The sequence below is a fragment of the Enterococcus sp. H57 genome (assembly GCF_003112495.1).
GTDB lineage: Bacteria > Bacillota > Bacilli > Lactobacillales > Enterococcaceae > Enterococcus_B > Enterococcus_B faecium.
Genome location: NZ_BEHC01000007.1, coordinates 1 through 57,671 on the forward strand (window position 1 = coordinate 1; position 57,671 = coordinate 57,671).

The 57,671-nt window shown below is 38.7% G+C and carries 52 protein-coding genes (1 of these 52 running past the window's edge); 7 read left to right on the forward strand and 45 right to left on the reverse strand.

Annotated elements, in window-relative coordinates:
- Window positions 1-703 precede the first annotated feature (703 nt).
- From DIZ30_RS02095 to DIZ30_RS02115, 5 genes are all read right to left on the reverse strand, one after another.
- A complete protein-coding gene (locus DIZ30_RS02095) occupies window positions 704-2,209 on the reverse strand; it encodes a HAMP domain-containing histidine kinase (RefSeq protein WP_109023066.1) in 1,506 nt (501 codons plus the stop codon).
- Window positions 2,206-2,892 (reverse strand): response regulator transcription factor, encoded by a 687-nt coding sequence (locus tag DIZ30_RS02100; RefSeq protein ID WP_002290973.1) that lies wholly within the window; start codon window positions 2,890-2,892, stop codon window positions 2,206-2,208. Before DIZ30_RS02100 ends, DIZ30_RS02095 begins: the two co-directional genes overlap by 4 nt.
- Before the next feature lie 192 nt (window positions 2,893-3,084).
- The gene (gndA, locus tag DIZ30_RS02105; protein ID WP_002298263.1) at window positions 3,085-4,506 is read right to left on the reverse strand and encodes an NADP-dependent phosphogluconate dehydrogenase; all 1,422 of its coding nucleotides are present in this window, start codon (window positions 4,504-4,506) and stop codon (window positions 3,085-3,087) included.
- Window positions 4,507-4,675: 169 nt separating this feature from the next.
- Window positions 4,676-4,855 (reverse strand): 50S ribosomal protein L32, encoded by a 180-nt coding sequence (rpmF, locus tag DIZ30_RS02110; protein WP_002290970.1) that lies wholly within the window; start codon window positions 4,853-4,855, stop codon window positions 4,676-4,678.
- 57 nt (window positions 4,856-4,912) lie between these two features.
- The gene (locus tag DIZ30_RS02115) at window positions 4,913-5,482 is read right to left on the reverse strand and encodes a DUF177 domain-containing protein (protein ID WP_109023067.1); all 570 of its coding nucleotides are present in this window, start codon (window positions 5,480-5,482) and stop codon (window positions 4,913-4,915) included.
- A gap of 185 nt (window positions 5,483-5,667) precedes the next feature.
- Here DIZ30_RS02115 and DIZ30_RS02120 point away from each other — a divergent pair, with 185 nt between their 5' ends.
- Window positions 5,668-6,570: a LysR substrate-binding domain-containing protein gene (locus DIZ30_RS02120; protein WP_002295354.1), complete on the forward strand. Its 903-nt coding sequence runs from the start codon at window positions 5,668-5,670 to the stop codon at window positions 6,568-6,570.
- A 34-nt stretch (window positions 6,571-6,604) separates the two neighbouring features.
- On the opposite strand, the gene pyk is transcribed toward DIZ30_RS02120, so the two are convergent.
- The 3 genes from pyk to dnaE all read right to left on the reverse strand — a co-directional run bounded on the left by pyk (window position 6,605) and on the right by dnaE (window position 12,907).
- Window positions 6,605-8,389: a pyruvate kinase gene (gene pyk, locus DIZ30_RS02125; RefSeq protein ID WP_002295355.1), complete on the reverse strand. Its 1,785-nt coding sequence runs from the start codon at window positions 8,387-8,389 to the stop codon at window positions 6,605-6,607.
- Between the two features lie 73 nt (window positions 8,390-8,462).
- Window positions 8,463-9,425, reverse strand: coding sequence for a 6-phosphofructokinase (gene pfkA / locus DIZ30_RS02130; protein WP_002304759.1), 963 nt, complete (start codon window positions 9,423-9,425; stop codon window positions 8,463-8,465).
- A gap of 167 nt (window positions 9,426-9,592) precedes the next feature.
- Window positions 9,593-12,907 carry a DNA polymerase III subunit alpha gene (dnaE, locus tag DIZ30_RS02135; protein WP_109023068.1) on the reverse strand — a complete coding sequence of 1,105 codons (3,315 nt, stop codon included), beginning with the start codon at window positions 12,905-12,907 and terminating at the stop codon, window positions 9,593-9,595.
- A 230-nt stretch (window positions 12,908-13,137) separates the two neighbouring features.
- Here dnaE and DIZ30_RS02140 point away from each other — a divergent pair, with 230 nt between their 5' ends.
- Window positions 13,138-13,323, forward strand: a complete 186-nt coding sequence (locus DIZ30_RS02140; RefSeq protein ID WP_002295359.1) for a YjzD family protein — start codon at window positions 13,138-13,140, stop codon at window positions 13,321-13,323.
- 61 nt (window positions 13,324-13,384) lie between these two features.
- On the opposite strand, the gene DIZ30_RS02145 is transcribed toward DIZ30_RS02140, so the two are convergent.
- Window positions 13,385-14,581, reverse strand: a complete 1,197-nt coding sequence (locus DIZ30_RS02145; protein WP_002290958.1) for a multidrug efflux MFS transporter — start codon at window positions 14,579-14,581, stop codon at window positions 13,385-13,387.
- Between the two features lie 169 nt (window positions 14,582-14,750).
- Complete coding sequence (locus tag DIZ30_RS02150; RefSeq protein WP_010726397.1) at window positions 14,751-16,187, reverse strand: NCS2 family permease; 1,437 nt, start codon at window positions 16,185-16,187, stop codon at window positions 14,751-14,753.
- A gap of 292 nt (window positions 16,188-16,479) precedes the next feature.
- Between DIZ30_RS02150 and DIZ30_RS02155 the strand changes: the two genes are divergently transcribed.
- A complete protein-coding gene (locus tag DIZ30_RS02155) occupies window positions 16,480-17,289 on the forward strand; it encodes a Cof-type HAD-IIB family hydrolase (RefSeq protein WP_002296740.1) in 810 nt (269 codons plus the stop codon).
- A 185-nt stretch (window positions 17,290-17,474) separates the two neighbouring features.
- Here DIZ30_RS02155 and DIZ30_RS02160 read toward each other — a convergent pair whose 3' ends face one another.
- The 5 genes from DIZ30_RS02160 to DIZ30_RS02185 form a co-directional block, all read right to left on the reverse strand.
- Window positions 17,475-19,628 carry a penicillin-binding protein 2 gene (locus tag DIZ30_RS02160; RefSeq protein WP_002287654.1) on the reverse strand — a complete coding sequence of 718 codons (2,154 nt, stop codon included), beginning with the start codon at window positions 19,626-19,628 and terminating at the stop codon, window positions 17,475-17,477.
- A 293-nt stretch (window positions 19,629-19,921) separates the two neighbouring features.
- Window positions 19,922-20,770, reverse strand: coding sequence for a MurR/RpiR family transcriptional regulator (locus DIZ30_RS02165; RefSeq protein WP_002287653.1), 849 nt, complete (start codon window positions 20,768-20,770; stop codon window positions 19,922-19,924).
- 225 nt (window positions 20,771-20,995) lie between these two features.
- Window positions 20,996-22,936 (reverse strand): threonine--tRNA ligase, encoded by a 1,941-nt coding sequence (gene thrS / locus DIZ30_RS02170; RefSeq protein ID WP_002287651.1) that lies wholly within the window; start codon window positions 22,934-22,936, stop codon window positions 20,996-20,998.
- 336 nt (window positions 22,937-23,272) lie between these two features.
- The gene (locus DIZ30_RS02180; RefSeq protein WP_002287649.1) at window positions 23,273-23,452 is read right to left on the reverse strand and encodes a 2-hydroxymuconate tautomerase; all 180 of its coding nucleotides are present in this window, start codon (window positions 23,450-23,452) and stop codon (window positions 23,273-23,275) included.
- Between the two features lie 46 nt (window positions 23,453-23,498).
- Window positions 23,499-25,322 (reverse strand): heavy metal translocating P-type ATPase, encoded by a 1,824-nt coding sequence (locus DIZ30_RS02185; protein WP_002339670.1) that lies wholly within the window; start codon window positions 25,320-25,322, stop codon window positions 23,499-23,501.
- A gap of 277 nt (window positions 25,323-25,599) precedes the next feature.
- Between DIZ30_RS02185 and helD the strand changes: the two genes are divergently transcribed.
- Window positions 25,600-27,879: an RNA polymerase recycling motor HelD gene (helD, locus tag DIZ30_RS02190; protein ID WP_002287644.1), complete on the forward strand. Its 2,280-nt coding sequence runs from the start codon at window positions 25,600-25,602 to the stop codon at window positions 27,877-27,879.
- A gap of 92 nt (window positions 27,880-27,971) precedes the next feature.
- On the opposite strand, the gene DIZ30_RS02195 is transcribed toward helD, so the two are convergent.
- The 21 genes from DIZ30_RS02195 to DIZ30_RS02295 form a co-directional block, all read right to left on the reverse strand.
- Window positions 27,972-28,619 carry a hypothetical protein gene (locus DIZ30_RS02195; protein ID WP_002295372.1) on the reverse strand — a complete coding sequence of 216 codons (648 nt, stop codon included), beginning with the start codon at window positions 28,617-28,619 and terminating at the stop codon, window positions 27,972-27,974.
- A gap of 178 nt (window positions 28,620-28,797) precedes the next feature.
- Window positions 28,798-29,517 (reverse strand): YebC/PmpR family DNA-binding transcriptional regulator, encoded by a 720-nt coding sequence (locus tag DIZ30_RS02200; RefSeq protein WP_002287641.1) that lies wholly within the window; start codon window positions 29,515-29,517, stop codon window positions 28,798-28,800.
- A gap of 130 nt (window positions 29,518-29,647) precedes the next feature.
- The gene (locus DIZ30_RS02205; protein ID WP_002330254.1) at window positions 29,648-30,799 is read right to left on the reverse strand and encodes a nucleotidyltransferase; all 1,152 of its coding nucleotides are present in this window, start codon (window positions 30,797-30,799) and stop codon (window positions 29,648-29,650) included.
- Between the two features lie 221 nt (window positions 30,800-31,020).
- Window positions 31,021-31,761 carry a class I SAM-dependent methyltransferase gene (locus DIZ30_RS02210; RefSeq protein ID WP_109023069.1) on the reverse strand — a complete coding sequence of 247 codons (741 nt, stop codon included), beginning with the start codon at window positions 31,759-31,761 and terminating at the stop codon, window positions 31,021-31,023.
- Between the two features lie 3 nt (window positions 31,762-31,764).
- Complete coding sequence (rsfS, locus tag DIZ30_RS02215; protein ID WP_077940756.1) at window positions 31,765-32,124, reverse strand: ribosome silencing factor; 360 nt, start codon at window positions 32,122-32,124, stop codon at window positions 31,765-31,767.
- 20 nt (window positions 32,125-32,144) lie between these two features.
- Complete coding sequence (gene yqeK / locus DIZ30_RS02220; protein WP_002287635.1) at window positions 32,145-32,738, reverse strand: bis(5'-nucleosyl)-tetraphosphatase (symmetrical) YqeK; 594 nt, start codon at window positions 32,736-32,738, stop codon at window positions 32,145-32,147.
- Window positions 32,722-33,372, reverse strand: coding sequence for a nicotinate-nucleotide adenylyltransferase (locus DIZ30_RS02225; protein ID WP_002295375.1), 651 nt, complete (start codon window positions 33,370-33,372; stop codon window positions 32,722-32,724). The genes yqeK and DIZ30_RS02225 overlap by 17 nt, the downstream gene beginning before the upstream one ends.
- Window positions 33,373-33,381: 9 nt before the next feature.
- Entirely contained in the window at window positions 33,382-33,693 is a 312-nt protein-coding gene (yhbY, locus tag DIZ30_RS02230) for a ribosome assembly RNA-binding protein YhbY (protein ID WP_002295376.1), read from the reverse strand.
- Between the two features lie 15 nt (window positions 33,694-33,708).
- A complete protein-coding gene (yqeH, locus tag DIZ30_RS02235) occupies window positions 33,709-34,818 on the reverse strand; it encodes a ribosome biogenesis GTPase YqeH (protein WP_002295377.1) in 1,110 nt (369 codons plus the stop codon).
- Window positions 34,815-35,342 carry a YqeG family HAD IIIA-type phosphatase gene (locus DIZ30_RS02240; protein WP_002287626.1) on the reverse strand — a complete coding sequence of 176 codons (528 nt, stop codon included), beginning with the start codon at window positions 35,340-35,342 and terminating at the stop codon, window positions 34,815-34,817. Before DIZ30_RS02240 ends, yqeH begins: the two co-directional genes overlap by 4 nt.
- A gap of 227 nt (window positions 35,343-35,569) precedes the next feature.
- Window positions 35,570-36,355 (reverse strand): acetyl-CoA carboxylase carboxyl transferase subunit alpha, encoded by a 786-nt coding sequence (locus DIZ30_RS02245; protein WP_109023070.1) that lies wholly within the window; start codon window positions 36,353-36,355, stop codon window positions 35,570-35,572.
- Window positions 36,348-37,217, reverse strand: coding sequence for an acetyl-CoA carboxylase, carboxyltransferase subunit beta (gene accD / locus DIZ30_RS02250; protein WP_002287623.1), 870 nt, complete (start codon window positions 37,215-37,217; stop codon window positions 36,348-36,350). Before accD ends, DIZ30_RS02245 begins: the two co-directional genes overlap by 8 nt.
- The gene (locus DIZ30_RS02255) at window positions 37,218-38,597 is read right to left on the reverse strand and encodes an acetyl-CoA carboxylase biotin carboxylase subunit (RefSeq protein ID WP_002295381.1); all 1,380 of its coding nucleotides are present in this window, start codon (window positions 38,595-38,597) and stop codon (window positions 37,218-37,220) included.
- A 7-nt stretch (window positions 38,598-38,604) separates the two neighbouring features.
- Window positions 38,605-39,024 carry a 3-hydroxyacyl-ACP dehydratase FabZ gene (gene fabZ, locus DIZ30_RS02260; protein WP_002287621.1) on the reverse strand — a complete coding sequence of 140 codons (420 nt, stop codon included), beginning with the start codon at window positions 39,022-39,024 and terminating at the stop codon, window positions 38,605-38,607.
- 24 nt (window positions 39,025-39,048) lie between these two features.
- Window positions 39,049-39,525 carry an acetyl-CoA carboxylase biotin carboxyl carrier protein gene (gene accB, locus DIZ30_RS02265; RefSeq protein WP_002290844.1) on the reverse strand — a complete coding sequence of 159 codons (477 nt, stop codon included), beginning with the start codon at window positions 39,523-39,525 and terminating at the stop codon, window positions 39,049-39,051.
- Between the two features lie 2 nt (window positions 39,526-39,527).
- Window positions 39,528-40,763, reverse strand: a complete 1,236-nt coding sequence (gene fabF, locus DIZ30_RS02270; protein WP_002287619.1) for a beta-ketoacyl-ACP synthase II — start codon at window positions 40,761-40,763, stop codon at window positions 39,528-39,530.
- A gap of 18 nt (window positions 40,764-40,781) precedes the next feature.
- Window positions 40,782-41,519 (reverse strand): 3-oxoacyl-[acyl-carrier-protein] reductase, encoded by a 738-nt coding sequence (gene fabG / locus DIZ30_RS02275; protein WP_002287617.1) that lies wholly within the window; start codon window positions 41,517-41,519, stop codon window positions 40,782-40,784.
- 11 nt (window positions 41,520-41,530) lie between these two features.
- The gene (gene fabD, locus DIZ30_RS02280; protein ID WP_002287616.1) at window positions 41,531-42,448 is read right to left on the reverse strand and encodes an ACP S-malonyltransferase; all 918 of its coding nucleotides are present in this window, start codon (window positions 42,446-42,448) and stop codon (window positions 41,531-41,533) included.
- A gap of 106 nt (window positions 42,449-42,554) precedes the next feature.
- Window positions 42,555-42,779 (reverse strand): acyl carrier protein, encoded by a 225-nt coding sequence (locus DIZ30_RS02285; protein ID WP_002287614.1) that lies wholly within the window; start codon window positions 42,777-42,779, stop codon window positions 42,555-42,557.
- Window positions 42,780-42,831: 52 nt separating this feature from the next.
- Window positions 42,832-43,794 carry a beta-ketoacyl-ACP synthase III gene (locus tag DIZ30_RS02290; protein ID WP_002295382.1) on the reverse strand — a complete coding sequence of 321 codons (963 nt, stop codon included), beginning with the start codon at window positions 43,792-43,794 and terminating at the stop codon, window positions 42,832-42,834.
- Window positions 43,795-43,803: 9 nt separating this feature from the next.
- Window positions 43,804-44,244, reverse strand: coding sequence for a MarR family winged helix-turn-helix transcriptional regulator (locus tag DIZ30_RS02295; protein WP_002287610.1), 441 nt, complete (start codon window positions 44,242-44,244; stop codon window positions 43,804-43,806).
- A 305-nt stretch (window positions 44,245-44,549) separates the two neighbouring features.
- On the opposite strand from DIZ30_RS02295, the gene DIZ30_RS02300 reads away from it, so the two are divergent.
- Entirely contained in the window at window positions 44,550-45,515 is a 966-nt protein-coding gene (locus tag DIZ30_RS02300; RefSeq protein ID WP_002319379.1) for a GIY-YIG nuclease family protein, read from the forward strand.
- Between the two features lie 56 nt (window positions 45,516-45,571).
- Here DIZ30_RS02300 and DIZ30_RS02305 read toward each other — a convergent pair whose 3' ends face one another.
- From DIZ30_RS02305 to DIZ30_RS02330, 6 genes are all read right to left on the reverse strand, one after another.
- The gene (locus tag DIZ30_RS02305; protein WP_002287607.1) at window positions 45,572-45,802 is read right to left on the reverse strand and encodes a YkuJ family protein; all 231 of its coding nucleotides are present in this window, start codon (window positions 45,800-45,802) and stop codon (window positions 45,572-45,574) included.
- Between the two features lie 85 nt (window positions 45,803-45,887).
- On the reverse strand, window positions 45,888-46,775 hold the full coding sequence (locus tag DIZ30_RS02310; protein WP_002287606.1) for an NAD(P)-dependent oxidoreductase: 888 nt from the start codon (window positions 46,773-46,775) through the stop codon (window positions 45,888-45,890).
- Window positions 46,776-46,863: 88 nt separating this feature from the next.
- Window positions 46,864-48,087 carry a glycosyltransferase family 4 protein gene (locus DIZ30_RS02315; protein WP_002287605.1) on the reverse strand — a complete coding sequence of 408 codons (1,224 nt, stop codon included), beginning with the start codon at window positions 48,085-48,087 and terminating at the stop codon, window positions 46,864-46,866.
- Between the two features lie 16 nt (window positions 48,088-48,103).
- Window positions 48,104-49,150: a glycosyltransferase family 4 protein gene (locus tag DIZ30_RS02320; protein ID WP_002319376.1), complete on the reverse strand. Its 1,047-nt coding sequence runs from the start codon at window positions 49,148-49,150 to the stop codon at window positions 48,104-48,106.
- A gap of 163 nt (window positions 49,151-49,313) precedes the next feature.
- Window positions 49,314-51,041, reverse strand: coding sequence for a phosphoenolpyruvate--protein phosphotransferase (ptsP, locus tag DIZ30_RS02325; protein ID WP_002295388.1), 1,728 nt, complete (start codon window positions 51,039-51,041; stop codon window positions 49,314-49,316).
- Window positions 51,041-51,307, reverse strand: coding sequence for a phosphocarrier protein HPr (locus tag DIZ30_RS02330; protein WP_002287602.1), 267 nt, complete (start codon window positions 51,305-51,307; stop codon window positions 51,041-51,043). The genes ptsP and DIZ30_RS02330 overlap by 1 nt, the downstream gene beginning before the upstream one ends.
- A gap of 478 nt (window positions 51,308-51,785) precedes the next feature.
- On the opposite strand from DIZ30_RS02330, the gene DIZ30_RS02335 reads away from it, so the two are divergent.
- Entirely contained in the window at window positions 51,786-54,020 is a 2,235-nt protein-coding gene (locus DIZ30_RS02335) for an ATP-dependent Clp protease ATP-binding subunit (protein ID WP_002287598.1), read from the forward strand.
- A 147-nt stretch (window positions 54,021-54,167) separates the two neighbouring features.
- On the forward strand, window positions 54,168-54,488 hold the full coding sequence (locus DIZ30_RS02340; RefSeq protein ID WP_002290825.1) for a DUF1827 family protein: 321 nt from the start codon (window positions 54,168-54,170) through the stop codon (window positions 54,486-54,488).
- A gap of 204 nt (window positions 54,489-54,692) precedes the next feature.
- Here the strand turns inward: DIZ30_RS02340 and DIZ30_RS02350 are convergent, their stop codons facing one another.
- From DIZ30_RS02350 to DIZ30_RS02365, 3 genes are all read right to left on the reverse strand, one after another.
- Window positions 54,693-54,917 (reverse strand): hypothetical protein, encoded by a 225-nt coding sequence (locus tag DIZ30_RS02350; RefSeq protein WP_002287661.1) that lies wholly within the window; start codon window positions 54,915-54,917, stop codon window positions 54,693-54,695.
- A 196-nt stretch (window positions 54,918-55,113) separates the two neighbouring features.
- A complete protein-coding gene (locus DIZ30_RS02355) occupies window positions 55,114-56,694 on the reverse strand; it encodes a peptide chain release factor 3 (RefSeq protein WP_002298237.1) in 1,581 nt (526 codons plus the stop codon).
- Between the two features lie 400 nt (window positions 56,695-57,094).
- Window positions 57,095-57,671 carry the end of a hemolysin family protein gene (locus DIZ30_RS02365; protein WP_002295395.1) on the reverse strand. The gene runs 800 nt beyond the window's last position, so 577 of the gene's 1,377 nt are visible here — the last part of the coding sequence; the start codon falls outside the window, past its right edge — the gene reads right to left on this strand; it ends in the stop codon at window positions 57,095-57,097.

Sequence of the window (57,671 nt, forward strand, 5' to 3'; positions counted from 1 at the left end):
GGATCAAACTCTCATAAAAAGTTCGAACAATCTTGCGATTGTTAAGCTCAATTTGTTTGCTAGCATATTGCTTGCTTGTTAAAAATGTTTGTTGCCTTGAATTGAATCAAGACGCCCTACACATTTGGTTTGTCTTACTTTGTTCAGTTTTCAAAGGTCTAATCTTTTTGTTTCAACAACTCTTTAATCTTATCAGATTCAGAAGAGAATGTCAACAATTTCTTTGTTTATTTTTTCTAAACGTCTTTGTCACTCATTAGCAGCGACTTGATTATCGTATCATTTTTATTGTTATTTGTCAATAACTTTTTCGAAGTTTTTTTCGATAAAATCAAGCTTTATTAGCTATCTCATCCAAACGACTTCGTTATTATAACATGACATCAAAAGTGCGTCAACCCTATTTTTTATAATTTTTAGTGACACCTTAAAGGAATCATTTAGAACAAATAATAATATAGCAATCTCTTTATAAAATTGCAATAGAAAATTCCCTATTTTTATTTATTATTTTTAAACACGAATATTACAGCATTTCATTGTTTTTTCGTTCATCTAAAAGCTACTTACATTTAATTAACGGATGTTATTCTATTTAATTGTTCGCTAGTTTTTTTATAATGACATCCCTGAATTTCTCACTTGCTTGTATTTTGTACCTTATTCTTTGTTGGATATATAAAAAACAAGTAAAGCACATGCTTTACTTGTCTTCTGCCTTTGCGATAGGAATAAAGATTCTAAAAATTGTCCCTTGCCCTACTACACTTTCTGCTAAGATACGTCCTTTATAGTTTTCAACCAGTTGTTTAGCGATAGACAACCCCAGACCATTTCCACCCTTCGTTCTAGCTCTTGCTTTATCCACTCGATAAAAACGATTGAAGATCTTATTAAGGTCTTCTTTGGGTATTCCTTCGCCAAAGTCCTGAATCGCGATCTCAAATTCATTCAGAGTGGAAGAAATAGAGATATGGACTTCTTTTCGTGTAGTTGAATACTTTACTGCGTTATCCAATATGATAATGATTAATTGTTCAAAGTGATTACGATAAATTTGCAGGGTCACTTCTTTTGTCAAATCATCATCTAAAGTGATCACATAGTCTGGATATAATATCTTGAAATTATTATAAACTTGATAGGTGACTTCTTTTCCTTTAGTTGTTTCATTCGCATAATGAACATCTACTTGTTCTGCTCTTGATAAGTCTAGCATCTCTTGAACTAAGCTTTTCATACGGCTGATTTCTTGCATGCTGGCGCTTAATGATTCTTCTAATATCTCAGGATCATCTTTCCCCCAACGATTTAGCAGACTAAGATGCCCTTCAATAATTGCAACAGGTGTCCTTAACTCATGAGATACGTCTTCCACGAATTGCTCTTGTTGTTCAATATACAAACGCATACGGTCAAGCATCTCATTGAATATTTCAGCTAAATCTGCCAATTCATCATTTGTGTCGATTTCAGGCATGTGGATATCTGATTGCGGATCTTTACGTATAGTATCCATTGTATCTCTGATTACCTTGAGTGGTTTTAAGAAATAAGAAGATAAAAAGAAACCTAAAATACTACTTAAGATCAAAGAAACAACTTCTAAAACAATAAGAGTCAATAATAGCTTATTTCGAATATCATAGAAAGAAGATAATTCATAGAAGCTTTGCGCATAGCCGATCTTTTCTCTTGTACCTTTAGAATATATAGGCTGGATAGATAAAAAGCCAGTTTTTCCTTCTAGTGTAACGATCGTTGGAACTTTACGTGTAGTCTGAATCAGGTTTCGACTGTTTTCATGGGTTTTAAAAATCAAGTTCTCGTCCAAATCATAAACATAAAGATCCATTGATGGCTGCCCTAGCTCAGCTATAAAGGAATCGATCTTCATTAAGTTTCCTTCGACCAGTGAAGTATGATCTACGACCTCATCTCCGTCATTTGTCGCTTTCATCAGATTACGATACGTATTTACTAATGTCAGTTCTTCATCCGAGTTAGCCAAACGAGAAGCTACTTCTGAAATCGTACGCTCTACATTGTTTCTTTCTTTTGCCACAATCAGATTGATAGATGATTTATAGGTAATGACAGCGAAAATTGTAAACACAACGAATATGAAGAAAGAACTCGCAAAGGCCCACTTGATTTTCAAGGAGGGCCCTTTCAGTTCTCTTTTTTCCGATTTTTTCGGCTTTATCACGAGCGCATCACATAACCTGTTCCGCGTACAGTTTGGATATAGCTTTCCTCCCCGGGAACGTCAATTTTGTTGCGAAGATAACGAATATATACGTCCACTACGTTTGTTTCAACTTCTGTTTCGTATCCCCACACTTTATTTAGTAAAACGTCACGTGCTAATACCACGTTCACGTTTTCCATTAAAGTAAGCAGCAACTCGTATTCTCTTTTTGTTAGTTCAATTACTTCATTTCCGCGACGTACGACACGGTTTTCTTTTTCGATAGTTAAATCGCGATAAGTAATAGTAGTTTGTTTAGCCACATTTTTATCGCCTTCAATATCGATTCGACGCAACAATGCACGAAGACGTGCTAATAATTCTTCGATAGCAAATGGTTTGACGATGTAGTCATCTGCTCCGTGGTCAAGTCCAGATACACGATCGATCACAGAATCTCTTGCAGTCATCATAATGATTGGTGTATTTTTGACTTGGCGTACACGTCTGCAGACTTCTAAACCGTTCAATTCTGGGAGCATCAGATCCAACAATATGGCATCCCACTCATTATTTAATGCCGCATCTAAACCAGTTCGGCCGTTGTAGTGGACTTCTGCGTTATACCCTTCATGCTTCAACTCTAGCTCGACAAATCGTGCCAAGTTCTTTTCATCTTCAATGATTAGAATATTGCTCATTTATTATTTTATCCTTTCTATTCTACTGGCTTTTTAAAAACTCTATCATTATACCGATAATATGCTTAAAAATCTATAGTCATTTTATCATGGATAGCAATTTTAAAAAAGAGCTGAAGTCTACTCATAACAATCGACTTCAGCTCTTTCGTCCTCTTTTTATTTTCTCATTTCCTAACAGCCGAAAGACTATTATTCTTCATGGTACCATGAGTAATGGAAGATTCCTTCTTTGTCGACACGTTCATAGGTATGTGCGCCAAAGTAATCGCGTTGGGCTTGGATTATATTTGCAGGCAGACGTTCTGCTCTGTATGAATCGAAGTAAGCGATGGCTGATGAGAAAGTCGGTACAGGTACGCCAGCTTGGACAGCCAAGGCAACGACGTCTCTGACTGATTGCTGATATTTTTTCGTGATTTCAACGAAGTAATCATCTAGCAATAAATTTTCGATCTCAGGATTTTTGTCATAGGCATCCGTAATTTTTTGCAAGAATCGAGCTCGGATGATACATCCAGCGCGCCAGATTTTTGCGATTTCACCAAATGGCAAGTCCCAATCAAATTCTTTTGAAGCGACACGTAATTGAGCAAATCCTTGGGCATAACTCATGATTTTACTGAAATACAACGCTTCTCGGATTTTTTCGACCAATTCTTTTTTGTCTCCCGTGAACTCAAAATCGTTCGTACGAGATAAAATCTTGCTTGCTTGTACGCGTTCTTCTTTATAAGCAGAAATATAGCGGGCAAATACAGATTCAGTGATCAATGGAAGTGGCACACCTAAGTCAAGCGCGCTTTGGCTTGTCCATTTACCTGTTCCTTTATTCCCAGCTGCATCAAGGATCACATCTACTACTGGTTTACCTGTTCCTTCATCGTCTTTACGTGTCAGAATGTCAGCAGTGATTTCTATCAAATAGCTGTCTAATTCGCCTTGATTCCATTCTTTAAAGATATCAGCCATTTCTTCTACTGAAAGGTTTAAAATATTCTTCATTAAGTCATAAGATTCAGCAATCAGTTGCATATCTCCATACTCAATACCGTTGTGTACCATTTTCACATAATGTCCGGCTCCATTTGGGCCAATATATGTGACACATGGTGCTTCGTCTTCTGCTTTTGCAGAAATTTGCTCTAAGATTGGTGCAACTAGCGCATAGGCTTCTTTTTGTCCACCAGGCATGATTGAAGGTCCTTTTAAAGCTCCTTCTTCACCACCGGAAACGCCTGTACCGATAAAGTTGATGCCAGAGTTGGCTAACTCTTCATTACGACGCATCGTATCTTTAAAGAATGTATTTCCTCCGTCAATCAAAATATCGCCTTTATCAAGGTGAGGAAGCAACTCTTGGATCGTTGCATCTGTTGCCGGTCCTGCTTTGACCATTAGCAAGATCCGACGTGGTTTCTCGATAGATTCTACAAATTCTTCGATTGTATATGTTGCTTTGAAATTTTTATCTGGGTGTTCTTCTACTACAGCGGTTGTTTTAGCCCCTGTACGATTGAATAAAGCCACTGAATAGCCGCGGCTTTCTATGTTCAAGGCTAGATTTTTACCCATAACGGCCATACCGACAACGCCGATTTGTTGTTTTGACATATGAACTCCTCCTACATACGGGATTTCTCCCTAATCTCTTACATTATAGCTTAACACGGCTACATTGCAAACTAAAGAACAACATATTTTTTATTTACCGACTACAAAAAAATAAACCTCAAGGCTCCATGGTTAGCCTTGAGGTTTTACATTTTCTAATTAAAATGTATTAAGCTTCTTTTGACATTACGTCCTTACCATCATAGTAACCACAATTTGCACATACGTGATGGCTTTTTTTCATTTCACCACAGTTTGGACATTCGTTTAACCCTTTGATTGTCAATTTGTAGTGTGTACGACGTTTTGCTTTTTTAGCTTTTGATGTTCTTCTAGCTGGTACTGCCATTTTGCTACACCTCCTTGTAAAGTCTTGTATCTAAATTAGACACAATATATTCCAATCTTACTTGTTATCGTCGTCTTTTGATTTAGAATCAAAAAGTTCAGATAGTTTTGCAAGACGAGGATCAATTTTATTCTCGGCTTCTTCCATTTTTCTGCGCTGGTATTCTTCTTCGGAAACAACTTCCCAATCATTGCCTTTTGGAAGTTCTGTTGCTGCTTCCTCTTCTTTTGTCAATACCCGCATTGGAATCGCCAATAAGATGTTGTCTTCAATCGACTCTGCTAAATTCAATAATGGACCTTCAATTAGCAAAATCTCATCCTCAGACATTTGTTCATCTCTACTTTGGAATTGTTCTTCTGTCATGAATACTTCGTCTACAGAAAAATCCATGGGCAGTTCAACAGGTTCTAGTGAACGTGTTGAAGGAACTGTCAAAGTCGTCTGCACAGTGTAATGAACGATATAGCCTTTCTTATCAACTGAGACCAAACCTTCGACTTCCACTGGCGCAACATCAAGTATTAAATTGTCTCGCTTCATGAGAGCGGCTTTCAAGTCGAGCGTCTCATGAAAAGTTAACGGTGTCTCCTGGTATTTTCTCAATTCCAATAAAGACCATTTCATTTTTCATCACTCCTAAGCAACAAAAGCAATTATACAGGGCAAAAAGCATGTTGTCAATGAAATTTTCTTGACACCTTGCAGTTCATAAAAAAACAGAAAAATCTTTATTAGAAAGCCTCTGTTTGCTATCATCCTCAGAATCATTTACAATAATCATTATTCCATTAAAGGAGCGGATGATCTTCATGAACACGAAAGATATCGAATACTATGTCCAAATCGTCAAACAAAAAAATTTTACGAAAGTGGCTAATTATTTCCGTGTGAGCCAACCTACTATTACATATGCATTACAACGTCTTGAAAAAGAGTTTGACACCGTACTTATTACAAGAGATCGATCGCATCACGAATTAATCGTCACGCCTTCTGGAAAGCAGCTGTTTCTCCATGCACAAACCATTCTCCAAGAGATTTCTACTGCAAGAGCTGAAATCACTCAGTTGCAAAAGAAAAAGCTTCGTTTTGGCATGCCTCCTATTATCGGCAATGAATACTTTCCTAAACTGTCAAGTTACTTTATCAAGCATGAATTGATGAATCAAATTGAGATTACCGATGGAGGCTCTCGGGACTTATACGGGATGATCCGACAAGGGAGGATCGATTTAGCTGTATTAGGCTCAACACAGCCAATCGTGGATCAATATTTAGAAACAGAGTTACTTTTGGACAAACGTTTCATGATCGTCGTGCCACCTACACATCCTCTTTCCAAGCAGGATACTGTCTCTTTCAAAGATATAGCAGATGAACAGTTTGTACTATTGAACGAACATTATGTCCACCCCGCAGCATTCACTAAGCTTTCTAAACAAACACATACTCATCCAAAAGTTGTTTATCAAAGCAATGACTTGACGATTTTAAAGAGTATGGTCCGAGAAAATGTGGGTATCGGTTTTTTGGCAGAGATTGCTGTCCATCCTGAAGATCATTTAGTTTGCCTCCCTCTTTCAGATGAAGTTCAGCCTCGCTTCTTGATTTCATTGGCAAAACGAACACAGCAGATCGTCACGCCTCTTCAAGAACAAGTAGTCCAAGTTATCCATGAATTCGTTACAGCACAAAAAAACAGCTCTTCGTAAAAGAAGAGCTGTTTTTATTTTTTATTAAGCTAAATTAGATAGCTGTTGTTTCGCCACGGTAAACGATGCCGCGACGTGAATCAACGGTAATCAATTCACCTTCTGTAATTGTTGTTGTTGCGCCTTTAGCACCAACGATTACAGGAATATCTTGTGCAATTCCTACAACTGCAGCGTGAGAAGTCAATCCGCCTTCTTCAACGATAACAGCAGCTGCTTTTTCGATTGCAGGCATATATTCTTTGTCAGTTGATGGTACAACTAGAACCATTCCGTCTTTTGCTTTTTTTACAGCTTCTTCAGCAGATGAAGCAATAACTGCATTTGCAACGACAGATTTTTGTCCAACGCCTTGAGCTTCTAATAATTTAGAACCAATCATTTGAATTTTCATCACGTTAGTTGTTCCGCGTTCACCAACTGGTACACCAGCAGTGATCAAGATTAAATCGCCTTCTGATGCGAAACCTAATTCAACAGCTTTTTTAGCTGCTAGTTCAAACATTTCATCAGTTGTTGATGGTTTTTCAGCAACTGTTGGATAAACGCCCCAGTTTAACATCAAACCACGTTTTGTGCGTTCGTCAAAAGTAACAGCCAAGATATCTGCATCTGGACGATATTTTGAAATCATTTTTGCAGTGTATCCTGATTCAGTTGCAGCAACGATTGTTTTCACGCCTAGATTTTTTGCAGCACGAGCTACAGATAAACCGATTGTTTCAGTTACATCTGTTTTATCGAATTCGTTCAATTGGAATGTACCTAATTCTGATAATGCATTTTCAGCTTCTTGGTCGATACGTGCCATTGTTGAAACAGCTTCAACTGGGTAGTCCCCGTTTGCAGATTCACCAGATAGCATTGTTGCATCTGTGCCATCAAATACAGCGTTAGCAACGTCAGAAGCTTCCGCACGTGTTGGACGTGGGTTTTCTTGCATTGATTCTAACATTTGTGTAGCAGTGATAACTGGGATACCAGCAGCATTACATTTTTTGATAATGCGTTTTTGAACCATTGGTACTAGTTCAGCTGGGATTTCAACACCCATATCTCCGCGGGCAATCATAACACCGTCAGAAACTTTGATGATTTCGTCAATGTTGTCGATACCTTCTTGAGATTCGATTTTAGGGAAGATTTGAACATGAGTCATGTCTTTTTCTTCTAAGATTTCGCGGATATCTAGAACGTCTTGTGCTTTACGTACAAAACTTGCAGCGATAAAGTCGATATCGTTGTCTAAACCAAAACGAATATCGTCAGCATCTTTTGGAGTAATACCTGGCAAACTAATAGAAACGCCTGGTGCATTTACCCCTTTACGTGATCCTAGCATACCTGCATTTTTAACTTCTACGACTAATTCACGGTTTGCTTCGTCTTTTTCAATGATTTGCATATCGATCAAACCATCATCAAATAAAATGTGTCCGCCAACGTGAACATCGTCAAATAATCCTGGGTAAGTAACCGCGATTTTTTCTTTTGAACCTACATGTTCAGGATCCATAGAGATGCGTGTTTGATCTCCTACTTCAAATTTGATGTATCCTGCACGACCAAAATCAGCTTCTGTTGTGCCTTGAACAGTTGTACGGATTTCAGCTCCTTTTGTATCTAAAAGAATACCGACATCTTTTCCTGTCTTTTTAACTGCTTCACGGACCATAGTCATACGTGATAATTGTTCTTCATGGTCACCATGAGAAAAGTTAAAGCGGAAGACATTTGCCCCAGATTCAATCAATTGAGAAATAATTTCTACTGAGTTACTTGCTGGTCCTAATGTACTAACGATTTTGGTTTTTTTCATTTAAAAAACTCTCCCATTCAATTTTGTTTATTTAAAGCTGTACACAGCTTAAATAGCTTGGTTTCTTTCACTCTTAAAATGAAAGTGAATTATTTAGATCATATAGTGATAAGTCTGGTTTATGTTTGTTGTTTTCAAGTGTATCAATGATGTCAGACGCAACGATTTCGTTGTCATGGATACCGACACATAATCCACCTTTTCCTTCTTGAAGCAATTCGACAGCGTAAGCACCGAATTTACTTGCCAACACGCGGTCGCGTGCGCTTGGTGCTCCACCACGGACAACGTGTCCCAAGATAGATACACGTGTATGATAGTCACCAAATTCTGAAAGTTTCTCAGCGAATTCATTTCCGCCCATTACACCTTCAGCCAAGATGATCAAGCAATGTTTCTTCCCGCGATCGCGGCCTTCTTGGATTTTTTTAGCAACTGAAGCCATATCAAAATCATGTTCTGGGATGATGATTTCATCCGCTCCGCCAGCCACACCTGACCATAAAGCGATGTCTCCTGCATTGCGTCCCATTACTTCGATAACGAATGTACGAACATGAGAAGTCGCTGTGTCACGAATACGGTCAATTGATTCTAGTACTGTATTGATTGCTGTATCAAAACCGATTGTGAAATCAGTCCCAGGAATATCATTATCGATTGTTCCAGGAATACCTACTGCTGGGAAACCGCGTTTTGTCAAAGCCATTGCGCCATGATAAGAGCCGTCTCCTCCGATAACCACTAGACCTTCGATTCCGAATTTTTTCAATTGTTCGATTCCTTTTAATTGACCTTCTTCAGTTGCAAATTCTGGATAACGTGCAGAATACAAGAATGTACCACCACGTTGGATCTTGTCACCTACATCTGCCACATCAAGACGACGAATATCTCCAGCAACTAAACCGGCAAAACCATAATTGATCCCGTATACTTCCAGTCCTTCGTAAATACCTTTACGAACAACGGCACGAACAGCTGCATTCATTCCAGGTGCGTCTCCGCCACTGGTCAAAATTCCGATGCGTTTCATAATAAACATTCACCTCATTAAAATACTTTATCCTAAGTATGACTTAGGTTTACAACCATTTTTGCGTTAACCACGACTAACATTCTAACATTATTTTTCTCACTTGTCTTGATTTACGGATAAAAAAATGAAAAAAAATGAAAGCAAGTAGTATTTTTTACCGTAAGTTATTTGAAAACCACATTATCTTCGCCAAGCAGATAAATAAGTTGCCCCTTTATACTCTTGCTGTCATCCACCCAATAAGCATCTGACAGAACTACTTTTCGTTGCGTTTTTTCGTGATACATAACTACTGGTATATATCCTGGGTGTTTCTGAAAAATCACTTGTAATTGTTTCATTATCTCGGGATCTTCCCGTTCTTCTGTAATACGCAAATAGCAAGTTTGTGAAGGATACTGGGCTTCTAACTGGTTAGGATCAGCAAAGCTTTCTCCAATTAGTTGCAGTTCCTGATTATATTTGCTGATTTCGCTCCGCCCTTGAACAAAGATCACTCGATCAACGGCAAACAAATTACGATATTTACGATAAAGAGTTGGAAAAACTGTGACAGAAATTTCTCCACTACTGTCGGTTCCTTCAACAAAGGCCATCAGTTCTCCTTTTTTTGTCCGAATTTCTCTAACTTCCTTGATCATCACTAATAAATTGACTGGTTGATTAGGGACGATATCTGTAATCAGCTGAACTTGTTTAGCTAAACGAAGACGATCAAACCCTTCTGCAGGATGACCTGACAAATAAATACCTAAGTACTCCTCTTCCAGCTTCAAGCGTTCTTCTAGTGTATAGTCAGCGACTTCTTCTTCTTTTAATGCCATGATTCCCAGCAAGTCAAGACTTCCACCACTGTAAACGATATTTTGGATTTTTCCTTCGAGATCAAGCATCAATTGTTTCCTGTTAGGAGATAATTCATCAAAAACGCCTACTGCTGTCAGTGATTGCAGTAACTCTAATTTCAGCCAACGCTTATCGATCCGTATGAGGAATTGATCCACTGACTGGAACGGGCCATTTTGTTTTCTTTCGTTTAATATATCTTCTACAAAATCACGCCGAATACCTTTTATCGCTGTCAGTCCGAATCTGATTTCTTCCTTATTGACCAACTCAAAACTGGAATTACTTTGATTAATGGACGGCGAGGAAAGTTTGAGTTTATTTTTACGTGCTTCTGCAATATATTCTTTCAATTTTGATGTGTTATGCCGAACAGAATTCATCAGGCTGGTAAAGAAAGCACCTGGATGATGGGCTTTTAGATACGCCATTTGGAATCCCACGAATGAATAAGCAAATGCATGTGACCGATTGAATCCATAGTTTGCAAATTTTTCGATATATTCATATACGGTCGCTGCTGTTTTTTCCGAATATCCCTGTTGTAATGCTCCTGATACAAAATGCGACTTTTCTTCATCTAATACGTCTTTTTTCTTTTTACTCACTGCCCGTCGCAGAATATCTGACTGCCCTAATGTAAATCCAGCCATAGTCGAGGCGATCTGCATGATTTGTTCCTGATAGACGATCACTCCATATGTGTTTTTCAAAATCGGGATCAGTGAATCATCTGGGTAGCGAATGGCTTCTTTTCCTTTCTTCCTGGCAATGAAGGTATCTATATTTTGCATAGGGCCTGGTCGATACAATGCATTGACTGCGGCAATATCTTCGATGTTTTCTGGACCTAATCTTCGTAAAACGTTCCGGATACCAGCAGATTCAAATTGAAATACTCCTGAGGTTTCGCCTCGTTGAAACAAGAGCAGCGTTTTTGCATCATTTAGCGGGATCTCTTTTAATCGGATCTCATACCCTTCTACTCGCTTAACAGCTTTCAAAGTAAAATCAATAATCGATAAGTTGCGTAGTCCTAAAAAGTCCATTTTCAAAAGACCGATTGCTTCTACCTCATTCATCGTATACTGGGTCAGAAAAGCTTCATCAGAACCGCGTTGGAGCGGAACTAGTTCAAGTAGATTCTTATCGCTGATAACTACACCTGCTGCGTGAGTCGAAACATGTCTTGGCAATCCTTCTAAAATCACTGCAGTTTTGAATAAAAGTTGGTTTTTTTCGCTTGCCTGAACTAATTCTACTAATTGATGCGAAGTTTTATAAGCTTGGGTCAATGTGATTTTCAATTGATTGGGTATTGCTTTTGACCAGCGGTTTGCTTCACTTTGCGATAAACCAAACACTCTAGCTGCATCTCTAAGAACCATTTTTGCTGCCATTGTGCCAAATGTTGCGATTTGTGCCATATGATATTGTCCATACTTTTCTCGAACATAATTCAATACTTCTTCACGTCGATTGTCAGGAATATCCAAATCGATATCTGGCATCGTAAAGCGTTCGGGGTTTAAAAAGCGTTCGAACAGCAAATCATATTCTAATGGATCCACATCTGTGATTTCTAACACATAGGCTACTAATGAACCCGCAGCAGAACCACGACCTGCACCGGTAACGATTTTGTTTCTATGAGCAAAAGCCATTACATCCCATACGATCAAGAAATAATCATCGAATCCCATTTGATGGATGACAGATAACTCGTAGTCCAAACGTTCTTGGTATTCCTTTGTATAATCAGTGATTCGGCGTTCCACTTGCGAATAGCATAACTCTCTTAAATATTCTCCAGCTTGTTTTCCATTAGGAACTGGATAATGCGGAAGTAATTTCTGATGGAACTGGAATTCAAATGAAATCGATTCAGCTAAACGCTGGGCGCCTATTACAGCTTGGGAAAGACCCGCTTTTTCGAATCGTTTGATCATTTCTTGTTCTGAAAGAAGATAGCCATTTGCTGTTAGTGGTAAAGATGCAGATAAATTTTCTAAAGGTATTTGGCTTCCATCTTTGATATGTTTCATCACTTCAAGTGCAAAAAGTTCTTCTTGTTGTAAACTAGCGATGGGATGTAATGCACAAAGCGAATAATTTTCTTTTATCACATACTGATACCATTCAGGCAATTGATCAGGCGTGTTTTCTGTCAAGCCGATATAAAAATTTCTAGTAAAAACATTTTCAAGTAAAAACTGCCAATGACCGAAAAAGTTATCCTCTTTATTGAAAGCCTCAGAAACAGAATGATTTGCCGGAACAACAAACGCTAGATGGTCGGTTTCTGTCATTTCTGCAAGTTCCAATTTTTCTTGGATCATTTTTCGGCTGGAAAGTTTCATCAGCTGCTGATAACCTATTTCATCATTTGCGTACGCAAGCAAGCCATAATTTTTTTCTTCATAAGTATAACTAAGATGTAATCCAATGATTGGCTGTACTCCTTCTTCTACACAAATACGATAGAATTCAGGTGCACCGTATAAGACATCTTTATCCGTTATGGCTAATGAAGTGTAGCCTTGTTTTTTTGCTTCTTGTACATATTCTCGAATACGTATCGTACTTTGTAAAAGAGAATAAGAAGTAATTGTATAAAGTTGTGGGAAAAACATCTTGCATTCCGCCTTTTTTTTCGTTAAAATTCACTAGCGTTAAAAGGTTTGATCCTTTTACTTTCATTAAGATAGCAAGCGCTGAAGTTGATTATTCCACTTCATTTGCTTGCTTGTAATCTGTAGGAATGAGTTCTTTCGCAAGAACTCAAATTTTATTGAGATTTGGTCTCGTTTCTTTACATTCAAAGAAAATCTGGTAAAATTAAGATAGAAAAGAGGTGTTCTTTATGCGATATATCGTTACATTATTCTGGGCTGTCGTTCTAGGTCAAGTAGTCGGTTATATTGGTGCTGCATTAACAAGCGGAACATATGATTTTACTTTGACAACAATCATTTCATTCATTGCGGGTGTCATTATCCTTTTGATTGGTGCAGTTGCGCCAAGAAAAGAAACCTCTGCCCATTCGTAAAAAAACAGCCAAGAGCTTGAGATATCTCAAGCTCTTTTTTATTTTCTGCTCCTCACCACCATTATAATCTGCTGCGAAGAACTTTACGAAAGTTGAATAAAGAAAGAAGAATATTTGACAAAACAAACAAACTTGTCACAATAAAAACAGCACTGTAATTATAAGCATGCGCGACTGTCGATCCTAGCATGGGACCTAAAACTTGTCCAAAGTTGCTAAACATCTGATTGTAGCTATAGATTCGGCTGACTCCTTCTTGAGGCGTAATCTTACTGATCAGTGTATTGACAGAAGGCATCAAAGCGCCAGTTGAAAAGCCTAAAATAAAGCGAAGTATACCTAATTGGAGCGGTGTAGTGACGAATGCCATAGGTAAATAACAGCAAAATGATAAAATGAGTCCTCCAATTAGAACTTTTTGATTCCCAATCTTATCCCCTAGTTTTCCTAGTTTCGGTGAAGAAAAGACAGCGGAAACACCAGCTATCGAAACAATCAAGCCACTGACAAAAAGGATATTTTCTGTACTTCCGCTCAATTCACGAATATATAAGGTCAAAATAGGGCTGATCGTAGTGATTCCTATCTGTAAAATCAAGGTCGTAATGAAGAGACCGATCAAAATAGAGAGATGATCCATTTTTGAAAAAATTTCTTTGGTGCTTATCAGATCTTTTTTCTCGATCGGATGGAAATCTTCTTTGACTAAGAAAATGGTCAATACCGTTGTGATCATCAACAAAGCCCCTGTGATCAAGAATACATTTTCCATACCAAACCACTGAGCCAGTGCACCGCCCATTGAAGGTCCGATCAGATTTCCAGCAATCGCTCCGGTAGACAATGTTCCTAACGCCCATCCGCTCTTTTCTCTAGGTGCCTGTGAAGCAATCATCGCTGTGGCATTTGGAATATATCCAGACAAAATCCCATTCCAAAACCGCATGATCAAAAGCCAATACGCGTTCGGTACAAAAGCCAAAGATCCCATTGTTAATGTCATCCCTGCTGCTGCACGGATCATCATGAGTTTTCGTCCTTTTCGATCAGCTAGATTCCCCCAGATTGGCGCAACTACGGCAGACGCAAAAGCAGTCACAGAGATTGCTAGTCCTGAAAACAATTCGATTTGGTCTTTTGGTGTTCCTAGTTGCTCGACATAAACTGGTATGAATGGCATAACCAAACTAATACTTGCACCAGTGAAAAAACAGCCAATCCACGCAATCACTAAATTTTTTCTCCAATTAATCTCCATCTATCATCCCTCTTTCGTCTCTTTTATCATACCTATTTTCGAATAAACAAGCAACGATCTCGCCAGTAAAAAGAGAAAAATCCCGCAAAGATCATTTTATATGTAACGTTCTTTTTATGTAAAACAAAAAGAGATCGGAACAAATACTGTTCCAATCCCTTCTCTTTAGTTAAATTGTTGCTAGAATGATGAAGTTGATAATGAATAAAATATCAACGATCCACAAAGCAACAGAAACTTCATTGTATTTTCCTTTGATTACTTTCACAATTGTATAGAAAATAAATCCTGCTGCAATCCCATAGGAAATGCTATAGCACAATCCCATAAAGATCGATGCAAAGAAGGCCGGTAAAGCTTCTTCCATATCTAGCCATTTGATGTCTGCAAAAGAAGCCATCATCATTACTCCAACTAAAATCAATGCTGGCGCAGTTGCTTGATTTGGTACAATGGCGATCAGTGGAGAGAATAAACTACTTAATGCGAATAGCACTGCCACTACTACTGAAGTCAAACCAGTACGTCCACCGGCCCCGATCCCAGCTGCAGATTCGACATAAGTTGTTGTATTCGATGTACCAAAGATAGCCCCCACGGAAGTAGCGATCGCATCGGCAAATAGTGCTTTATCCATTTTTGTTTTGAACCCACGACCATCTTCCAACGCGATCTCGTCTTCTTTTGAGAAAATGCCTGTGCGGCGTCCTGTACCGATAAATGTTCCGATCGTATCGAAAGTATCAGATAAACTGAATGCGATGATCGTCATCAATACTTGAGGAATCTTGGAAGAATCACTGAATAAAGATTGCATGCCTTCAGAACCAAATGCTGCACCGAAAGTTGTTCCTAATTCTTTAAATGAATTACCTAACGAATTCGTTTGCCAATCAATGGACCTTAAATCAACAACACCCATAAAAATACCAAGGACTGTGGTCGCTACGATACCGATAAGAATAGCCCCACGGACATTTTTTACAACTAAAATGGCTGTCAGTACCAAACCAATCACAGCCAATAAGATAGGAGCGTTGTCAAAGTTGGCTAACGCAGGGACGATTCCACCATTTATCGTAACATTTGTCGCTTTTCCGCCTTCAACGACAGAGCTCGAAATAGCTGACTGGTCTGCTGAAAAAGATAAGAATCCTGCATTTTTGATTCCGACATATGCAACGAAAATACCGATCCCGCCACCAATCGCATGTTGAAGACTTTCGGGAATCGCCCGAATAATCATTTTTCGAATATTTGTGACAGTAATAAAAATATTGATTAATCCGCAAATAAACACCATTGCCAAGGCTTGTTGCCAAGAATAACCAAGCCCAAAAACGACCGTAAAAGTGAAAAATGCGTTCAATCCCATACCAGGTGCCTGAGCATATGGTACATTTGCGAACAATCCCATTACCAGCGTACCAATAATCGATGCAATGATTGTCGCTAGAAATACTGCTTGGAAGGGCATACCTGATGCTGACAAAATCGTCGGATTTACGAATAAGATATAACTCATGGCAAAGAATGTCGTTACTCCCGCCATTATTTCAGTTGATACATTTGTATTGTTTTTCTTTAAACCGAAAAACTTTTCCATAAAAAGTTCCACTCCCTGAATTTTTTTCTGATGGAAAACTATAATAATAAAAAATAAGTAAAATAGGGCAAATCCATCGAACAATTTCAAATTATATAGACGTTTCATTCGCTTTTCAACGTTTTTTTAACAAAAAAAGCGAAAATAATACTTAACGTTCGTGTTTAGCTTATGTTTAGCTATTTATATAGCCATAACTGTAGTTTTTGTTAGGAATAGCTGATTGCTCTTGTTAATTACCTAAAATATGCTAGACTAAAACAAATGCTAGTTGAGGAAGGAAGGACCCTTATTGAATAAAAAATTAATTGCCATCGATCTGGACGGAACTACCCTCAATCAAGATTCGATGATTACATCTAAAACAAAAGAGACTCTGAAAAAAGCAATCAATGCCGGTCATCATGTCAGTATTGCTACAGGACGCCCATTCCGAATGAGCCATCAGTTTTACCAACAATTAGAATTAACAACACCGATGGTTAATTTTAACGGCGCATTAGTACACATCCCTAATCAGCACTGGGATGGTGAAAGAGAAACGTTGATCAATCGTGAAATCGCTTTTGAAATCTTATCGCAAAAAAAGCAGCTAAATTTAGATTTTATCGCTGCTGAAAATCGTGATACTTTTTTTATTGACAGTTTTGATTTCTTTGATGAAAAAATTTTTGCTTCTTCTCGTCCAGGAGAGAAGAATTTGCTTTCTCCTAAAAATTTGACGACAAATCCTACATCTTTGCTTGTCCGAACAGACAAACGTTTTGCAGGAGCTGTATCTGCTGAATTAACACGTCAATTTGGCAGTTATGTCGATGTTCGGACATGGGGTGGACCTACTGCCATCTTAGAGATTGTTTCAAAAGGAATCCAAAAAGCAAAAGGCGTGCAAGAGATTGCTAACTACCTGTCTATCGATCAAAAAGACGTCATTGCCTTTGGTGACGAGCATAATGATTTGGAATTGTTGGATTATGCAGGTTGGGGAGTAGCTATGGCTAACGGTACTGATCAACTCAAAGGCATTGCAAATGATGTCACTCCTTTGAGCAATCAGGAAGACGGTTTAGCTGTTTATCTGGAAAAACTACTTAAACTATAATAGAGAATTAGATTCCACAAAAAAGAGGTTGTGACAATTTTTGTCACAACCTTTTTTGCCGAGTAAACGGTGTTCAAAAGCCAGTTTCTCGGTATGAAGTCAAATTTAAGCAAAAATGTGAGAAGCTATTTTCACAAAATTTTTCTTCATACTCGAAACTAAGCGGCTTTTTCACGACCTCTTTTTTATTTTGCCATGAACATATCATAATACGCGTCCATTATTTCTTTAGCAATCGTCAAGTTCATGTGGTCTTGTTCGTCTAATAAGTTCGGCAAGACAACACTGATGGCAATTTCCGGATTGTCTGTTGGTCCGTATGCCACGATATTACTATTGACTGTCGTAATATCTGGATGACCTTCCGCAACCGTTTCTGCAGTCCCTGTTTTTGCGGAAAGGTCCATTTTCGCACTGGCTAATGGTTTGGCTGTTGTGTAAGGATCGGTACCATGGACAACTTGGTGGAATCCTTCACGGAGGATCGCCATATTTTCTGCAGAAATATTGACCGTATTTTCTACTGTTGTGCCAATTTCTTTCTTCACTTCACCCAAGTTTCCATTTTCGTCATTGCCATAGATCGCTTTGACTAGGTGCGGCTGTACTCGTTTCCCGCCATTAGCGACTGTTGAAGCATATTGAGCTAATTGGATTGGTGTATATGTGTCAAACTGTCCAAATGCCAAATCGGTAAAGTTACCTGGAGTATACCATTCTTTGCCATTATCCGCATTGAACTTCTTCATATAATCAACAGAACGTGAGATCCCAGGAGATTCATTCGGCAAATCGATCCCAGTCGTTGTACCAAGACCAAACTCTTTGAAAGAGTCTCTCAATTGCTGATAAGCTTTAGCTTCTTCATCTAAACTAGGTAGTCCCATTCCAGGTGTATAGTCTAGTCCTAACATCTTTAACGCCACTTTGATCATATACGTATTAGAAGACAATTCCAATGCTTTGACTGCATCAAGAGCAACTTGTCCGCTTCGATTAAAGACAGAGCTTTTTTCTGAAGCACCTTGCAGACGAATCGGCTCATCAATCAAAACTTGATTTCCGCTGATCGCGTTACTTGCCCAGCCTGCTGTCAAAGTACCAGCCTTGACTACAGACCCTGGAGCAAAGGCGCTAGTAATCGTGCCTAAAGCATTCTCGGTGATTTCTTTGGAACCTTGTTCATGACTGAAACCAGTCATTGCTAGCACTTCTCCTGTCTGAGGATTCATAGCCACTGCATAAGCACCAGGCGAATACTGTGCTTTGCCGTTGTTGATCAATGTTTGATAATTCCTTTTCAAAATTTCTTCTACTTTTGATTGGAATTCTGCATTCATAGATAACATTAAATTAGAACCTTTTTCCCCAGAGAAGATTTCTTTTTGATTCGAAACATTTCCTTCATTATCAAGGGAAACTTCATATTGGGTTTTGGTTCCTTGCAGGACATCTTCATATTGTTTTTCCAAATAACTTTGTCCTACACGGTCATTCCGAGAATAACCTTTTGCTAGGTATTTCTCTGCTTCATCTGCTGGAAGTCCTTGCTTTTCAGTCGTCACACTGCCAAGAATACTTTTCAGTGAACTTGCTGCATTATATTCTCGTGTCCAGTCTGTGCCAGTCGAAACTCCTGGAAGTTCAGAAGCGCGTTCTGCCACAACAGCTAACTCTTGATCAGTAACACCAGAGTTTTTGATATAGACAGTGTTTAATTCATATGCACTATTCATCCGTTTAAAGATGGTAGCAATTTTTAATTGCTCCTCGTTTAAATTAATCTCATCAGCTGTGACTTTATTGACCATCGCACTATATTGTTCGCTGTTCCCTAATTGCTTTTCTTTTGCCGAAAGTCTTTTTGTGGCTTCTTTCAAATGTTTGGGATCAGCCAGCCAAAAATCTTTTTTATCTCTATCTGTCAGATTTTCATCTACCGGAACATCGATCAGCGAGTTCAGCTTCGTTGCGATTTCAAGCAAATCTTTAGCCGTAACTTGTGTTCCTCTCGTATATGTGATGGCCTGATTCGCTTTATTCGTAACTAAAGCTTTTCCTGTGGAGTCGTAGATCATTCCGCGAGGAGTACTTTCTTGGACCGTAATCGTAGAAGTAGACTTCACTCGCGCCTCCATCTCTTCGCCGTTCACGATCTGCAAATAACCCAATCTAGCAATCAACGCAACAAATAACGTAAATATAATGAAAAAAAGAAAATTTAAGCGAAAAGGAACATGGGACCGGCGAAACGTTTTGTTCTTAGGTTCTTGTGCACCTTTTCTTATTTTTTCTAACCAAGAAGTATTTAATATTTTTTTCATAAAATCTTTCATCATTTCCTATCCTTCCGCCTATTTACATTCATGCTTCATTGTACCCAAAAACTTCTTAATAAAAAAGAAAAAATGGGCGGAGCAAGAAATTCTTTACCTAATTTCAAGATAAAATCAACTTTTTGTTTCACAGCAATCACTTAAAGTTACATATCCAACTATTTTTTTCATTAAAAAATAAACTTATTTTTGAAAATTATGTTTTCTTAAGTCGTGAAACACTTTGATGGATCATTTATTTGTGGAAAACTACGTTTTGTTATTCTAAAAAACTTATATAAAAAATAGTAAGGTTTTTATTTCGAATCCATAAAATATTCTTGGATTGCTTCTCGTGTTTTTTTCACTTTTTCGCTAAGCTTTTCGTTTTTAGCCATATAGAAATAAAAAATGATATCGATCGTAGCAAATTGGGCCAAAAGTGAATTAGTTGCTGCACTTCGATTCGTGATTTCTTTTGGTCTAGATGTTTGTACGAGTACATCGGCTATCTTGCTAAGCGGGTTATTTCCAAATTGCGTCAACGCAATGATTTCGATATTCATGCTTTTCGCCAGCTCGGCTAATGCGACTACATCTGCACTTCTACCTGAGTTTGAAACAAGCCAAAGCACTTTCTTTTTCTCATTGCTGACAAGTTGCGGGAGCAAGACGTGGATATCTTTTTCAAAAATGATTGGCTTACCGACACGAGACCATTTTTGCAGAATATCTTCTACTACTAAAGAAGAGGCGCCAACCCCATATAAAAAAACAGTCTCTGCCGATTCCAAACACTCTACGACTTTTTGGATCGTTTCTTCTTCTAGAATATCTACTGTTTCTTTTATCGCTACTTGTGCATTGTTACCAAGTTTGTTTTTGATAGAGTAAAAGGACTCATTTGCTTCTATATCACTAAAACCTTCATCGATTCCAGTCTGTAGTTCTGTTGAAATCGTGATTTTGAAGTCCGTCAGACTTTGAAAACCGATTTTTTTGGAAAAACGTACAACTGTCGGCGCACTCAACCCGGAAGCTTCTGCTAATTCATTAGCTGTCATTGTAGGGACCTTCTCAATATTACCGATAATGTAGTTGGCCAACTTTTTTTCTGCTGAAGAATAATCTTCCATCATACTTTCAATACGACTAATTACGCTCATAAGTTCCTCCACCCTTTTAATGATAGTCTATGTAAGTATACCATATCAGACCCTTATTCACGGTCGTATACTGGATAAAAAAACAAAAAAAACAATCCGCCCAACAGAATATCTTATCCTATCAATCCCACAGATTCTATTGAGCATCTGTGTCTTTGAGGAATACCTGTTATCTATTGTTCGGATTGTTTTCTATCTACTACTTTTTTACAGGAAATTTACCTATTAGTTTTCTCTGCTGTAATTTTTGACTTCTGCTTCCATAGCATCAATAAAGATATTCAAATCTTCTACAGCTGTTTCTTTACTTCCATAACGACGTACGTTCACTGTTGCATCTTCCAATTCCTTGTCTCCAACAACCAATTGGTAAGGGATCTTTTGTGTTTGAGAGGCACGTATCTTATAGCCCATTTTTTCATTACGATCATCAACTTCTACACGCAACCCCTTCATTTGCAAACGTTCTTTGATTTCATAAGCATAATCGCCATGTGCATCAACAGAAACAGGGATGATTGTTGCTTGTATAGGTGCCAACCATGTTGGAAAAGCGCCTTTGTATACTTCTGTTAAATAAGCAACAAAACGTTCCATTGTAGAAACGATTCCGCGGTGGATAACTACTGGACGATGCGTATTTTCCCCGTCTTCTCCAACATATGTCAAATCAAAGCGCTCTGGCAATAAGAAGTCTAATTGTATAGTTGATAATGTTTCTTCTGTACCAAGAGCTGTTTTGACTTGAACATCTAGTTTTGGTCCGTAAAAGGCTGCCTCGCCTTCTGCTTCAAAGTAATCTAGTTCTAATTCATCCATAGCGGCTTTCAGCATTGCTTGGGCTTTTTCCCACATTGCGTCATCATCAAAATATTTATCTGTATTGTTTGGATCGCGATAGCTCAAGCGGAAACGATAATCTGTAATATTGAAGTCAGCATATACTGCCACCATCAATTCAAGCGTACGTTTAAATTCATCTTTGATTTGATCAGGACGAACAAATGTATGACCATCATTCAACGTCATTTCTCGTACACGTTGTAAACCTGACAAAGCACCTGATTTTTCATAGCGATGCATCATTCCTAATTCAGCGATACGAATTGGTAATTCACGATAAGAATGGATCGTGTTTTTGTAGACCATCATGTGATGAGGGCAGTTCATTGGACGAAGAACAAGCATTTCGCCATCTCCCATATCCATTGGCGGGAACATGTCTTCTTGATAATGATCCCAGTGTCCAGATGTTTTGTACAACTCAACATCTCCCATTATTGGTGTATATACATGTTGGTAACCTAGACTAACTTCTTTGTCTACGATATAACGTTCGATCGTGCGTCGGATTGTTGCCCCTTTTGGAAGCCAGAATGGCAAACCAGAACCTACTTCTGGGGAAACCATGAACAAGTCAAGTTCTTTTCCTAGTTTACGATGGTCTCTTTCTTTTGCTTCTTCACGGAGACGGATATATTCTTTCAAAGCTTTCTTGTCAAAAAAGGCTGTCCCGTATACACGTTGCATCATTTGATTGTTTGAGTTTCCACGCCAATAAGCACCTGCCACTGATAATAATTTAAATACTTGTATACGGCCAGTGGATGGAACATGTGGTCCACGACACAAATCGATGAATTCGCCTTGTTGATAAGCAGTAATCACTTCTTCTTCTGGCAATTCACTAATCAGTTCTACTTTGTACGGATCACTTGCAAAAATTTCTAATGCTTCCTGTTTTGAAAGAACACGGCGTTCGATTGGCAGATTTTCTTTGACGATTTTCATCATTTCTGCTTCGATTGCCGGCAAATCTTCTGCAGTTACTTGGTTTTGTCCATTATCTGTATCGTAGTAAAACCCTGAATCGATAGCTGGTCCAACGCCAAAGTGGATATTTGGATAGAGGCGACGCATGGCTTGGGCCATCAAATGAGCTGCTGAATGACGGACTAAGCCAAGTGCATCTTCATGGTCTGGTGTGATGATCTCAATACTTGCATCTTCCTCGATTGGACGAGTCAAATCAACGAGTTTTCCGTTCACTTTACCAGCTAAAGCTTTTTTTGCTAAGCTTTTTGAAATGCTTTCAGCAATTGCCAATGTTGTTGTTCCAGACTCAAATTCTTTGACTGCACCATCTGGAAAAGTAATTTTTATCATAATAGTTTCCTCCTTGAAATGTTTTGATTGATCAGATCATCAAGCTGAAAAACAAAAAAATCCTAGCATCTCTTGAAAAGAGATACTAGGACGAAAAGTTCGTGGTTCCACCTAATGTTCAAACGCAAATGCGTTCCTCAAGCGTTGTAACGGTCCGACCGCCCTTGCTTCAACAAGGGTTTCGAAAGTGGTCATCCTTTGGTTTTCTCCTGGAAAAGTTTCAGCCTAGCTTTTCCTCTCTTATCGAAGACTCTCAAATTCAGTTGGCTTTCTCATCAATCAATTATGTGTTTATTTAACCACTAATAAATAGAAAAATCAAGTGGGAAACTAAACTTATTTTTTCCATTCCCCATTTACACCGTATGTTCCTTTTTTCATCTCATTGATGATGACATGGATGTGTTCTTTTGGTGCCTGCGTGTTTTTATGAACAGCTTCCGTGATATCTTTCATCATATTTTCTAATTGTTCCGGACTGCGACCTTCTACTAATTCGACATGTACGAATGGCATAATGCTCTCTCCTCTTTCTGATCGTTCTTTTTTCAACTCGATTCTATCATACTATGTTTGTCTTGGGTACTGAATCAGGAAAAATGGCTGGATCTTTTTTTGCTCTCAAGGCACTCAAAATAGAGACCGTATCCACGACTTCTTGCAAAACAGCTCCGAATAATGCGGGGATTAGTCCCGTACTTGCAATTAACATCAAAAAAATACAAATAAAGATGCCAATCAGTACAGATTGTTTCGCTATTCTCATCGTATCTTTTGAGATCACTACTGCTTTTGCTACACGTAAAAGATCATCTTTCAAGATGACCGCATCTGCACTTTCACTAGCAGCTGTAGAACCATGAGCTCCCATTGCAATGCCGATATCTGCAGCAGCAAGTGCTGGTGCGTCATTCACGCCGTCTCCTACCATCGCAACAGGTCTTTGATCTTTAGGGATACTTTCTAAAATGGTCAGTTTATCTTGAGGCAAGCAACGGGCATGTACAGAATCTAATTGGACTTTTTCTGCAATCGTTTGAGCAATGGCAGATCCATCCCCGGTGATCATCATCAAATTTTTCACATCAAGTTTTCTTAGCTCCTTGATTGTCTTTGCTGCTTCTGGGCGAATCTGATCCGAAAATAGGATCGTTCCTGCAAAAGATCGATCAATTGTTACATAAATTGCTGTATTGGACGTTTCTATTTCTTCAGCTGAAACAAAAGAGGCACGTCCAATCTTTACTTCATGATTATTGACTACTGCTTGGATTCCTTGACCGGTCACTTCTTTCAGTTGACTAACAGGATACAGTTGGCTGTTTTTCACGTTGTTCACTAACGAACGAGCTAAGATATGGCTAGATTCCTGTTCTGCACTAGCTGCATACAGAAGTAGCTCTTCTTTTTTTATTCCATTGACTGGCTGAATCGCCTCTACTTCCAATATCCCTTTGGTAAGCGTTCCTGTTTTATCAAAAGCAATCGTTTTTGTACGTGCGAGCTTTTCAATCGTTGTTCCAGTTTTTACAACGATCCCGTTTTTACTTGAACGGCTCATTCCTGCAACTAAAGCAATGGGCGCAGCTAGAATCAGTGGACAAGGTGATGCCACTACCAGTACCTCAGCAAATCGTAAAGGGTCTTTTGAGAACCACCAAGAAATACCACCGATCAAATAAGCAATCAACGTGAAAGGGACTGCATAACGATCAGCTAAACGGACAAATCGGGCAGGCTTTTCTTTTGATTCTTCGACTAGTTTAATAATCATTTGATACTGGCTGTCTGCGGCACGTTTTTCAGCGATCATTTGGATCGAACCGTCTCCATTTAAAGACCCTGACATAATCTGATCTCCAGGTTTCTTGGTTTCCGGGCGGGACTCACCTGTCAAAGAAGATTCATCGACCGAAGATTCTCCTTTGGTCACTCGACCATCTGCGGGTACAAGTTCGCCAGGCTTGACTAGTAACTGGTCATCAATATTTATTTCATCGATTACTATATCCTGCAATTTTCCTTCTTTGAATCGATGGGCAATTCTTGGGGTGTTATCTAACAAAGACTGCAGTTCTTTACCCGCTCGTTTATTCGCGTAATCCTCTAGACTATCTCCGCCCGTAAGCATGATCAATATCATCAAACTAGCCCAGTATTCTTTGACAGCTAATGTTGCAAGGATTGCGGTAATCGCTAATACATCTACGCCATATCTTCCTGAACGTAACGTCTTGATCATTTCCAAAAACATCAAGAAGGCGAGAATCCCTCCAGTAAATGCGACAATCGCAAATGCAAGGGCCGGCTGGTGAAAAACAAATTCACTTAATAAAGCTATCCCACCAATAAGCAAAGTAAGTAAAAATTTTTTGAAATGTGTCATTGTTTTTTCTCCTCTTTTATGTGACTTAGAGAGGTTAGTAATAAATTTCCAGCTGCCTCTTTCATCTTAAGCATAGTCCTTGACTAGCACTTTTTAAAACAATAGGCCTTAATTGAAAACAACTATCACTATCAGCGTTTCCAAAATTCATCAGTTCTACAAACAAAAATATTCAGCAAGGATTACTTTTTCGATTCATCAGTTAAAAAGTACCTTTTTTCGAAAAACTATGCTATACTTTTAATTCGTTATTTACGGCGGAAGGAGCAAACATGCGATGAATGAGAAACAACTAGAACAAACGCACGTGGATGAAACGATCGAACTAATCCAGATCGAACAAAATATGCTGGATACAAAACAACAAGAATTGACTCAGGAAATGAATCATTCGACAAAAGACACAGCTAATCACAAGATTCGAGCTGGTTCCAATGAAGCTTTTTATGAATCTGCTGTTGAATATCGCCAACATGAGCAGGAATTGCTTTTGAAATACCATACTCTTGAAGCACAGCAAAAACGCCTGCAAACGTTGTCTGTCATGAAAGATAGTCCTTATTTTGCCCGTATCGACTTTAAAGAAGACCGTGAAACAGAAACATTATATCTAGGTATCGCTTCTTTAAGAGATCTGGCAGAAGAAACAATCGTTATTGACTGGCGCGCACCAATTGCCAATCTTTATTATGAAGGTGAGATTGGTCCCGCATTTTATGAAACTGAAACAGATAGAATAGATGTCGATCTGCAGTTGAAACGACAATTTAAAATCCAAGAAGGACGTATTTTATCTATGGTAGATACGTCGGAAGTAATCAATGATGACTTTTTGCTAGAGATATTGGATGAATCATCAAGCAACCATATGAAAAACATCGTCTCTACGATACAAAAAGCACAAAATGCAATCATTCGGGACACAACAAGTAAAGTAATGCTGATTGAAGGAATCGCCGGAAGTGGAAAGACATCCGCTTTGCTTCAACGTATTGCTTTTCTGTTGTATCATAATCGCAAGTGGCTCGAGGCTGAAAACGTTCTTCTATTTTCACCCAACCATTTGTTTTCTGATTACATCTCGACTGTATTGCCTTCATTAGGTGAAAGCGGCGTGCCTACACAGACATTCAAAAATTATTTGGTGCAGCTGCTGCCAGAGTTTTCTTTACTAGATGAACAGCAACAAGAAAGTGGTTTTTTGCTAGGGGAAAAAGATCCGATACAAGTGATGAAAAGCGGATTGACCTTAGTCGATCAGATTGATCGCTATATCCAAGGCATCACAAACTACGGTCCCTTGTTCCGTGATATGAAAATAAATGGCCGTACGATCCTATCAAAGGAATCGATTCGCCAATGGTATAAAGAAACAAATGAACAATTACCTTTACATCATAGACTCTCTCTATTACAAACGAAGCTCCTGAAAAAATTAGGCGGTCTGCAAAAAGACGAAACACGTCAGCAATGGGTCAAAGATCTGGCGGAAGAACAGCTCCAAGAACTATACGCAACAGATCCAAATCTTGAATATACAGAACAAAAGGAGCGTTCATTACGTAAAAAACTGGCCAACCAAATCGTACGTAAAAGATTCCGTCGAATCCATCGAGGGATCATGAATTATCAATTTGTCAATATAACGAAACAATATCTCCACTTTCTACAAACTGTGCCACTTTCTCTTCTAACACGACATAAAATCAGCGAGACCAGATGGCAGGAACATTTGACAACTGTTCGTACACACTTGCGTCAAAGAGAATTGCGTCAAGAGGATGCTGTACTATTCTTTTTACTGATGCGCCGAACATATCCAGTGACGGTTACACACAAAGCTCGCTATATCTTTATTGATGAAATGCAGGATTTCGCACCATCACAAGTGGCATTGCTGCAAGCCTTGTTCCCAAAAGCAAATTTGACTTTCTGTGGAGATCTAAATCAAAATGTCTTTGGAAATGAAACGATCGTTGGATCATTGGAAGACCTTTTCGTGGACCGTGAAGTCACTCGTTTCCAATTAACGACAAGCTATCGCTCCACAAAAGAAATCACTGATTTTGCTAATCATTTTATTGTGAAAGAACATCAAGTAGAAACAACAGCAAGAAAAGGAGACCTTCCTTTGCTCATTCAAGGAACAACAGATGATATCAAATTGAATTGGTTAGCAGATACCATTCGAACGACTCAGGGAAAAGCCCGGTATTGGCGTACAGCAATCATAGCTAAAACACAAGAAGAATGCGAAGCTCTTTATGCTCAACTGCCAGACGAGTTGAAACAACAAGTCCAGCTGATTTTAAATGAGAGTGACTTTATGAAACGTTCCATTATTTTACTTCCAGCCTTTTTAGCAAAAGGTCTGGAGTTTGACCGAGTTTTCTTGTGGGATGTAGATGCAGAACATTTTTCTTCTCAGCAAGACAAATTGATCCTTTACACCATGTGTACACGTGCGATGCATGAATTGACCCTTTTTACCTCCAATAATGAAAGTCCTTTGTTAAACAATATGGATATTTCATCTTATGAGAAAAAAGTACTGTAAGTAAAAAGACAACTGCTATCATTAATGTTAGCAGTTGTCTTTTTACTTACAATAATAATTGCAGAAAAAGTAATTTAATCATTTAAGGTCATTTATTCTATATATAAATCCAAATCTGTTTCAGGATATTTTAATTTGACAAGCGAAATAATCATTTTCAGTTCTTCCATGTTTTCTGGATATTCTGGGTCAAATACCTTGCTATGACGGCCAATCCCGCCATTGTCGATCAATCGGTAAATTCGATTCCATTCAATGAACTGGTCAATTGATTGGAAATTGCTGATTGGATAGCCGCCACAATCCAAAATCTCTGATACACGAAATGCTAGGTATGCACTATCGATCACATTATTTTTTTTCGTGTCTATCTTCTCATTTCTTTCGATAAGAATTTTTTCAGGACGATGTTTCAAGCTCCACTCTAATAGTAGAAAGAAAGCCTCCATCCGATACTCTTCTTCAAATAACCGAAAGGCTGAATCAGAACGACGAAAAAGCAGCGGAATCAAATATTTTTGTCTATAAATCAGCATTGGTGCGCGGTCCACCATACACTCTAAATAACGGTTCAGATACCCTGTACCGACATAGTTTCCTAATCGATAGCCTTCAACGCCGAATCTTGCGTATTTTTGCGCTAATTTTGAACAATCAGTTACGTTCACAGCTAACTCTTCTACTTTGCGGTAACCGCTTAAGATACGTTCAAAAGGTTCTAAAGTGATTTTTGCTTCCATATTCTTCCCCGTCCATCTTCCACATACTTCATATCATTTCACATGATACTTATGCTCTCATCATACCACAGGTTGAATTAGAAAAGAAAATAAATCACACAAAAAAGCAAGACAATCTGTTAGTGAGATTGTCTTGCTTTTCGAAAAAGACTGAATACTTTTCGTTAAAACTGGTTGCTTAGTCTTCTAATGCCACATTATGGAACACATGCTGTACATCTTCTAGATCTTCCAGTGCATCAATCATTTTTTCAAATGTTTCTTGATCTTCTGGAGATAGTGTTACCTCGTTTTGAGGGATCATTTGGATCTCAGCGATTGAAAAATCAGTGATTCCTTTTTCTTTTAATGCTTCTTGTATACTATGGAAATCCGCTACTTCACCGTAAACGATGATTTGTCCTTCTTCTTCCATTACATCGCGAACATCGATGTCTTTTTCCATTAGATATTCAAGGATCTCATCAGCGTCTTCTCCTGCAAAAGCAAAGATTGCTGTATTGTCAAACATGTAAGAAACCGCTCCGGAAACACCCATGTTCCCGCCATTTTTCCCAAATGCTGCCCGTACGTCTGCTGCTGTTCGATTCACATTGTTCGTCAATGTATCAACAATCACCATTGAGCCGCTTGGTCCAAATCCTTCATAGCGCAATTCAGAGTATGTTTCATCTCCTGCACCTTTTGCTTTTTCGATTGCTCGGTCAATAATATGTTTTGGTACATTATAAGTTTTAGCGCGATCAATGACGAAACGTAGTTTTTGGTTTGCATGCGGATCAGGATCACCTGATTTTGCTGCCGCGTAGATTTCAATCCCAAATTTTGCATAAATCCGGCTATTATTAGCATCTTTAGCAGTTTTCTTTGCTACGATATTTGCCCATTTACGTCCCATATTTTCACTTCGCTTTCTGATTTGATAGTTTCATAACGCAAAAACGTCCTGTTCCATTATACTTGTGAATCACGATTCTGTGAAGCTTTTTTTCTTTCTTCCTTCATTCTTCTCATTTTTAGTCAATTATCTATACTCGGATTGGGATTTGCCCGAAATTCTGTTCCGGAATATTGCCTCCCAATTGATAGATTTGATCACTTCTAACTAACAGTTCCGCTTCTTGTGCCTCTTTTTTTCCGATTCGGGAATAAATAGAAATCTCTTTTTTTTCTTTTAAGAATCTTCTTCCAGCATCGGTAAATCCAAGTAGTCGAAGATAATTTTTATTTTGTTGGACAGGAATCTCTTGCTTTTTGATATTCAGCAAGACATAACAAGATAATCGTTGGATCCGTGTCCATGTATATCTTTTTGTTTTTACCTTTGACACAAAATCCTCAAAACTATCAGCAGTTGCAGCTGCTGTTTTCATGCGCGATTCTATTCCTTCGGTCATCTGATAGATATCTGTCAGTTCCAGCAAAGTAGAAGATAACAACCGATAACGCAAATACGGCCAATAAGATTCCCAAGTCTGCAGCGAACAAATTGAAAGATCTTCTTCTGTCTGAAGCGGCACAAGTCCAGCTATTCTTTTTCCTTCTTCTAACGCATGGCGAATGGCTGTTGCACTGGCTATCCTCTGATCTGTGATGATTTTTTCATGATAGCCTGCACTTTTACGTCGGATCGGATGTAATTCCATAGGGTGGACATACTTGGCATTTTCCTTTGCATAACTTAATCCCAAGATATGATTTGGCGAAGAAAAATCAAGCGTAATATCGGGATACAGACTGCGAAAAACCTCAGTCATTTTTTGCGGATAACTATACGTTTGATCAGACAGTTCTTGAAATGCCTCTTCTATCCTATCTTGATTCTCTTGGACAAAGCGTCCGAAACTGCTGTAATCAAACGAAGTCTCTTCTTCTGTTCCAAAACACAAACTGTAACAGTCCAGTGTTTGCAAGATTTTTACTGCACCTTTAGCAAAATAATCAGCTGACTGAACCGCCCATTCGACGGGAAGCTCCACTACTAAATCCACACCATTTTGTAAAGCTTCATTCGCGCGATGCCATTTATCGATGATAGCCGGTTCGCCTCGTTGCAAAAAATTCCCGCTCATTACAGCAATGACGACCTCTGCTCCTGTTGTTTTTCGTGCCATTTCCACATGATAGCGATGTCCATTGTGAAAAGGATTGTACTCTACGATAATCCCGCAGCTTTTCATGCGCATCCTCCTTCATAGTTATCGATAAAAAAGAAATAGAGACAAGTAAAAAAAGGCAAAAATCGGAAAAAATACCCGAACTATATAAACTATTCTCGCAAACACAATACTTCTGCGACGAAAAGCTGCACTGCAAGAGCAAAGCAATGCCTATATCGTTCGGATATATAATTTATGTTGAAGATTTATTCTTTTCTTGTTAACTCGAGCAGGCAAAACCGCTAGTCTTTGTATGCTACAAAGAACCAGCGCTTTGATTTCTCTGATGCTGCTTCGTCTGTAAAATCAGAAAATGCTTCGACTTTCGAAAAGCCGCTGTTTTCCAGCATTCTTAGATAACTTTCCAATGGATAGGTACGCTCTTGATGTAGTTCATCTTCACGAATAAATCGACCAGACCCTTCTTGTTCTTCAACGAAAAAGGTAAGAAAATGTTCGATGCTGTGTTTCTCGCTTCCTGGATAACTATCCCACAAAAAAGCAAAATTATCCCCTTGATAATGATAGCTATATTCTGGAAAAACTTCATCTACTTGATAGGTGGAGTGTACGTCAAATAAAAATCGGCCATGTTCTTCTAACGCTTGATAGACTTCATCAAACACTTGCTGTACCTCTTGTCTATTTTTCATATAGCACAGCGAATCAGAAAAACAGGTAATTGCCTGATATTGTCCGATTTCTGATAAATCGAGCATATTGCCTTCCACAAATTGGATCGATGCGTCTTCTTCATATGCTCGCTGGCTGGCAATCATCAACATCTCTTCTGAAAGGTCTAACCCTGTCACTTTATATCCATCTTTTGCAAAGGCAACCGCTAATGCTCCAGTACCGCATGCCAGTTCCAAAATATTTTTTGTGTCTTCTTGTAAATGACGTTTCGAAAAAGCTAGCCATTGCTGATAAAGTGTTTCGTCCATCACTTCATCGTAAATGAAAGCAAATGTTTCATAAGCCATATGTTAATCCAACCATTCACTAAGATCGACTAGCGGAGCATCTGACCATAGTTTTTCCAGATTATAGAAACTTCGTTCTGGTGCATGGAAAACATGTACGATCACATCTCCAAGATCGATCAATACCCATTTTCCGCCTTCTTTTCCTTCAATACGTTTTACTTCATATTTGTTTTCTTCTTCTTTATCAATGATTTCTTCTGTAATTGCGTTGATTTGACGTTCGCTATTTGCTGAACAGATCATGAAATAATCTGCCAACAAGGAAACATTTCGAACGTCTAAAGCGATAATGTCTTCTGCCCGTTTTGAATCTGCTGCTTCAACCGCAATTTTTAATTGTTCTTTACTATCTATGATGATTTCCTCCTAATATGAGCAGCTTATTTTTTTGCTACCCAGTAATTATATGTTTCGATTGTTTTTGGATAAATCTGTTGTTCTTGCGCAAGCAAATGGGCCAATGTATGTTTTGTTTCAAATGCTACAGCTTCGTCTAGATCAGCCCATGCAATGGCTCGTGCATCTTGTACCCCAGGAAAATCTCGACCTGGTTCAATATAGTCTGCTACATAAATGATTTTGTCAAGGAGACTCATCTTAGCAGCCCCAGTCGTATGCACCCGGATTGCATGAAGAATCTCTGCATCGGTGATTCCTAATTCCCGCTCTACAAACGAAGCGCCAACAAGACCATGCCAGATTGCATTATTATAATTCAATAACTCTGGATCAAAACCGTCTCTTACGATTACCATTTTGAACTCCTCATCTGGTCGTTCTTTTGCATAATCATGTGTCAATGCAGCAATACTAGCTTTTTCAGGAGAAGCACCGTATTTTTTGGCAAGAGCCACGGCTGTTTCTTCTACTCCAAGCACATGCTTGAAGCGTTGTTCGCTCATTCTCATCTGTATTTTTTGCATCAGGTTTTCTCTAGAATAAGCAGTATATTCATTACTATAGTCCATATTCATACAACCCTTCATTTTGAATATAATCAATTACTTTATCTGGAACAAGGTAGCGGATAGAACAGCCTTCTTTGATCTTTTGACGTATTTTCGTGGAACTGATGTCGATCTCAGGTACATCTACCCAAATTACAGGATATGGAGTATCCGCTGTGTATCCTGGTCGACGTATACCCACAAAGTTGACCATAGAAGTCAGCTCATCGATTTTATACCATTTTGGCAAATATTCTACCATATCCCCACCGATAATAAAGTAATAATCTGTATCCGGATTGTTTTGCGTCAATTCCTTCATAGTATCATAGGTGTAACTTTTCCCTCCACGAGCTAATTCAATCGTTTCAATCTGCAAAAAAGGATTGTCTTCCACAGCTAATTCCAACATGTTGAGTCGATGTTTTGCATCAATCGTCTGTTTCTCATCAACATGAGGTGGCTGATAAGAAGGCATCAAAAATACGCGGTCAAGACCTAAATTCCGGCCAGCTTGTTCAGCCATCACTAAATGTGCAAGGTGAACGGGATTGAATGTTCCGCCCAAGATCCCTACTTGCTTTTTCTTCTCTAAGAATTGAGGCATTTCTTCAGGAAATAATTGTGAACGAACAAATGTCTTAGCTTGCGTATTCATCATGGTCACTCCTTATATTGCTTTTACTTCTTTTGATAGCCTTTGATACTTTTCTTTTGTGGAAGGTTTGTATAATACAATAACACGTCCAATGATTTGGACGATTTCGCAATCTATTTCTTTTTCTAATACTTGAGCTGCTTCTTCTACAATCTCATCTGTATTTTGAAGTAACGATACTTTGATCAGTTCTCTTTTTTCTAAAGCTTCTTCAATTTGAACGATCATTGCTGAATTGATCCCACCTTTTCCGATTTGAAAAATCGGCTGAAGATGATGCGCTTTGCTACGTAAAAAACGCTTTTGTTTTCCTCTTAAACTCATAATTTTCCTTCTTCCTTAAATCAATGCTTTGCGTTTCAATACATCTACACCCTTTGGCGCCCAGCCCGCAATTACTGCTGGCGCTGTTACAGTGATCCAGCCTAGACCGGCAAAAACGATGTCTGTTTTTTCTTTCACAGAAAACTCAAAACGAACAAGCTCCGGAAATGCCTCGACTTCATCAGGACGAGGAGGCTGTAATAATCCACCTACATGTTTTTGATAAAATTCGTCTGCTTTTTCCAGTTTCGTTCGATGAATATTTACATCATTTGACACATAAGCAATAAATGAAGCACGATTGCCGCTGATAAAATCAAATCTTGCAAGTCCGCCCAAGAAAAGTGTTTGCCCTTCATTCAGCTGATAAACTTTAGGTTTGATTTCTTTTAACGGTGCAATGATCCGCAAATCTTTTTTACCTAAGTAGTGCGCCATTTGATGGCGATGGATAATTCCCGGTGTATCAATCAAAAAATGCCCGTCATCTAAAGGAATCTCGATTTTATCCAAGGTCGTTCCTGGAAACTGCGAAGTTGTGATTACATCTTGTACTCCCGCTGTATTTTTGATGATTTGATTGATAAGCGTCGATTTTCCGACATTTGTTACTCCGACGATATAGACATCCCGTCCATCGCGGTATTCTTCGATTTTTTCTAATAGTTCCGTCATCTCATGAGATTTCTTAGCACTAGTTAATAATACATCTACTGGACGAATTCCTGCTTCGTAAGCACGTTCCTTCATCCATTGTGTTAATTTAGTTTTTTTCAATGATTTAGGTAATATATCCACTTTGTTCCCAACTAAAAGTACTGGATTGTCACCGACAAAACGGTGTAGTCCTGGGATTAGTGAACCATTGAAGTCAAAAATATCCACCACATTGACGATCAATGCATCTTTTTGCCCTAATTCATTCAGTAAGCGCAAAAAGTCGTCATCCGTCAATGAGACATCTTGGATCTCATTATAATGGCGTAATCTGAAACAACGCTGACAATAGACTTCCCCGGAAGCTAAACCTTTTTCCAAAGCCGTTTGCGGCGTGTATCCTAATTCACCGGGTTTGTTTGTTTGTATAACGGCACCACAGCCGATACATTGTAATTCTTCTGTCATTCGATTCCACCTCGCCAGCCCATATCAGGGTGTTTTGCTAATAGATAGGCCATAATTCTTTTTTCCCAAAAACGATTAAATTGTGTCTTCCAACTATCTGTTGCGATAATGGGTTTTACAAGGATGCTACGTATCCCTGCACGATTGGCTCCACGTATATCAGTCATAATCTGATCGCCTACCATTACTATCTCATCATCTGCTAAATCCAATTGTTTCTTTGCTATGTTGATCCCTCTTGCTAAAGGTTTCATTGCTCGTGCAACATACAAAAGATCAAATTTTTCAATCGCTCGCGCGACACGTTTTGAATTATTGTTTGAAACAACAACAACAGGGATTCCTGCATTTTTCATTTCTAAAATCCAAGTAAGCAACTCTTCTGTTCCATCTGGATTATTCCATGCAATCAACGTATTGTCTAAATCGGTCAATACTGCTTTGATGCCTAGATTCTTTAATTGGGCAGGTGTAATCTGATAGATGGCTTCTACCATCCATGTTGGTTTGTAATTTGAAAACATGCTGTCTCCTCATCTGCAAAAAATGAAGGAGCACATAAAGTACTCCTCAACCCCGTATTATACTGCATATCAGCAAAAAAAACTACCTCTATACTCGTTCGTCTTTCAGAAAAAGCATTTCTTTACAAAATGACCAAAAATAAAGATTGATCACAGAAAAATTTAGAAACAAAAAACAACTAAGCGAGCAAGAACCATTCTTTACTCTTTGCTTAGTTGTTAAACACCTAATATTGGCGGAACCTCTTGTATCGTTTTTCCAGTAATTCATGCTGGTCGAATCGAACAAGTTCCGTCAATCTTTCAATCAACGCTTTTTTCATAATGTGTGCGACTTTATATCGTGGCAACTGCTCGCCGTTGAACGTTTCAGGAATAACTCGATCAACGATTCCTAACTCGCGTAGTTCTGGCGCAGTAATTTTCATCAACTCAGCTGCTTCTGTGGCGCGACTACCGTCTTTCCACAAAATCGACGCAAATCCTTCTGGAGAAAGCACAGCATAAATCGTTTCTTCCAGCATCCAGACTTCATCCGCTAAACCTAGAGCAAGGGCACCGCCACTTCCACCTTCACCAATGATGATGGCGATGATCGGTACCTTTAAATCAGACATTTCGAGCAGATTTCTGGCAATAGCCTCTCCTTCGCCGCGCTCTTCTGCTCCTACACCGCAATATGCACCTGCTGTATTGATCAAGGTAATCACCGGTCTATTGAACTTTTCCGCTTGTTTCATCAGTCGTAAAGCTTTTCGATAGCCTTCAGGATGGGGAGAACCAAAATTTCTGCGGATATTTTCCTGCAGATCCCGTCCTTTTTGAATACCGATCACTGTTACCGGTTTGCCATCTAATCGAGCGATTCCACCAACAATCGCTTCGTCATCTGCAAATAAACGATCACCATGGCATTCCTCGAAAGAATCGAAGATCTCTTCAAAAAAATCCAAGCTTGTCCATCGTTCTTTAGCTCTTGCTAACTGAACGACATCATGTGCTGTCTTATCCACGATCTATCCATCCTTTCTGTGTATGCAATTCAAGAAGCGTATGGATTTTCTGCTTCAATTCCATGCGGGGAACAATCTGATCGACAAAACCATGAGATAATAAGAATTCAGCCTTTTGGAAATCTTCTGGAAGTTCCTGCTTGATCGTCTGTTCGATGACGCGTCTTCCAGCAAAACCGATCAAGCTTTGGGGTTCTGCTAGAATGATATCGCCTTCCATTGCAAAACTGGCAGTTACTCCTCCGGTCGTCGGGTCCGTTAAAACAGTTAGATAAAAAAGACCTTCATTGCTATGCCGTTTGACAGCAGCAGAGATTTTTGCCATCTGCATTAGAGAAAAGATTCCTTCTTGCATCCGTGCGCCACCTGAAGCTGTGAACAAGACGACTGGAAGACTTTCCTTTGTTGCTCGTTCGAATAATCTGGTGATCTTTTCTCCGACAATCGTTCCCATACTTCCCATGATAAAATTAGGATCCATCACTCCAATAATGAAGGGAATCCCCTGAATGGTTGCTTTACCAGTGAGGACTGCTTCATGAAGTCCTGTTTTATCTTGCATTTTTTTAATTTTTTCCGTATATTCGGGAAATGCTAGCGGATCTTTGGTTACAAGATCCGTATCCCATTCTTCAAAACTTTTTTCATCAATAATCAAAGCTAGACGCTGCCATGCACCGATTCGAAAAGCGTATCCGCAATGAGGGCATACTTTTTCTTCACCGATGTCTTTCGTATAAAGGATATGTTTGCAATTTGGACACTTTGCCCACATGTTATCAGGAACAGATGGCGAGTTAGCAGGTTTGCTCTCTCTATTAGGATTGATCCGAATATATTTCTTTTTCTTAAACAGAGCCATCTATGCGCCTCCTATCTCCGTTTCTGGTGTCCAATTCGGTAAAAATTCTTCTTGTAAAAATGCTGTGCTGTAATCACCTGCTATGACTGCAGGATGACTAATCAAATCCATCTGAAATTCTGCGTTCGTGATGATTCCTTCTGTGATAAATTCACTTAAGGCTCGCTGCATCTTCATTAATGCTTCAAAACGCGTATTTCCATGGACGATTATTTTTGCAATCATTGAATCATAATATGGCGGGATCGTATATCCCGGGTAAACTGCACTGTCTACTCGCAGTCCCATCCCACCTGCTGGAAGCAGTAAGTTTTGGATCTTCCCTGGAGAAGGAGCAAAATGGAAAGCAGGATTTTCTGCATTAATCCGGCATTCGATTGCGTGTCCTTGGAATACTACTTCTTCTTGACACACATTCAAAGGCTCACCGGCTGCTATCTCCACCTGTTTTTTTACTAAATCGATTCCTGTGACCATTTCTGTTACTGGATGTTCCACTTGGATTCGAGTATTCATTTCCATGAAATAAAAATCGCCTTCTTCATCCATCAGAAACTCGATCGTTCCGGCATTTTCATAATTGACTGCTTTAGCTGCTCGAACAGCAGCGTCTCCTAGTGCTTCTCTTTTTGTTTGTGAGATCACTACAGAAGGAGATTCTTCCAGTACTTTTTGATTATTACGTTGCAAAGAACAATCTCGTTCTCCTAAATGAATGACATTGCCAAAATGATCACCTAAAATCTGAACTTCTATATGGCGAGCAGGATAAATGATTTTTTCCAAATACATATCATCATTTCCAAATGCCGCTGCTGCTTCTTGCTGAGCTGAAGAAAAATGCTGTGGGAGCTCTTCTTTTGATTGAACTTTCCGAATGCCTTTCCCGCCACCACCTGCAGCTGCTTTCAGCATCACTGGATAACCAATTCTGTCTGCTATTTCCAATGCTTCTTCTACTGTAGATAATACACCAGTACTTCCTGGAATGACTGGGACATTTGCTTCTTGCATCAATTGACGCGCATTGATCTTATTTCCCATTGCATCGATCGTTGCACTTTTAGGACCAATAAATGTGATATTGCACTCTTCACACATGGAGGCAAATCGGCTATTTTCAGATAAAAAACCAAATCCTGGATGAATTGCTTCGGCTTTTGTCACGATTGCAGCGCTCAGTACTTCCTGAACATTCAGATATGAATCAACGGCTTTTGCCGGGCCAATGCAGATTGCTTCATCTGCTAACTGTGTATGAAGTGCTTCGGCATCTGCTTCTGAATATATCGCTACGGTTTGGATCCCTAGTTCGCGGCATGCACGAATGATACGTACAGCGATTTCACCGCGGTTAGCTATCAATACTTTAGAAAACATATTTCACCTATCCAATCATAAAGGTTAATTCCGCTTCGGCTACTTTTTTACCGTCTACTTTAGCGATTCCTTTGCCTATTCCGGCTGAAGCTTTCACTTTCAATATCTCAACTTCAAGGTATAAGGTATCTCCCGGTGTAACTTTCTTACGGAATTTTGCTTTGTCCAATCCGCCGAAATAAGCCGTCTTTCCCTTGAATTGTTCAAGAGAAAGTAATGCAACTGCTCCTGCTTGAGCCATTGCTTCAACAATCAATACCCCTGGCATAACAGGTTCTTCTGGAAAATGTCCTTGAAAAAAGGGCTCATTGATCGTTACATTTTTCTTAGCAACGATCCGTTCTCCTTCAACCATTTCTTCCACTCGATCAATCAAAAGCATTGGATAACGATGTGGAATGATTTCTTTTATTTCTTGTATGTTCATTGATTTCCCTCTTTCCTGCTTTGCTTATTTTTGCTGAATCCTAAAGAGTGGCTGTCCATATTCGACAACTGACTCGTTTTCTACAAGGATTTCTGTGATCACTCCGTCGGCCTCACTAGTTATCTCATTCATCAGTTTCATCGCTTCAATAATGCAGATAACTTCTCCTTTGGCAACTTGATCACCTACTTTTTTGAAAGCTGGTTTGTCGGGCGCCGGTTGCAGATAAACGATTCCCACGATTGGCGAAACAACCTCGATTCCATCAAATACTGCCGATTCTTTTTCTTTCATTGTTTCTGGAGCAGTTGTTGCTTGTTCAGGTATGACATTGACTGGCTCCGAAACTGGCAACGTTTCGTTTGTTTGAACCATATTCATGCCTCGACTTGTTTTATTTTTATTCATATACAATTCAAATTGACCTTCACGCAAATCGAATTCCGTTAGCGAGGATTGATCAAATTGACTGACTAATTCTCTGATTTCATTGATATCCAAAATTATTCCTCCCAGCGTTTCATGCACAGAACCGCATTATGTCCGCCAAACCCTAATGAATTACTCATTGCATAAGTAAAACTTGCAGGTTTGCTTTCGTTTTTGACAACTGTCAAGTCAATCTCAGGATCTTGTTTTTCTACATTGATCGTAGGTGGGATAAATTGATGTTCTAATGCCAGCAAAGTTGCCAAGGCTTCGATCCCGCCGGCTGCTCCCAATAAATGTCCAGTCATCGATTTCGTGCTGCTGACGTAAGTATCTCTGAAATTTTCACCTAATGCGATTTGGATTGCTTTTGCTTCTGCCTGGTCATTGGCTGGTGTACTTGTTCCGTGAGCATTGATATATCCGACTTGTTCCGGCTGTACACCAGCTTCTTCCATCGCAAGCTTCATTGCTTTAGATGCACCAGAACCATCTGGAGTAGGAGCTGTCATATGGTAAGCGTCACAGTTTGCACCGTATCCAACGATTTCTCCATAGATTTTGGCACCGCGAGCTTGTGCATGTTCTAAAGATTCAAGAACTAGAACGCCTGCTCCTTCACCCATCACAAAACCATTCCGATTTTCGTCAAACGGAATCGAACCACGATTAGGATCAGTTGATTCTGAGAGTGCTGTTAAAGCTGCAAATCCAGCAATCCCCATCTCACAAATCGTTGCTTCTGTTCCTCCAGCAAGAATGACATCAGAATAGCCATGTTTGATGTTACGGAATGCTTCCCCAATTGAATTCGTTCCGCTAGCACAAGCTGTTACGATAGCTGTACAAATACCTTTTGCACCTACGCGCAAAGCAATATTTCCAGCTGCCATGTTGGCAATCGCCATTGGTACGAACATTGGAGAAACTCGTTTTGCACCTTTTTCATGTAGACGAATAACTTGGTTTTCGATTGTTGGAAGACCACCGATTCCAGATCCGATGATGACGCCAAACCGGTCTTGATTCATTTTTTCTTTATCTAAACCGCTCATCTCCATTGCTTCTAAAGCAGCGTAGATTCCATAGATCGAAAACATATCCATTCGTTTGCTATCTTTTTTAATAAAATATTTATCGTAAGGGAAATCTTTGACTTCACCCGCTAAGGTAATCCCTGTTTCTGAAGCATCAAATTTAGTGATCGGTGCGATGCCATTCGTCCCCTCTTTTAAGCTATTCAAAAAGCTGTCTGCGTCATTTCCAATAGGTGAAGTGACTCCATAGCCAGTAATTACCACTCGATTCATTTGTTTGCTCTCCTTTTCTTATCCGTGCATGACCAATCCGCCATCGACATTGATGACTTGTCCGGTGATATATGGATTTTGTGCTAAGAAAACTGCTGTTTGTGCAATATCTTCTACTTGTCCGAAACGCTGCATCGGAATTTGCTTTTCCGCTTGTTCCTTGACTTTGTCTGCTAAAACTTCCGTCATATCAGTTGTGATGAATCCTGGCGCAATGGCATTACATGTAATGCCTCTAGTTGCAGCTTCTCGTGCCACAGATTTTGTTAATCCTACTACGCCAGCTTTACTAGCTGCATAATTTGCTTGACCAATATTTCCAATCAACCCAGATACACTAGAGAGATTAATGATGGCCCCTTCTCGCTGCTTCATCATTTTTTTCAATACGTGCTGCGTCATATTGAAGGTTCCAATCAAATTGATATCAAGACATTTTTTGAAATCTTCTGCATCCATTCGCATCACAAGTTTGTCATTTGTGATTCCGGCATTGTTTACTAACACATGGATCGATCCAAGCTTTTCTTCTGCTTCTTTGATCATTTGTCCCGCTTTCTCATAATCAGAGATGTCACCGGAAACTCCTACGCATTTTACACCGAATGCTTCGATTTCTTCTATCTTTTCTTTTGGAATCTCTCCGCGACCATTCAAAATGATATTTGCTCCAGCTTTTGCAAAAGCTAAGGCCATCGCTTTGCCGATTCCTCTTGTACTACCTGTGATAAATACATTTTTTCCTTTTACATCCATAACGTTCCTCCTTATAGTATTGCTATTGTTTCATCAAATGTCTGCTTATTCTCAACACGCAGAACTGGTATTGTTTTATCGATTTTTTTCATAAATCCGCTTAATACTTTTCCGGGGCCGACTTCGATGACTTGTTCGATGCCGATTGTTTTTAACTTATGGATACTCTCATAGAAACGAACAGGTTGCATGACTTGCTGTTCAAGTAGTCCCGCGATTGTTTCTTTCTTCATTATTTCCGTTGTTGTGTTGCTTATGATAGGAAAAGAAGGTTCAGAGAATTGAATCTGACTTAGGTCCTTCGCCAGTTTTTTTGCTGCCGGTTCTAAAATAGCTGTATGAAAAGGCCCGCTGACATTTAGAGGGATCATTCTTTTGAACCCTTTTTCTTTTAATAGTAAAACAGCTTCGTCTACTGCTTTTTCTTCGCCACCAATCACGATCTGCTGAGGTGTATTATAATTTGCAGGAGATACGATGCCGTACTTGCTAGCTTCATGACAGCTTTCCTCGATCGTTTCAATCGGCGCATTCATCACTGCAACCATTTTCCCGCTTCCAGCTGGGGCAGCTTCTGTCATATAAGCGCCTCTTTTTGCTACTAACGCAACTGCTTCAGTGAAGGATAGCGCATTACTAGCTACTAATGCCGAATATTCTCCTAAACTCAGTCCTAAAGCTGCATCTGGGATGATTCCATGCTCCTTCAATAAGCGATAATACGCGATGCTGACTGTTAGAATAGCTGGCTGTGTATATTGCGTCTGATCCAAACGTTCATTTTCTGTAAAGCAAAGTTCAGCCATATCGTAGCCGAGAATCTCACTTGCTTCATCAAATGTCTGCTTTACAACGGCTTCTTCATATAAATCTTTTCCCATACCTTGATATTGTGCACCTTGGCCACTAAATAAGAATGCTGTTTTCATGTTTTTCTCCAATATATCCAGAATATATGTTTGATTCTTCCTATTCAAAAAGGCCGAGACATTCCTATTTCAGGAAATGTCCCAGCCCCCAACCTAATTTTAATGATTATGCAGTTTGTTTTTCTACGTAAGTCACTAAATCTTGAACCGTTTTGATTCCGTCTTCTGTTTCGATTTTCACGTCAAATTCATCTTCAATTTCATTGATGATTTGGAATAAATCCAAGCTGTCAGCTTCTAAGTCTTCTTGGATGTCAGTAGTCAATTTGATTTCTTCAGTTTCTTTTCCTAATTCTTCTGCGATGATTTCTTGAATTTTTTCGAATACCATAATAATATATTCCTCCGATATTGTTTGCTTTTTATTTTTATAATTTAACAGTCTACAACTCCATGAGAATACTTCCCCATGTTAAACCTCCGCCATAGCCTGTAAATATTACTTTCTGCTGTTTTCCCAAGGTGATCTTTCCACTAGAAACTGCTTCATCCAATAAGATAGGGATGCTTGCAGCAGATGTATTCCCATATTTATCCATATTGGTCAGGAACTTTTCTTGCGGCATCTTTACTTTTCGGGCAATTTTCTCAATAATTCTGAGGTTTGCCTGATGCAAAAGCAGATAATCAACTGGTTTGTCTTTCATGACTTCTTGGATATTGTTTGCAACGTCTCGTACGGCAAAATCAAAAATATCTCTGCCAGTCATTTGCAAATAATACGAACCTTCTGAATCTTCTGAATAGAACGGATTTTTATTTTGCTGGTAGCCAGCGGTCAATGAACTACTTCTGGTACCGTCAGCTGCTAATTTTTCTTTCAGCAATTTTTTCTGTGGATTCGCTTCTAAGAGAATCCCACCTGCTCCATCGCCAAACAACACAGCAGTCGTACGATCAGACCAATCGATTAGCTTAGATAGTGTTTCACCACCAATCACCAGTCCCTTAGTTGAGCCGCAGCGGATCATTTTTTCAGCCATGCTTAACGCATAAACAAATCCTGAGCACGCAGCACTGATATCAAAAGCGATAGCATGAGTTGCTCCCAATTTCCCTTGTACTTGTGCTGCTACAGATGGTGTCGTGTAATCGGGCGACATTGTTGCTACTAAAATAAAATCCAAATCTTTAGGGTTTAGATTTTTCTGTTTTATCAATTTTTCCGCCACTAAAATGCATAAATCAGAAGTCTCCTGATTTGTTACACATCTTCGTTCACGAATACCCGTCCTTGTCGAAATCCATTCATCAGAGGTATCCATCATCTTGGAAAGATCATTATTAGTAATAATCTTTTCAGGAAGGACGCTGGCTGTTGCAGTAATCATTCCAAATTGTTCCATTAAATATCCTCACTTATAGTCTTGCAAGAAGTCGTGCAAGTTTTTCAGTGCATCCAGCAAGGCATGCTGTTCCTCCGTAGCCATTCCGTCTAAGATGTTCTTGACCATTTCACGATGAAAATGCTGATGGACCCGAAATAGTAACTTTCCTTTTTTCGTTAGTCCCAACTTTACAACGCGGCGGTCATCTTCACTGCGGATACGTTCGACATAGCCTTTTTTTACTAACTTGTTAATAGCAGTGGTCAAGGTCCCAACAGTAATTGATAGTTCTTTGGCTACTTCTGAAGTTGTTTTTTTCTTGTACATCCCGATTGCCTCGATCGTGTGCATCTCTGTGATTGACAGATCTTTGAATTGAGATTTTTTCAGCTCAGACTCTTCGATTGTCAAAATATCATTGAAGACACTAACAAGATAATCATTTACTGTTTTTAAATCTGGTTCCATGTTCCACCGTCCACTAATTAGTTTGATTATCAAATCTTTTGATGTTCAAACTATATCTTAACTTTTTTCAAAATGCAACCTTAAAAGATCATTTTTTTACTATATGAGCTTTTTTTAAGATTTTACTCATTTAAAACAACTGATAAATCAGCATTTATAATTTCTTTTATTAGAAAAATCATCTATCTCACATATTTTGATTATCAAAGTATTTTCTGTGAACAGAACTATAGAATTCCCTAAAACTTGTCCATTATTTCAAAATTTGTTATAGTCTTTTTATTCAAAGCGTAAAAGGAGATCCTATGTTAAAAGAAAAAATGAAAACTCTCCCCATGCTGCCGGGTGTCTATCTTATGAAAGACCGAGATGGTAAGGTCATCTATGTTGGTAAAGCAAAACGGCTCAAAAATAGAGTAAGCAGCTATTTTCATCAGAATAAACAGCATTCAAAAAAAGTATTACGTATGATTCATCATATAACAGATTTTGATTTCGTCGTAGTAGACACGGAATTAGATGCTTTATTGCTCGAGTGTCAATTGATCCAACATTACCGTCCTTTTTATAACCGACAAATGAATTATTTCAGTAATTATAATTATGTACATATTACCAATAAGGGATTTGTATTAACAGATACTCCTACGGCTCGAACATACGGGCCTTTTCGTCTCTATAAAAAAATGCCGTCTATTTTGCGTATAATGGAAGAAACTTATCAAATGCCTTGGTTGTCTGAAATTAGTTTGTTAGCTTTGCGAGCCCAGCTTCCTGACCTACAGGAAATGACTTTTGAACAGAAAAAAAAGGAACTCCAAGGGCTGTTTCAAGGCCGAAATAAAAAGCTACTGACTTACTTGAAAAAAAGACAACAACATTTCATCTATCAGTTGAATTTCGAAAAAGCCGGTATGCTTCAAAAAGATATCGAATTAGTTACTTATTTTATTAGACGGATCCAGGAACAAAAGCAGTTTTTAAGAACACCATCGCTCACCTTCAGCATGCCATTAGCAGCAGATGAGAGTCAGAAAAAGCACTACCTCGTTTGTTATGGTCAACTTGCAGAAACAATGATTGCCTCTGGTGACGTTTCTCCTGACTTCTATTATGAAAAGAAAGAAGCTCATTTATCTTTGAAACGTCAATTGTCAAAAGAAGAAATCGATCCTGTACAAATCTTGATCAGTTACCGCAAAAAATTAGAAAAAGAACAGTTTGAAATTGAACTGTTAAACAAAAAAGAAGCTGAAAAGCAACTAAATTAGTTGCTTCTCGGCTTCTTTTAGGCATCTTCAACTTCAAATGTCAATTATCCTAAAATTTATTGGATTAAGTCATAGATTTCCATCGCTACGATATCGATATTATCAAATTCGTATTGCTGATGAGTATCTGTTTCAGTTAATTCAAATGTATCGGTCGCTTTATCATAAGTTACTGTACACTTCTCTACGCCTTCTTTTTCAAAACGGCGAACTTGCAGTTCATTATCTGCTGACTCGACCATAGCCTCCAGTCGTTTTATGATTGCGACTAATTGTGAATGTGTCATCGGAGGTCCTCCTTTTCTTATTTCTGTTATATTGTATCAAAAGCATAGCCTACTTGCATTGATTTTCTCTAAAAAAACTCGTTTTTTATGATTTTTTTTCTGGTATTTTTCCTTCAGGCCACCAAAGTTTGATCAAAGCTTGGGTTCCGTCATTCTCAAAACCTTTATCTGCCAACTCTTCATATAGTTTCAATGCTTGGGTAGTTGCTGGCAATACAAGGTCCATTTTTTCTGCTTCTTCTAATGCAATCTTTAAATCTTTGATAAAATGTTTGACAAAAAAACCAGGTGTGTAATCTTCTTTTAAAATACGAGGAGAATAATTGCTTAAAGACCAGTTAGCTGCACTTCCACCTGAAAGCGTCTCAATCACTTTCTTTAAATCAAGTCCGTTTTTTTGTGCATAGACAAGCATTTCCGTCATTCCTGTCATCGTACCTGCAATCATGATCTGATTAGCCATTTTTGTATGCTGACCTTTCCCAGCAGAACCATGCAATGTAAATGTCGTACCAAATTCTTTGAATAAAGGCAGTACTTGATCATAAACGGCTTCTTCTCCACCGACCATGATCGTCAGTGTACCATTCTTTGCTCCTAAGTCACCACCGGATACCGGTGCATCTAACGCATCTGCGCCTTTTTCTTTTGCTGTTTTTGCAATTTTTTCTGCCAGGCTTGGTGTACTTGTAGTCAAGTCAACTAAAATATGTCCTGAGATATCTGCAGAAAAAATCCCCGACTGTCCATAGTAGATTTCTTCTACATCTTTGGGGTAACCTACCATTGTAAAGAGAATATTACTTTGTTCTGCTACCGCTTTTGGTGTATCTGCCCAGATAGCTCCTTCTGTTACTAAAGGATCAGCTTTTGCTTTTGTCCGATTATAGACAGCTACTTCGTGTCCTGCTTCTAGTAGATGGCGTGCGACAGCACTTCCCATGACGCCTGTTCCTATAAAACCAAGTTTCATTTTTTCGACCTCCTAAAAATCAAAAATCCTTGCTTCTATGCTAGTATACGCTAGAAACAAGGATTTTTTCATAAAAAATGTTTGAATTTTATCTTTTAAATGAATTTAATTTTATTTTGATTCGTTCAATCGAGTCTTCTTCTTCTTTTCTTCGCATCTCTTCTTCATGATAAACAACCATGTCTTGATAAAATTCGATCATAGCTTCGCCGAAATGTGTAGATGAAATATCATAAAGTTTAGCTTCTAAAACTTTTGGATCTTTAGGAACTTCACTGGAAATATAATCAATAAGTGCTGGTGCAAAGTCTTCGTCGGTTTCAAAAGTTTTCCCTAATGAAGGATGATCGAACAATCGGTTCAAATAAGCATTTCCTTCCACGACACAAGGTGTTCCGGCTGCCATCGCTTCTGTATAAGTAAGCCCTTGTGTTTCTGAAGTAGAAGCACTGACAAAATAATCTGCCGCTTTATAATAAAGTGCTACATCATTGTTGTCCACTTCTCCTGTGAACTGCACAAATTCTTCTAACTGCAGTTCTGAGATCAATTCCTCTAACTCTTCTACATAAGGTCCTTTTCCTACGATAACTAATCTGGCGTTAGGATAAGCGGAGATGACCTGAGGAAACCCATTAATCAAGGCTTGGATATTTTTCTCATAAGAAATCCTGCTTAAAGAAAGAATCATCAAATGGTTTTCCTGAAGACCTAGTGACTCCCTTAATTTGCTGATATCCTGCTGAGTGATATCAGAACGTTTGAATTTTTCAATGTCGATACCAGTAGGAATCACGCGAAGCGGTGCTATTACACCATAACTGCGTAATGTATCAATAACACGTTCACTTGGACAAACTACACCTGTCGTATGATTTGCAAATAATCTAGACAAGTATTTTACATGGGATTGCCTGATCACTTTTCCTTTACCGATATAATGAAGGTAGTCTTCATACATCGTATGGTAAGTATGGATCAGAGGTATTTTCAACTTCTTAGCTACCATCTTCCCAAGTATCCCTGCTCCGAATTCTGTATGGGTATGAATAAGATCTAGTTCTAGTTCTTTGGCAACCAAATAAGCATACCACATGCCTCTAACAACAACTCTTCGATCCTTGAAAGAAATAAATGGTACACTTGGCATTCGAATCACATCTTTTTCCAACTTATCCGCATTAGGATCGGTCGTTGTAAAAATATAGACTTCATGCCCATGTCTTTCTAATTCTTGTTTTAATGTTTTGATCGATGTAGCAACTCCGCTGACTTGCGGAAAGTAGGTATCGGTAAAAAAGCCGATTTTCATGTTTTTCGCCTCCAAACTAGTCCTTGATCTGATTTACTTTTTTTAATTTGCTAGAGACTTTTTCATTCAGTACACTTTCGTATACATTTTTAAGTTCTTCACCGATTTTATTGATACTTCGCTCTTTTGCTGTTTGATAACCGGCTTGTGTCGTACTCGGTAGTTCTTGATTGGTAATCTGTTGGATCAGTCGGATAAATTCTTCGTTTGTCTTCCCCATATAGCAGTTCTTGCTATCTTCTAACCAGCCATTATACACTGGAATATCTCGAACAAGTACGTTTTGTTTGCTTGCTAAAGCTTCTAAAACAACGATCCCTTCTGTCTCTTCATAAGAAGGGAAAAAGAATAGATCTGCACCTGAATACGCACCTTCTATGATCTCTCCACGAATGTAACCAGGAAACAGGACATTTTCAGGATGATCTTCTTTTACAATTTTCCGGATGTTCCGAGGAATCGAGTACATGGGAACATGACCAAACCAAATAAATGTGTATTCGGGCATCTTCTTAGCAATTTCTACGAAATCAATGATTCCTTTACGTTCGAAAAACAAACCGACACAAATGATTACTTTTTGATCCGGAGACAGTTTGAAATATTCTCTGAACTTTTGTTCTTTCATTGGATCAGGGCGATATTTCTCTAAGTCGATCCCATTGGAAATAGCTTGAATCGGCACACGGATACCATAGCTTTCCAACAACTGTTTTGAATAAGGTGTTGGCGTGATCAGATAGTCCGCTTTTTGGTACAATCCTACCAGATATTTTTTTACGATAGGAGAAAGCTGGTTCGATCCGATAAAGGAATTTCGGAAATCTTCCTCTGTAGAATGCGCATGATAGACAACTTTTTTTCCTTCTCTTCTGGCTTTATTGACCATATTATGACTATTGATTCCGTATGTATTGATGTGCAGGATGTCATAATCTTCTTTTTCATCTAGTGTATAAGAGATACCGACTTCCGTCAGAGCACGTTTTTGATGATCAAGCGCACGCCCGATTCCAGATTTTGCAAGCATTTTTTCACTTTCAAAATATAATAATACCTTCACCTTACGTCCCCCTTCACTTATATAGTATAACATAGCCTACAAACTGTCACTCAAACTTAAGCCCTATTTTTGTCTATTCTTACTGACAAAAACGTTTTCTTAAAAAAGAACAAAAAAACTGGCGTAGCTCTTTTACAAGCCACACCAGCTTTTGATACGTTGTTTATTTTACATATTCATGAACAAGTTCAACGACTTCTTCCATCGTATCGCATTCTTTCAATGCACGATCAGCAAGTTCAGCCATTTTCGCTGTGTCCAAGCGTTTCATTAAACTACGCGTTTTAAGAATAGATGTCGCACTCATTGAGAACTCATCTAGACCCATACCTACTAGCAATGGAACAGCTGTTTGATCTCCAGCCATTTCTCCACACATACCTGCCCATTTTCCTTCAGCGTGTGCTGCATCAATTACATTTTTGATCAAACGTAAAATTGATGGGTTATATGGTTGGTACAAGTAAGAAACGCGTTCGTTCATACGGTCTGCTGCCATTGTGTATTGAATCAAATCGTTCGTACCTACAGAGAAGAAATCTACTTCTTTTGCAAACTTGTCTGCTAAGACTGCTGCTGCTGGAATCTCGATCATGATGCCGACTTGGATCGTATCAGATACTTCCTTGCCTTCACTGATCAATTTTTGTTTTTCTTCTTCAAAGATCGCTTTTGCTGCGCGGAATTCTTTGAGTGTAGCTACCATAGGGAACATGATACGTAAGTTACCATGAACAGATGCACGAAGCAATGCACGCATTTGTGTACGGAACATTTCGTCGCCTTGTTCAGATAAACTGATACGCAATGCACGATATCCTAAGAATGGATTCATTTCATGAGGTAATTGCAGATATGGTAGTTCTTTATCTCCACCGATGTCCATTGTACGAACAACTACAGGTTTTCCTTCCATACCTTCTAATACAGCTTTGTAAGCTTCATATTGGTCATCTTCTGTTGGGAAGTCTGGAGAATCCATATACAGGAATTCAGTACGGTACAGACCAACTGCTTCTCCACCATTATTATGGACACCAACTAGATCTTTTGGTGTTCCGATGTTTGCAGCTAATTCAAAATGCTTGCCGTCAGCTGTGACAGTTTCTGCATTTTTTAATTTTTCCCATTCTGCTTTTTGTGCTGCGTAATCTGCACCTGCTTTTTCAAATTCAGCTTTTTGTTCATCTGTAGGATCGATGATTACATCGCCTTCGATCCCGTTGACAGCCAAAATATCGCCTTCTTTGACTTTAGCAGTAATTTCTTTTGTCCCAACGATTGCTGGAATTTCTAAAGAACGTGCCATGATAGCAGAATGTGAAGTACGTCCACCAATGTCTGTTACAAACGCTTTTACAAAATTGCGATCTAATTGTGCTGTATCACTTGGAGTCAAGTCATGTGCAACAACGACCACTTCTTCGTTGATCATTGATGGATTTGGTAAAGTAACGCCTAATAAGTGCGCTAAAATACGTTTAGCAACGTCACGAATATCTGCAGCACGCTCTTGCATATAAGCATTATCTTCCATTGCTTCGAACATACCGATATACATATCCGTTACTTCTTTTAGCGCTGATTCAGCATTTACGCTGTTGTCTTTAATATTTTGCTTGATTTGACCTACCATTTCTGGATCTGAAAGAACCATCAAATGGGCATCAAATACTTGCGCTTCTGCTTCACCTAAGCTTTGCGCTGCTTTTTCACGAATTTGCTGCAATTCTTCAGTAGATTTAGCTAATGCAGCATCCAAACGAGCTTCTTCAGCCGCAGTATCTTCTACTGTTGCCTTACTGAATGTTAAATCCGGTTGAACTAGCAGGTAAGCTTTTGCAACGGCTACACCGTCACTAGCGGCAATCCCTTTTAGCATTTCAACCATTATTCAGATAAGCCTTCTTTCTTCATTGTTTCAACGATTGCTGCCATTGCATCAGCTTCGTCAGCACCTTCTGCAGTAATAGTAACATCAGAACCTTGACCTACACCTAAAGACATAACGCCCATGATTGATTTCAAGTTTACTGATTTACCTTTATACTCTAAGTTTACATCAGAGTTAAATTTGCTTGCTGTTTGTACTAATAGTGTAGCTGGACGAGCGTGGATCCCAGTTTCTGCTACTACGTGAAATTCTTTCTTTTCCATATTAATCGGTCTCCTTTAAGTGAGTGTTGTTTTTATGTGAGGGTTTTCTTTTTTAGTAATTCAGAGAATCCTAACAAATGCCACCCTTTCATCTGTAAAGATTAACATTTTTTTTCGTTAGATACAACAGTTTTCATTCAATTTCAGATAAAAGTATTCAAATTATTCCGGATTCTTTTTCATCCTTTTCTTCACATTTTATAACAAACGTGTTTATTTTCTTTTTCTTGTCGCTTTCTCTTCTCCTGACGTTTATCATTCTTTCCTTTGACCCTCTTTGTTTTCATATGAAACGAATTACTTGCTTCCCTTTTTATTTTTAGTATAATAAGAGTCAAAGGTCAGGAATGGTCAATAGAGATTTCACCTTTTCTACCTCATAAATCTCTTAAAAAACTAGGGGTTATTCTTTTACCTCATGAAAAACGAGATGTAAAATATGGATGTACCCATTTTTGTGAAAGGACGTGAATGATTCATGCTTTGTCAAAACTGCGGCAAGAATGAGGCAACGATTCACTTGTATGCCACTGTCAATGGTCAGCGGACACAACTCGATTACTGTCAGAGCTGTTATCAAAAAATCAAAAATCAACAAAATGGAGGTCTGACTAATATGGCCCAAAATGATCCATTTGGATTTGGCAGTTTGGACGATCTTTTCCGTTCCATGTCTCGCCAAATGCAACAGCAAGGAAATTATGAGCAAACACCACCAACACAATTTGGCGGAAACAACAACTTCAATGGTGGTCAGCCACCTCAAGGCAATACAGAAGGTTTATTGGGAGAATACGGAATCAATATCACAGAACAAGCACGACAAGGTGATATCGATCCTGTGATCGGACGCGATGACGAAATCAAACGAGTCATTGAAATTTTAAATCGCCGAACCAAGAACAATCCTGTCTTGATTGGAGAACCAGGTGTTGGTAAAACAGCAGTTGTTGAAGGTTTAGCACAAAAAATCGTAGATGGTGATGTACCGCAAAAATTAATGGACAAAGAAGTCATTCGTTTAGATGTCGTATCTTTAGTCCAAGGTACTGGTATACGAGGACAATTTGAAGAACGTATGCAAAAATTGATTGAAGAGATCCGTCAAGCAGAAAATGTGATCCTATTCATAGATGAAGTTCACGAAATCGTCGGTGCTGGTTCTGCTGGTGATGGAAATATGGATGCTGGTAATATTTTAAAACCAGCTTTAGCTCGAGGAGAATTGCAAATGGTTGGTGCTACTACCTTAAATGAGTACCGCATCATCGAAAAAGACGCTGCTTTAGAACGTCGTATGCAACCTGTACGGGTAGATGAACCAACTGTCGAAGAAACGATCAGTATTTTGAAAGGTTTGCAAAAACGTTATGAAGACTATCATCATGTAAAATATACTGATGAGGCCATCGAAGCAGCCGCAACTTTATCCAATCGTTACGTCCAAGATCGCTTCTTGCCGGATAAAGCCATCGATTTGCTAGATGAAACAGGTTCTAAGAAAAACTTGACGATCCAAATCGTTGATCCTAAAACAATCGAGAAAAAACTGCAAGAAGCAGAAGAACAAAAAGTTTTAGCTTCTCGAGAAGAAGATTTCGAAAAAGCAGCTTATTATCGCGATCAGATCAATAAACTTCAAAAAATGAAAGAACGTCAGCTCACTGAAGAGGAAACACCTGTGATTACCGAAAAAGATATGGAAAAAATCGTTGAACAACGGACAGGTATTCCAGTGGGTGAATTAAAAGAAAAAGAACAGACACAACTGAAAAACTTAGCAGATGACTTGAAAGCTCATGTCATCGGACAAGATAACGCTGTAGATCGAGTAGCGAAAGCGATTCGCCGAAACCGTGTTGGATTAAACAAACAGAATCGTCCAATCGGCTCCTTCTTATTTGTTGGACCAACTGGTGTAGGTAAAACAGAGCTTGCGAAACAACTTGCCTACGAACTATTCGGTTCACAAGATTCAATGATTCGTTTCGATATGTCTGAATATATGGAAAAACATAGTGTCTCTAAATTGATTGGTTCTCCTCCAGGTTATGTCGGATACGAAGAAGCTGGTCAATTAACAGAAAAAGTACGGAGAAATCCTTACAGTCTTGTCTTGTTAGATGAAGTAGAAAAAGCTCATCCAGATGTTTTGCATATGTTCTTGCAAATCTTAGATGATGGTCGATTGACAGATGCACAAGGAAGAACGGTCAGCTTTAAAGATACGATCATCATTATGACAAGTAATGCCGGAACTGGTAAAGTAGAAGCAAACGTTGGTTTTGGTGCGGCACGCGAAGGTGTTACTCGTTCTGTATTGAACCAATTAAACAACTACTTTACACCAGAATTTCTGAACCGTTTTGACGGGATCATCGAATTCAGTGCATTATCAAAAGAAAACTTGATGACAATCGTCACACTAATGCTAGACGATGTCAACCAAATGCTGGCAGCACAGCAACTTCACATCGAAGTTCCTACGAATGTCAAAGAAAAATTAGTTGACTTAGGCTATGATCCATCTATGGGTGCTCGTCCTCTTCGACGCACGATCCAAGAACAAATCGAAGATGGTATCGCTGAATTTTATCTTGATCACCCTTCTATCCATGAGTTGAAAGCAAAACTGGATAAAGATGGAAAAATCATCGTTACTTCTAAACCAGAACGTTTGGCAAAAGAATCAGCCGAAGAAACGGCTGAATAAATCCAGTTTTATAGCGTGAGACGGTATTTCTTTGAGAAATGCCGTCTCATTCTTTTTTCAGAAAAGTCAAAATACTGTTCATTTTATAAAAAAGAAATTATAATAAGAGAAACAAGCAATTAAAAATACATAAAAGAGGTGAGCGCCATGAAATTGGTAAATGTAACAAACAGCCATTCCCGTCTTGTATTAAACCAGCTTGAAAACACTGATGCCCATCTAGTCAAGGTCTACACAGCCGGAAATACCACTATTGTCTACACTGAAGCCCCTGAACATAATGAAATTCTGCTGATCAATGACAAACGTAAAATCCAGCCGAAAGAAATCGAAGATGCTAAAAATTATTTCTTAGATAAAATCAAAGACGCCGTTTACCACGAGGATGAAATCAAAGTAATCGAATTGGCAGGCCTTGTTGAAATCTCGATTCCAAAACATGAATTAGGCGCTACATTAGCCGTGTAAACAAATTTTGAACATAATAATTAAAGAGCGTGGGACAAAAGTAAAGAACACTTTTGTCTCACGCTCTAAACACGTATAAACGGCGGAAGCAGAAGCAACTCCTTCGGAAATAAGCTAAAATTCACGAAAATTGCTTTTCAAATTTTTGTGAATTCCAGCTTATTTCTTGGAGTTAAACGCTTCTGTCTCAGCCTCTTTTTCTTTCTAGCTTTTTGATTTTTCTCTTTTCTTTTGTACTTTTCTCTTTTCATTTTCAGTTCTACGTGTGTCTTTATTTTTAACTTTTTCCTCTTTATGGATGATTGATCGTACTTTTTGTGCAATTTGCTCGTTTTTGTCCCAGTCTTTTACATCTAATAATCGACATAATCGTAACATCTCTTCTTTTTTCTGTTTTTTTCTTTCACGTCTTTGCCATTCTGTTTCCATGTGTCACACTCTCCTTTCTTTAATCATATGTACGCAAAATAATTTTTATATTTTTTTGATTAGACATTTCTATGATTTTAAATAGTAAAAAGAGCCGTCACGGAAAATCCGTCACGGCTCTAAACAAAATATGAGAGGCTGTTTTTGTTTGGCTATTCTTATTACTTGATGCAGGGCAGCTTGTGTCAAGACTTCTTTACATCAAACTTTTTAATTTTACATTAGGATATTTATCCGCAAACCAGCGTTCTGCAAATTGGTTCTCGAATAAGAACAATGGTTGGTCGAAACGGTCACGAGCCAAGATATTGCGACTTGAACTCATCTTCTCATCCAAATCTTCTGGATCGATCCAGCGAGCGATTTTGTGTCCCATTGGAGACATGATTACTTCGGCGTTATACTCATTTAACATACGATATTGGAATACTTCGAATTGTAGCTGACCAACAGCTCCAATGATATATTCTTCCGTTAGATATGTTTTATAAAGCTGAATCGCTCCTTCTTGAACTAATTGATAGATTCCTTTGTGGAAGGATTTTTGTTTCATGACATTTTTTGCAGTCACTTTCATAAACAGCTCTGGAGTAAATGAAGGGAGTTCTTCATAAGCAACTTTTAGTTTTCCTTCGAACAATGTATCCCCAATCTGATAATTGCCTGTATCATATACACCGATGATATCGCCTGCTACTGCTTTTTCGACGTTTTCTCTCGAATCTGCCATAAATTGTGTGACATTGCTTAATTTCAGTTTTTTATTTGTACGTTCCAACCAGACATCCATTCCTCGTTCGAATGTTCCAGAACAGATTCGGACAAAAGCGATTCGGTCACGATGGGCTGGATTCATATTTGCTTGGATCTTGAATACGAAACCTGAAAATTCTTCCTCATAAGGACTTACCATCTGATCATCTTGTGTTTTGTGTCCATAAGGAGCTGGTGCCAATTCAACGAAAGTCTCTAAAAAAGTCTGTACACCGAAGTTAGTCAATGCAGAACCAAAAAATACTGGTGTCTGATCGCCACGAGCAATTTTTTCTTGATTAAATGCATCTCCAGCCTCTTTGATTAGTTCTACTTCTTCTAAGACTTGTTCATATAAGGAATTTTCAGTTAGAGGATGATTTTCGGGAAGCAGTCCATCTTCATCCAATTCTACTAATCGTTCATCCTGATAATTTTCCGGACGATAAAACTCTACACGATTATGGTAGATATCATAAAGACCTTCTAGCCCTTTACCCATACCGATTGGCCAATTCATCGGATAAGATTCGATATCTAATAGCTCTTCTAATTCTTCTAACAATTCCAATGGTTCACGACCATCACGATCTAGTTTGTTGATAAAAGTAAATATCGGGATGCCACGTTTTTTTACAACTTGGAATAATTTCTTTGTCTGTGCTTCGATCCCTTTTGCACTATCGATTACCATGACCGCACTATCCACGGCCATCAAAGTACGATAAGTATCTTCAGAAAAATCTTCATGTCCTGGTGTATCCAAGATATTTACTCGTTTCCCTTGATAATCAAACTGCATAACAGAACTAGTAACAGAAATCCCACGTTGTTTCTCGATTTCCATCCAGTCTGATTTGGCAAAATTACCTGTTTTTTTGCCTTTTACGGTCCCGGCTTGACGGATAGCCCCACCAAACAATAGTAATTGTTCTGTAATCGTTGTTTTCCCAGCATCCGGATGGGAAATGATCGCAAAAGTTCTGCGATTGTCCACTTGTTGCTTTAATTCTGGATTATTCATAACCTAACTCCATTTCTTCCATTCAATTATTTATATTTTCTCTAGGCACAGATTGTCCGATCTCTTAAAGAAAGACAATTTCATATAGGGCTGTGACAAAAGCCGTGTAGCAGTCTCTTTTTCCGAGTAAACGGCGTTCTAGAGACAGCCTATCAGCAATAAGCCCACCCAAGCCAAAAATACGAAAAGCTGTTTTTGCTTGGCTGCTCTTATTACTTAATGCAGGATAGCTTTTTCACAACCTTTGTCAACTACTACAACTGAATCAGTATAGCATGGATTCAGCGAATGAAAAAGCCACCAAACCATAAGAGTCAAATATTTTTTTGTCAGCTGACTAAAAGAAAAGACGTGTTGCTTGTTTATTCAAGCAACACGTCTTTCATAACCAAGTTTCCAATTATCTTCTTGGCTCGTCATCTTCGAATTCTTTTCTGAAGTATCTTCGTTCTTCTTCAGGTTCCGCTTCTGTTTCTTCCGGATCATGAAAAATGACACGGATTTTAAGGATTCGAGAACCTTCCATTTCTTCAGAAACCAGCGTAATATTATCGACATCAAACGATAACTTTTCGCCTTCATCCGGAATCATGCCTAATGCTGTAATCAAATAACCAGCCATCGTATCTACATCACTCATATGCAGATCACTGTCAAAAGCTTCATTGAACTCATCAATCAGCATACGTCCTTGGATGATATATTCGTGTTCATCGATTTTTTCATAAAGATTCTCAACTTCATCTGATTCATCATCGATTTCTCCGACGATTTCTTCTAAAAGGTCTTCTAGTGTTGCTAACCCAACGACGCCGCCATATTCATCTAATAAAATAGCCATCTGATTCTGCGTCTTTTTCATTTCATATAACAGATCATCAATAAAGACCGTTTCAGGAACGAATAAAGGCTCCTGCATGATTTTCTTGATATCTAAATTATCAAAACCGAATTTATGGGCAGCTTTTAGTAAATTC

What these genes read in the sequence shown, in the direction of transcription:
- DIZ30_RS02100 (WP_002290973.1), bottom strand. Translation starts at nt 2,892, where the DNA reads ATGAGCAATATTCTAATCATTGAAGATGAAAAGAACTTGGCACGATTT.
- gndA (WP_002298263.1), bottom strand. Translation starts at nt 4,506, where the DNA reads ATGTCAAAACAACAAATCGGCGTTGTCGGTATGGCCGTTATGGGTAAA.
- rpmF (WP_002290970.1), bottom strand. Translation starts at nt 4,855, where the DNA reads ATGGCAGTACCAGCTAGAAGAACATCAAAAGCTAAAAAAGCAAAACGT.
- DIZ30_RS02115 (WP_109023067.1), bottom strand. Translation starts at nt 5,482, where the DNA reads ATGAAATGGTCTTTATTGGAATTGAGAAAATACCAGGAGACACCGTTA.
- DIZ30_RS02120 (WP_002295354.1), top strand. Translation starts at nt 5,668, where the DNA reads ATGAACACGAAAGATATCGAATACTATGTCCAAATCGTCAAACAAAAA.
- pyk (WP_002295355.1), bottom strand. Translation starts at nt 8,389, where the DNA reads ATGAAAAAAACCAAAATCGTTAGTACATTAGGACCAGCAAGTAACTCA.
- pfkA (WP_002304759.1), bottom strand. Translation starts at nt 9,425, where the DNA reads ATGAAACGCATCGGAATTTTGACCAGTGGCGGAGACGCACCTGGAATG.
- dnaE (WP_109023068.1), bottom strand. Translation starts at nt 12,907, where the DNA reads ATGTTTTTCCCACAACTTTATACAATTACTTCTTATTCTCTTTTACAA.
- DIZ30_RS02140 (WP_002295359.1), top strand. Translation starts at nt 13,138, where the DNA reads ATGCGATATATCGTTACATTATTCTGGGCTGTCGTTCTAGGTCAAGTA.
- DIZ30_RS02145 (WP_002290958.1), bottom strand. Translation starts at nt 14,581, where the DNA reads ATGGAGATTAATTGGAGAAAAAATTTAGTGATTGCGTGGATTGGCTGT.
- DIZ30_RS02150 (WP_010726397.1), bottom strand. Translation starts at nt 16,187, where the DNA reads ATGGAAAAGTTTTTCGGTTTAAAGAAAAACAATACAAATGTATCAACT.
- DIZ30_RS02160 (WP_002287654.1), bottom strand. Translation starts at nt 19,628, where the DNA reads ATGATGAAAGATTTTATGAAAAAAATATTAAATACTTCTTGGTTAGAA.
- DIZ30_RS02165 (WP_002287653.1), bottom strand. Translation starts at nt 20,770, where the DNA reads ATGAGCGTAATTAGTCGTATTGAAAGTATGATGGAAGATTATTCTTCA.
- thrS (WP_002287651.1), bottom strand. Translation starts at nt 22,936, where the DNA reads ATGATAAAAATTACTTTTCCAGATGGTGCAGTCAAAGAATTTGAGTCT.
- DIZ30_RS02180 (WP_002287649.1), bottom strand. Translation starts at nt 23,452, where the DNA reads ATGCCATTCGTACATGTCGAATTAGTAGAAGGTCGCAGTCCGGAACAA.
- DIZ30_RS02185 (WP_002339670.1), bottom strand. Translation starts at nt 25,322, where the DNA reads ATGACACATTTCAAAAAATTTTTACTTACTTTGCTTATTGGTGGGATA.
- helD (WP_002287644.1), top strand. Translation starts at nt 25,600, where the DNA reads ATGAATGAGAAACAACTAGAACAAACGCACGTGGATGAAACGATCGAA.
- DIZ30_RS02195 (WP_002295372.1), bottom strand. Translation starts at nt 28,619, where the DNA reads ATGGAAGCAAAAATCACTTTAGAACCTTTTGAACGTATCTTAAGCGGT.
- DIZ30_RS02200 (WP_002287641.1), bottom strand. Translation starts at nt 29,517, where the DNA reads ATGGGACGTAAATGGGCAAATATCGTAGCAAAGAAAACTGCTAAAGAT.
- DIZ30_RS02205 (WP_002330254.1), bottom strand. Translation starts at nt 30,799, where the DNA reads ATGAAAAGCTGCGGGATTATCGTAGAGTACAATCCTTTTCACAATGGA.
- DIZ30_RS02210 (WP_109023069.1), bottom strand. Translation starts at nt 31,761, where the DNA reads ATGGCTTATGAAACATTTGCTTTCATTTACGATGAAGTGATGGACGAA.
- yqeK (WP_002287635.1), bottom strand. Translation starts at nt 32,738, where the DNA reads ATGAATATGGACTATAGTAATGAATATACTGCTTATTCTAGAGAAAAC.
- DIZ30_RS02225 (WP_002295375.1), bottom strand. Translation starts at nt 33,372, where the DNA reads ATGATGAATACGCAAGCTAAGACATTTGTTCGTTCACAATTATTTCCT.
- yhbY (WP_002295376.1), bottom strand. Translation starts at nt 33,693, where the DNA reads ATGAGTTTAAGAGGAAAACAAAAGCGTTTTTTACGTAGCAAAGCGCAT.
- yqeH (WP_002295377.1), bottom strand. Translation starts at nt 34,818, where the DNA reads ATGACAGAAGAATTACAATGTATCGGCTGTGGTGCCGTTATACAAACA.
- DIZ30_RS02240 (WP_002287626.1), bottom strand. Translation starts at nt 35,342, where the DNA reads ATGTTTTCAAATTACAAACCAACATGGATGGTAGAAGCCATCTATCAG.
- accD (WP_002287623.1), bottom strand. Translation starts at nt 37,217, where the DNA reads ATGGCTCTGTTTAAGAAAAAGAAATATATTCGGATCAATCCTAATAGA.
- DIZ30_RS02255 (WP_002295381.1), bottom strand. Translation starts at nt 38,597, where the DNA reads ATGTTTTCTAAAGTATTGATAGCTAACCGCGGTGAAATCGCTGTACGT.
- fabZ (WP_002287621.1), bottom strand. Translation starts at nt 39,024, where the DNA reads ATGAACATACAAGAAATAAAAGAAATCATTCCACATCGTTATCCAATG.
- fabF (WP_002287619.1), bottom strand. Translation starts at nt 40,763, where the DNA reads ATGAATCGAGTGGTAATTACTGGCTATGGAGTCACTTCACCTATTGGA.
- fabG (WP_002287617.1), bottom strand. Translation starts at nt 41,519, where the DNA reads ATGGATGTAAAAGGAAAAAATGTATTTATCACAGGTAGTACAAGAGGA.
- fabD (WP_002287616.1), bottom strand. Translation starts at nt 42,448, where the DNA reads ATGAAAACAGCATTCTTATTTAGTGGCCAAGGTGCACAATATCAAGGT.
- DIZ30_RS02285 (WP_002287614.1), bottom strand. Translation starts at nt 42,779, where the DNA reads ATGGTATTCGAAAAAATTCAAGAAATCATCGCAGAAGAATTAGGAAAA.
- DIZ30_RS02290 (WP_002295382.1), bottom strand. Translation starts at nt 43,794, where the DNA reads ATGGAACAATTTGGAATGATTACTGCAACAGCCAGCGTCCTTCCTGAA.
- DIZ30_RS02295 (WP_002287610.1), bottom strand. Translation starts at nt 44,244, where the DNA reads ATGGAACCAGATTTAAAAACAGTAAATGATTATCTTGTTAGTGTCTTC.
- DIZ30_RS02300 (WP_002319379.1), top strand. Translation starts at nt 44,550, where the DNA reads ATGTTAAAAGAAAAAATGAAAACTCTCCCCATGCTGCCGGGTGTCTAT.
- DIZ30_RS02305 (WP_002287607.1), bottom strand. Translation starts at nt 45,802, where the DNA reads ATGACACATTCACAATTAGTCGCAATCATAAAACGACTGGAGGCTATG.
- DIZ30_RS02310 (WP_002287606.1), bottom strand. Translation starts at nt 46,775, where the DNA reads ATGAAACTTGGTTTTATAGGAACAGGCGTCATGGGAAGTGCTGTCGCA.
- DIZ30_RS02315 (WP_002287605.1), bottom strand. Translation starts at nt 48,087, where the DNA reads ATGAAAATCGGCTTTTTTACCGATACCTACTTTCCGCAAGTCAGCGGA.
- ptsP (WP_002295388.1), bottom strand. Translation starts at nt 51,041, where the DNA reads ATGGTTGAAATGCTAAAAGGGATTGCCGCTAGTGACGGTGTAGCCGTT.
- DIZ30_RS02330 (WP_002287602.1), bottom strand. Translation starts at nt 51,307, where the DNA reads ATGGAAAAGAAAGAATTTCACGTAGTAGCAGAAACTGGGATCCACGCT.
- DIZ30_RS02335 (WP_002287598.1), top strand. Translation starts at nt 51,786, where the DNA reads ATGCTTTGTCAAAACTGCGGCAAGAATGAGGCAACGATTCACTTGTAT.
- DIZ30_RS02340 (WP_002290825.1), top strand. Translation starts at nt 54,168, where the DNA reads ATGAAATTGGTAAATGTAACAAACAGCCATTCCCGTCTTGTATTAAAC.
- DIZ30_RS02350 (WP_002287661.1), bottom strand. Translation starts at nt 54,917, where the DNA reads ATGGAAACAGAATGGCAAAGACGTGAAAGAAAAAAACAGAAAAAAGAA.
- DIZ30_RS02355 (WP_002298237.1), bottom strand. Translation starts at nt 56,694, where the DNA reads ATGAATAATCCAGAATTAAAGCAACAAGTGGACAATCGCAGAACTTTT.